This window comes from Streptomyces sp. NPDC005811, assembly GCF_040630405.1.
Taxonomy (GTDB): Bacteria; Actinomycetota; Actinomycetes; order Streptomycetales; family Streptomycetaceae; genus Streptomyces.
Genome location: NZ_JBEXXK010000027.1, coordinates 56,937 through 113,445 on the forward strand (window position 1 = coordinate 56,937; position 56,509 = coordinate 113,445).

Below are 56,509 nucleotides of genomic sequence, written 5' to 3' on the forward strand. Positions count from 1 at the left end.
AGGGCCCGGTCGGCGCCGTAGACGTCGTACCCGCTCAGTTCGGGGGGCTGATTGGTCACGGTGTGCGTGCTGCCTGCCATACCGCGAACCTACCCCCGGGTACGCCCCCGACGCCGACCCGGACCCGCGCGCCGCGCCCCGACCAGGCGATGTGGCCTTGCCGGAGGTGAGTGCAGACCCGAACGGCGGATACCTTTAGGGCGTGCAGCCAGCAAGTCAGACACCCGAGCAACCCGGAGGCCCCACGGGACGCCTCCACCGGGCGCGTGCCCTCTACCGGAACGTCTCCAAGCGCCGGACCGCCTGGCTGCTGTTGAAGGACACCGTCAACTCCTGCATCGAGTACCGCATCCTCGGCCTCGCCGCCGAGGCCGCGTTCTTCACCCTGCTGTCCGTGCCGCCCCTGCTGCTCAGCCTCATCGGCCTGCTCGGCTACGTCGACGACTGGACCGGCACCGACTCCATCAGCAGCCTGGAGAGCAACCTCCTCGAAGCGTCCCGCACGGTCCTCTCCGACAAGGGCGTCGCCCAGATCGCCCAGCCGATCCTCGACGACGTCATGAAGGGCGGCCGCCCCGACGTCATCTCCATAGGCTTCCTGTTCGCCCTGTGGTCCGGCTCCCGCGCCGTCAACGTCTTCATCGACACCATCACCGTCATGTACGGCCTCGACGGCGTCCGCGGGATCGTCAAGACCCGGCTGGTGGCGTTCCTGCTGTTCCTCGCCGCCCTGCTGATCGGCTCCGTCGCCCTGCCCCTCATGGTGGCCGGACCCGACGCCGTCGTCCGGATCGTGCCCTGGTCGACCACCCTCGTCCAGATCCTGTACTGGCCCGTGGTGATCGTCCTGTCCGTGGCCTTCCTGACCACGCTCTACCACGTGTCCGTGCCCGTGCGCTCCCCGTGGATCGAGGACGTCCCCGGCGCACTCGTCGCCCTCGCCATGTGGGTCCTCGGCAGCTTCCTGCTGCGCATCTACCTCACCCACACCATCGAGGGCGCCTCCATCTACGGCTCCCTCGCCGCCGCGGTCGCCGTCATGCTCTGGATCGGCGTGTCCGCCTTCGCCGTGCTGGTCGGCGCCGCCGTCAACGCCGCCATCGACCGGGTCTGGCCCGCCGCCGCGACCGCCGCCGCCCGCGCCACCAACGAACGCATCCGCGAGGAGGAGGCCGCCGAGTACGTCGCCCGCATGGCCGCCGCCCGCACCCACGACGACGACCCCGACGACCCCGACATGCCCTCCGAGTTCCCCGAACGCTGGTCCCGCTTCCTGCCCCCCGACGACGTCACCGCCCGGCTGCGCACCCACGCCAAGACCTCCCCGAAGCCGAACGGCACGACGGGCACCCACGGGGAGGAGCCGGGGGAGAACGGGAAGTGAGCGCGGGGGTCCGGTGACGCCCCGCGGTCGTGCGTGACCCCGGGTGACCCACGGCAGGGGCGGCGTAGCCTGGCCCACGTGTACCAGGAACGGCCCTCCCGGCTGGCCGGCGCGGTGGTCTGGACGAACGCTCCCGTGCCCGGAGCCGACGCGCTCCCCGTCCTGCCCGACGGCTGCATGGACCTGCTGTGGAACGACGGCCGCCTGCTGGTCGCCGGCCCCGACACCCGCGCCCACGTCCCCGGCGGACCGCCCACGGCCTGGGCCGGCGTCCGCTTCTACCCCGGCACCGCGCCCGCCCTGCTCGGCGTACCGGCCCACACGCTGCGCGACCGCCGCGTGGACCTGGCCGACCTGTGGCCCGCGGCCCGCGTACGGCGTCTGACCGCCCGCGTCGCCGCCGCCCCCGACCCCGCCACGGCCCTGGAGGACCTGGCCCTGGAGCGGGCCGCGCCGCCCGACCCCGCACTGCGCCGGCTCGTCACCGCGCTCGCCGAGGGCCGCTCCGTCGCCGCCACCGCCGACGCGCTCGGCCTCGGCGCCCGGCGGCTGCACCGCCGCTCCCTCGACGCCTTCGGCTACGGCCCCAAGACCCTCGCCCGGATCCTGCGGCTGCGGCGCGCCCTGGACCTCGCCCGCGCCGGAATGCCGTACGCGGACACCGCGGCCCGCGCCGGATACGCCGACCAGGCCCATCTCGCCCGTGACGTAAGGGAGTTCACCGGCACCACGCTGAGCGGTCTCCTGCTGCGGCAGCGCTGAGCGCCCCGGCCGCCTACCGCTCGGGCAGCGGCGCGAACAGATCGACGCCGTTGCCGTCGGGATCGTGCACGACGGCGTACCGCTGGCCCCAGAACGCGTCCCAGGGCTTCAGCTCACCGTGACAGCCGGCGCCCACCAGCTCCTCGTACACCGCGTCGACCGCGGCCGGTCCGTCGCAGCGCAGCGCGAGCGAGGCCCGGCCGCCCCCGGACGGCGCACGCCAGCCCGGATGGAAGGACCGCACGGTCTCCTCGGTGTCCAGCAGCAGCCGCAGCCCGCCCGGCAGCTCCGCCTCGGTGTGCGGCTCCCGCTCGGCACCGTCGGGGAAGGCGAACCCCAGCCGGCGGTAGAAGGCGACGGAGGCGGCCATGTCGGAGACCACCAGCCCGATGGCATCGAATCGTGTACTCATACGGCCACCGTAGGCGCGGCCGGACGGCCGGTCTTGAAGGAAACGGACAGCCCGAACGGGCCGGCGCCCCGCGTCAGCCGAAACGCACCGGCCCGTTCGGGCTGTCCACCGTGAAGGAGAACGCCGCCGGGCCCTCGCCGACGCACAGGTCCGTGCCGAGGACCGCCAGCAGCGGGCGCAGCTCCTCGGGGTCGGGCGCCGTGGCGGTCAGCTCCCGCAGCGGGGTCACCGGCAGCCCGGACGCCGACGGGTGCGGCGCCGTACCCCAGTCGATGAGGAACGGCACCAGACCCGACGGGTGCGGGCGGCCGCCGTCGGTCAGCCGCCACCGCAGCAGCGTGCCGTCGGGCCGCCGCCGGCTCATCTCCCGTACGTCACCCGGGTCGTAGCCCCGGGCCCGGGCCGCCGCGACCGTCGCGTCCAGGTCCGCCGGGCCGATCGCCCAGGTGAGGACCCGCGCCCGGTCGAGACCGTCCACGCCGAACGGGCGCGGACCCGCCGGTGCCGGCCGCTCCGGGTCGGGGCCGAGGATCTCCAGATACGCGCCACCGCCCAGCCCCACCAGATGGTTGCGGGTGCCGTGCTCCGGATGCACCCCGCCCGGCGCGGGCGCCACTCCCGTGCGCCGGGTGAACTCCGCGACCGTCGCCGCCAGTTCGGGGGTCGCGAGGACGATGTGGTCGAGACGTGCAGGAATGGTGTTCATCCCGGCCGAGCCTACGCGCCCGGCCGCCGAGAACGCCCGCGCCCGTGGAACGCCCCCGCGGGCGGCGCACCCGTGGAACGCGGCGACCCGCCCCCCGGAGCACGACGGCACCCCCGGCCACCACGACGGAAAGTTTCGCTCGACGATCTCTCTGGGACACCGCCGCCCACGGTCATAGGCTCGGTGTCATGAACGCCCGCCTGCTCGTGTACACCCGCACCACCGCCTACCGCCACGACTCCATCCCGGACGCCGTCACCGCCGTACGGGCCCTGGACGGCTTCACCGCCGACCACAGCGAGGACCCGGCGGCCCTGGAGGCCCCGCTGGACGGGTACGCGGCCGTGGTCTTCCTCTCCACCAGCGGCGAGGTCCTCACCCCCGCCGGACGCGAACGCCTCACCGCGTACGTCGGCGCGGGGGGCGGCTTCGTCGGTGTGCACGCGGCGGCCTGCACCGAGTACGACTGGCCGTACTACGGCGAACTCCTCGGCGCCCGCTTCGCCCGCCACCCCGCCCACCAGCCCGGCAAGGCCGTCGTCGAGGACCACGACCACCCCGCCACCCGGCACCTGCCCACCGTCTGGGACTTCACCGACGAGTGGTACGACTTCCGCACCAACCCCCGCGGCCGGGTCCGCGTCCTCGCCGGCGCCGACGAGTCCTCGTACGAGGGCGGCGGGATGGGCGCCGACCACCCCCTGGTCTGGTGCCGCGAGGAAGGCGCGGGCCGGGTCTTCTACACCGCCCTCGGCCATGCCTCCGAGGCCTACCGCGACCCCGACTTCCTGGCCCATCTGCGGGGCGGGATCGCCTGGGCGGCCCGGGTGGGCCGCGACGCCCAGTGACGTTTCTGCGGTGAACCGCCTCCGCCATCGGGGTGAGTGACCCCCGCGCCGGGAACGGTCCGCCCCGGCCCGCCGGAGATCCTCCTGTCCGGTGGGCAGGAACGGTCAGGAGGAGCCGGACGTTGACTTACGGGACCAAGCTGCGGGAGCGGATCGCCGCACCGGGGACCACCCCGCTGATCGGCGTGTACGACATGTACTCGGCGTCGATCGCCGCGCAGCACTACGACGGGATGTTCGTCTCCGGGTTCGGCTTCGCCGCCTCCTACTACGGACTGCCCGACATCGGCTTCATCGCCTGGCCCGACATGATGGCGTTCGTCCAGCGGCTGCGCGGCGCGTTCCCCGGCCATCATCTGCTGGTCGACATCGACGACGGCTATGTCGACCCCGAGGTCGCCTGCCATGTGGTGGAGGGACTCGAAAGGATCGGCGCCTCCGGGGTCGTCCTGGAGGACCAGAAACGGCCCCGCCGCTGCGGCCACGCCGACGGCAAACAGGTGCTGCCCCTGGAGGAGTACCTCGCCAAGCTGGAGATGGTCCTCGCCACCCGCCGTGACCTGCTCGTCGTGGCCCGCACGGACGCCACCGACGAGCACGACATCCTGCACCGCGCGGAGACCCTCGCCGCCACCGACGCGGACGTGGTCCTCGTCGACGGCGTCCGCAGCGTCGACCGGATCCGCCGCATCCGGGCCGTCACCGGCGGCAAGCCGCTGCTGTTCAACCAGATCGCGGGCGGCAAGTCCCCCCGTCTCTCCCTCGGCGAACTCGCCGCCCTCGGCGTGGACGTCGCCATCTACAGCACCCCCTGCCTGTTCGCCGCCCACGAGGCGATGCACGCCGCGCTCGCCGACCTCCGCCGCGCGGACGGCCGGCTGCCCGAGACGAGGAGCGACCCCGACGGCGTCGGCGTCGGCACGGCGACCCGCCTGCTGGAACGCAACATCGCCCGCAGCCGCACCCCACAGACGCCCACGCCCACGGCCGTCGAGCACGCCCACGCCCACGGCCACTCCGGGCCGGAGTGACGGGACACGGCGGCCGGCCGAGTCGGAGGTCTGAGCGGGGCGCTCCATGGTGGGAACGGCTGCTCCGGCCGGTGGTGCCATGACCCGAGGACCTCGCCGCCGACCTCGATCCCCCTCGGGGAGCGGGCCGGTGTCCGCCTGGTCCCCGAACCGGCGGCGGAGGGCGCGCTGTTGCGGGCCGGCGAGGCGGCCGAGGTGGAGTGGGCCCTGCGGGTGATCGTCACCGGCCGGCCCGACCCCTCCCGCGCCCGACACCGCGCCGGACACCTCTCTCAGTGCGGCGGCGGAGCCGTGCTCGCCCGTTCCACCAGCCGCGTCGACAACTCCGTCCGGGTGCCCTCCGGGCGCTCGCCGTCCATCATCCGTACCAGCAGCCGCAGCGCCGTCGCCGCCATCTCCGCCAGCGGCTGACGGACGGTGGTCAGGGCGGGGGTCGTCCAGCGGGACTCCGGCAGATCGTCGAACCCGACCACACTGATGTCGTACGGGATCCTCAACCCCCGTTCCAGCACGGCCTGGTAGACCCCGAGGGCCATCGCGTCGGAGCACACGAAGACCGCCGTCGGCGGCTCGGGCAGATCGAGGAGCTCCCGCATCCGGCGGTGCGCGGTGGACTCGTCGAAACCGCCGTTGCGCACATACTCGGCGCGCTGCGTCAGCCCCGCCGCCGCCAGCGCCGAACGGTACCCCGCGACCCGCGCGCTGCTGCACATCTTCCGGCGCGGCCCGGCGATCACGGCGATCCGCTCATGACCGAGTGCCAGCAGATGCTCGGTCGCCGTCACCCCGCCCTGCCAGTTCGCCGCGCCCACCGACACCACGTCCGACGGCGGCTCCACCGCCGGATCGATCAGCACGAACGGCGTACGGTGCTGTGCCAGCCACGCGTACTGGGAGTCCGTCAACTCGGCCAGATTGAACAGCACTCCGGCCGAACCGCGCACGGTCAGCTTGTCCAGCCAGCCCCGCTGCGGGCGGCCGGCCCGGGTCCGGGACAGCGCCGCCGAGACCACCACGTCCAGCCCCGCGTCGTGCGCGGCCTCCTCCACCCCGTGCAGCACCGCCCCCGACCAGGAACTCTCCAGCGAGTGCACGACCAGATCGACCAGCCGGGGCGGCTTCGAGGCGTCGAAGCGCGGTCTGCGCACATAGCCGAGCCGGTCCAGCGCCTCCGTGACCCGGCGTCTGGTCTCGGGTGCGACGTCCTCCCGCCCGTTGACCACCTTGGACGCGGTGGGTACGGACACCCCCGCCTCGCGGGCCACGACCGCCAGCGTCGGTCCGGCCGTCGCGCTCGCACTCGCCGTGCGCACCATGGGGAACCACCTCTCCGGCCCGCCCGAGGGCCAGCGAAAGCTCGACCAGCGCCCTTTCGGAGCCGATCCGAACAGGCGGCTCGCAGAAAGCGCTTGCTATCCTAGGCGCGGGGCGGCGAGAGGTGAAGACGCCGGAGGGCGCGGGGTCCTGGGGCCGCAACTTTCGAAAGCTGGAGACGCGCGCGGAGTCAGTCGGCCTCCGTGCACGTCAGCCGGAAGTCACGGAAGTCCGCCGTGAACGCCGCGTCGACGAGATCCCTTACGTGCACACCGGCCGGCGTGCCCGTGAAGCGCAGCCGGCCGCCGTGGTCGTCGGACAGCCGGGCGCAGTCCAGCGGCGGTCCGACCGGCGTGCGCACCGCGTCCCGCCCCTCCCACCCGTCCTGCTCCTCCCGCCCCTCCCGCCCGTCCTGTGCTTCCCGTGCGTACCAGAAACGCGCCTCCGCGCCTTCCACGGTCACCCCCAGCATGACCGGCGTGCTCACGTCGACATCTACGACCGCGACCTGCCGTGTCCCCGTCTCGTCCCGTTCCACGAGGCTCAGCACGGTCCGGCCCCCGCCCTGCCACTGCTGGCCGCGCTGCGGCTCGCCGGGCGTGCACTGCGAGGTGACCAGGTTGATGTTGGCACTCTGGTTGGTGCCCGCGGGTGTCTTGGCTGCCTCGCCCGGGTACGTCGGCCACGGCTACAGCGCCCACTGGCCGAAGGACTTGGTGAAGCTGTTCACCTGGTGCCCGGAGGTTGCCCCGGCCCTCAGGCCGGGGAGGAATCCGGCTTCCTGCGTAGCGGGGCAGGGGTAGAAGAGTCGCCGTCAGGGCGATTCGTCGTCCGCCTCAATGGCGTTGAGGGCGACCTCGATGAGGTGCAGGATCTCGGAGTTGATGGACCGCCGGTCCGCAGCGGCCTGCGCGGTCAGTCGGGCATGGAGGTCTTCGGGGATGCGCAACGCGAAACGAATCATGATGCTACGGTAGCCGCATGATGACATCATGCGCAGCAGAGGAGACCGGGCACGCCCGGTGGACCTACCGACTGCGTGTGTCGTCCACCGCCCGCACCGCCCTGGAAGCCGAGTGGGGCCGGTGCCGGTGGGTGTGGAACGAGTGCGTTGCCAAGTCCAAGTCCACGTACGCCTGGAACCGGCACCGGCCCGAGGGCGAGGACAAGAGGACGTGCGGTCCCGCGCAGCTCGACAAAATGCTGACGGAGGCCCGCACCCGTACTCCGTGGCTGCGGGCGGGCTCGTCGGTTCCGCAGCAGCAGATCATCCGCGACTTCGGCAAGTCCCGTGCGAAGGCGCACAAGGACATGGGGACCGTCTGCCCCAGCCGCAGCGGGCCGGGATGCCCAGGTGGAAGAAGAAGCGTGAGGCCGACCCGAGCCTGAACTACACGAAGAGCGGCTTCCGGCTGAAGGACGGCCTCCTGCACCTGGCGGGCAACATCGTGCTGACGGTCGTGTGGTCGCGGGACCTACCCGCCGAACCCTCCTCGGTGCGGGTGTACCGGGACAGCGTCGGCCACTGGTACGCCTCGTTCGTCGTCCCTGCCGAGATCCAGCCGTTGCCCGGGACGGGCGCGGTGATCGGTGTCGACTGGGGCGTGAAGGAGACCGCCACCACCACCTCGGACGCCCACGACCTCCCGCACGCCGAGCACGGCAAGAAAGCCCAGGCGAAGCTGTCGCGGTACGACCGGATGATGGCCCGCCGCAGACCCGCCAAGGGGCAGCCCGGCTCGAAGGGCTACCGCGAGGCCAAGAAGCTGCGCGCGAAGGCGTACAAGAAGGCTGCCCGGCAACGTGAGGACACCGGCCTCAAGTGGGCCAAGAAGGTCGTCCGCGAGCATGACGCGATCGCGGTGGAGGACTTCCGCCCGAAGTTCCTCGCCAAGTCCTCGATGGCCCGCAAGGCAGCCGACGCTGCGATCGGCGCCACCAAGAAGGCTCTGACCGAGATGGGCCGTAAGCACGGGCGGGATGTCCGACTCGTGCACCCCGCACACACCACCATGGACTGCGCGCACTGCGGAGCGAGAGCCAAGCATGCACTGCCGCTGTCGGAACGTACCTACACCTGCACCGCGTGCGCAGCCGTCTCGCCGAGAGACAAGAACTCCGCCCGTGTGATGCTCGTCCGGGCTGGTCTCAACCCGGCTGGTGTTGAGGGCGTAAGACCTCCCGGAGCGCTGCTCCAGGAGGCGGCCTGAGCCAGGAATCCCCGTCGTTCACGAGGGGGAGGATTCAACATGCCGCCCATCTGCCAGGTGGAGATCTGCCGGGTGACGGTGTCGGCGTCGTCGTAGTTGCGCTGGAGAGCCGCGTAATCGGCGAAGGATAGCTTCGAGTTGAGGTCGTTCTCGATGATCTGCTGGATCACGTCGGCGGCCTTCAGGCTGCCCGCGTCCTGGAAGTCCACCTTCCACGCGTTGCCGTCGATGGTGTACCAGTGGGCGCCCGCATGCATGGCGAGCACCTCCAGGGTGCTGAGGTCCTCACCAGCGTAGTTCGTGATGTGGATGCCGTGCTTCTTCAGCACCTTGCCCGCGGCGACAAAGTCGCCCCAGGTCGCCGGCGGCTCCAGGCCGTACTTCTTGAAGACGTCGGTGCGGTAGATGGTGAAGGCCGGTGCCGCGCTGGTGGGCACGCCGTAGACCTTGCCCTGCACCTGGGTGCTTTAGGCCGTGGCCTCAGGTCGCCTGACGATCGTCCCTCCGTGAGGGTGCGGCCCCGGACCGGGCCGGGGCCCGCGTCGGCGCCACGCGCGGGCAGGAGGGCCGGCGGCGGGCGGACAGGCCTTGCCTCCCCTGAGCCTGGACGGTGGGCCGAGACAAGCCTGCTTTCCCCGTGCCCACGCTTGCGGGTGGACGAGGCCGCGCCCTTCCTGCGTCTGCGTGGCAGGGCCGTCAGGTCTGGCCTTCCTGGCCTTCCTGGGCCGGCGCGGCGGGCCGACGAGCCTGCCTCCCCCGCCCACGCCTGCGGGTCGACGGGACAGTCCTCCCTGCGTCCACGCAGTGGGCCGACAGGTCTGGCCCCGCGCCCACGCGCGCGTGGCGCCCCGGCCTGTTGCCTTCACGCCATTGCCGCGCCCCGGTCAGGCCACCCGGGCCAGGTCCGCGCGGTGTACCTCGTGAGCCAGGGGCAGGTCGTCGGCCAGGCGCTCCAGCTCCTCCACCACGATGAGCCCCAGCCGCTCCAGCTCGTTGCCCAGGGAGCCGGCGATGTGGGGCGTCAGAAAGGCGTTGGGGAGCCGGTACAGGGGGGAGTCGGCGGGCAGTGGTTCGGGGTCGGTGACGTCCAGGACCGCATGCAGTCGGCCGGAGACGAGTTCGTCGGTGAGCGCCACATGGTCGACGAGGGCACCCCGGGAGGTGTTGATCAGCACGCCGCCGTCGTGGATCAGGGCGAGACGGGACCGGTCCAGCATGTGATGCGTCTCGGGGATGTCCGGGGCGTGCAGGCTGACGATGTCGCTGTGCCGCAGCAGGTCCTCCAGGGAGACGAGCCGGGCGCCGAGCGCGGCGGCCTCGGACACGTCCACGTACGGGTCGTGGAGGATGACCTCGAGGTCGTACGGGCGCAGTAGTTCGAGCAGCTTGCGGCCCACCCGGGAGGCACCGATGACCCCGATCCGGCGGCCGAGGTTGCCGATGACGGACATCTCGGCGGGGGTGGGCTGGGCGTGGGTGCGGCGGTAGCGCTCACGCTGGACGAAGGCGCCCTTCCCCGCGAGCAGGATCATCGCGAGCGTGTACTCGGCGACCGGTACGGCGTTGCCGGTCACCGCGCTGGAGACCGTCACCCCGCGTTCCCACAGGGCCTCGCCGATCAGCGAGCGCACGGAACCGGCGGCGTGCAGGACCGAGCGCAGCCGGGGGAGCGCGGTGAGCGCCTCCGTGTCGAGGTGGGGGCAGCCCCAGCCGGTGATCAGTACGTCCGCGCCGGCCAGCGCAGACGCGGCGGCCGGGTCGGCGAAGTCCCTTACGACGAGGGCGGGATCGATCTCGGCCGTCCGCCGCAACCGGGCCAGGAGCGGGGCGGGGAACAGCAGGGGGAGGTGCACCGGATCCATGGCGAACACGGCCCTGGGCAGCTGGGCGCTGGGCATGACTCTCCTGAGTCCGTGGGAAACGTTTTCTGGAAGCGCTTCTACGGTAGGTCCGCCCTGGAGGCATGGTCAATCGGTCGGACTGATCACTCCGCCGGAAATCCTTCGGGCTGTTTCTGCGGCAAATGGCTTTCCAGCAGGTCTTGTTGGCGGCTCGGGCGGGAGGTGTGTCGCTCGGGGGCGGGGGTGGCGAAACCTGTTTCTGGAGCGGAGGGAGGGCGGGGGGCGCGGGCGGCGCAACGCGGGCGGTCGCAGGGTGTGAGCCGGCCGGTCGCCCATTACCTTCTTCGTGGAGCGGTGTCGTCGCCGTCCTCACCCCCGGCAGCGCCACCTACGAGGACGGCACCTTCGTCGTCCAGGGCGCCGGTGTCGATCTCAACGTCAACTCACAAGGCATGACCGGGCAGTTCGTGCGCCGGACCGTCACCGGTGACAGCGAGATCACCGCCCGGCTGCTCTCCCGTGAAGGCGCGACCGCCGACCGGATCGGGCTGTTGATGACCAAGTCCCTGTCGCCCTTCGACCAGGCGGCCGGAGTGATCGTCACCGGCGGCACCGGCGCCCAGCTCATGCTGCGGCCGACGGTGGCCGGAGCCTCGGTCTTCTCCGGGACGGCCACGGTGCAGCAACTCCCCCTCCTCCTGCGGCTGCAGCGCACCGGGACCGCCTTCGCCGCCTCCGTCTCCACCGACGACGGCGCCACCTGGACCCCCCTCGCCCAGGGAACGGTCCCCACCTTCGGTGACGCCCCCTACCACGTGGGCCTGGTGGTCTGCTCCCGAGACCAGACGGCCCTCGGCACCGCACGGTTCGGCGAGGTGGTCGTCACCACGCCGTAGAAACGGGGATCCCCCACGGGTCCCCCCCACGATGGGAGCCCACACCCATGAGCCGCACATCCCCCCCACCCTCACCCCCACCACCGGCACCACGATCCGGGCGATGTGAGCCGCCGCGGTCTGCTCAGGACCGCCGGCGGTCTCACCGCGGCCCTCGCCCTCGGCGCGGGGGCCGCCTCGGCGGCCGGCCCCGCCGACGCCGCGCCCGCCGCCTTCACCCATCCGGGCATGCTGCACAACGCGGGCGACATCAACCGGGCCAGGGTCAGGGTCGCCGCCGGCACCGATCCCTGGCTGTCCGGCTGGACCAGGCTGACCGCCAACTCCCACGCCCAGTCCACCTGGACGCCCCGCGCCACCGCCACCGTCGTCCGCGGCGGCACCGGCGAGAACTACGGCCTCCTCTACAACGACATCGCCGCCGCCTACCAGAACGCCCTGCGCTGGCGCGTCGGCGGAACCGAGGCCCACGCACAGTGCGCAGTGAACATCCTCAACGCGTGGGCGACCACCCTGACCTCGGTCACCGGCAACGCCGACCGGTTCCTCGCAGCCGGCATCTACGGCTGGCAGTTCGCCAACGCCGCCGAACTCGTGCGGGACCACGACGACTTCGACCTCGCCGCGTTCCAGAGCATGATGGAATCCGTCTTCTACCCGCTCAACGACAGCTTCCTGACGCACCACAACGACGCCTGCATCACCAACTACTGGGCCAACTGGGACCTGTGCAGCATGGCCTCCGTCCTGGCCATCGGCATCCTCAACGAGGACTCCGCCAAGTACGACCAAGCCGTCACGCACTTCAGGTCGGGCGCCGGAAACGGCTCGCTCGCGCACGCCGTGCCGTACCTGTACACCGACGACGACGGCTACGCGCTCGGCCAGTGGCAGGAGTCCGGCCGCGACCAGGGACACACCGTCATGGGCATGGGGCAGATGGGCGCGATCTGCGAGATGGCCTGGAACCAGGGCGACGACCTGTACTCCTACGACAGCCGCCGCTTCCTGAAGGCCGCCCAGTACGTCGCCAAGTACAACCTCGGCGACGACGTCCCCTTCACCACCTACACCTGGGGGACCGGGCAGAACTGCGCCCAGCAGGCCCAGACCGCGATCTCCGCCTCCTCCCGGGGCCAGGTCCGCCCCGTCTGGGCGATGCTCCACTACCACTACAACCGGCGCCTGTACCTCGACGACCCCTACCTCTCCCGGATGTGCCTCTCCGTGGCCCCCGAGGGCGGCGGCGGGGACTACGGGTCCACCAGCGGCGGCTACGACCAGCTCGGTTTCGGCACCCTCATGTACGCCAAATAGCCCTGTCACAGGCTCGTGCACCGGAATACCCCGCACGGGTGTGGTGCTCTGGTGATACCGGTGCACGAGCGCTGCGAAGGGCTGGTGGGCAGATGACGGCAGACCGGACGACCCCCCCGGCGGAGGACCGGCACCACCCCGACCCGGTCGTCACCACCCCCTACGGGGCCGTCCGCGGACGTTCCGAGCAGGGCATCGCCGTGTTCCGGGGCATCCCCTACGCGGCACCCCCCTTCGGCCCCCGCCGCTTCCGGCCGCCCGAGCCGCCCGAGCCCTGGGACGGGGTCCGCGACGCCGGTGCGTTCGGACCGACGCCGCCGAAACCGCCGTACTCCGAAGCCTTCGCCCAGTACCTGTCCGACCCGGCCGTGCCCGGCGACGACTGCCTCAACCTCAACGTCTGGACGCCCCATCCCGGCCCCGGCGCCCGCCTCCCCGTCCTGGTGTGGCTGCACGGCGGCGCGCTGACCAGGGGTTCCTCCGCCGTTCCCGTGTACGACGGACGGCACTTCGCCCGTGATGGCATCGTCTTCGTCTCGGTCAACTACCGGCTCGGCGTCGAGGGCTACGGGCTGTTCCCGGACGCCCCCGCCAACCCCGGACTGCGCGACCAGCTCGCCGCCCTCCAGTGGGTCCACCGTTCCATCAGGGCCTTCGGCGGCGACCCCGACAGGGTCACCCTGGCCGGACAGTCCGCCGGCGCCATCAGCATCGGGGCGCTGATCGCCGCCCCCCAGGCACAGGGACTGTTCCGGCGGGCCGTCCTGCAGAGCGGACCACCGGAGGCCTCCGAACACGACAAGGTACGCCGCATGGTGCGCCGTATGGCCACCCGGCTGAAGGTCCCCGCCACCGCCGAGGCCTTCGCCGCCGTCGACCGAGACCTGCTGCTGCGCACCCAGGCCGACGTCGGCCGGCTCAGCAGCCCCGTCCTCGGCGGCCCCGCCTTCGGCATCGTCGTCGACGGCGACCTCGTCCCGCGCGACCCCCTCCAGGCCCTCGTCGACGGCGACGCGGCCCCCGGATGCGACCTCCTCCTCGGCTGGACCCGTGACGAGTACCGGCTCTGGCTGGTCCCCGGCGGCCTCCTGGAACGCGTCGACCGACTCGGTGCCGTCGCCCTCGCCGGTGCCATGGCCCGCTGCCACTGCGGCCACGAGGTCCCGCGCGGCTACCGCACCCTGCACCCCGAGGCCGGCACCGCCGAGATCGTCGGCCAGATGGTGACCGACCATCTGCTGCGCCGGCCGCTGCACCGCCTGGCCGACGCCCGCCCCGGAACCTCGTACGTCTACGAGTTCGCCTGGCCCTCCCTGCGCCCCGGCCTCGGCGCCTGCCACGCGCTCGAACTCGGCTTCGTCTTCGACACCGGCCACACCCCCGAGACCGCGAAACTCGCCGGTGAGGACGCCCCGCAGGACCTTGCCGACGCGATGCACTCGGCGTGGGTGCGGTTCGTGGCGACGGGCGATCCGGGGTGGGAGGCGTGGGACGAGCGGCATCCCGTACGGGTGTTCGGGGTGGGGGAGGGGGTGGATGTGGAGAAGCCTGTGACGCCGGATGCGGGAGATCGTGTACGGGCTACGGGTGACCGTGTGCAGGTGACGGGCGACCGCGTACAGCAGACGGAAGACGGGATTTCGTATGCAGGCGACGGCGGATCGCATACCGCCTACGGCCTCCGCGACCGCGAGCTGGCCCTGTGGACCACCCCCACCACCGCCACCCCCACCGCCTCCACCCCGCCCCAGCCCCCCACCTCGCCCCCTCCGGCCACCCAGCCGACCACGCCCCCGACCCCGCCCCCGCTCAACGGCGGCCGGATCATCCGCAGCACGGAACTCAGATCGGTCGTACGCCGCCTGCGCCGCCCCGGCGGAGTCCAGCGCGACTGACGCCGTCGGTCGCCCGGCGGAACCCCCCCCTCACCGAGCCGCGAGCGACCCCCCGCCCACCCCGGCCACCGAGTCCCGTACCACCACATGGGTTCCCAACAGCAGGTGCTCGCCGGGCGCGTCGGGGGCGCGGCCGAGGACCGTACGGACGGCGAGGCGGCCGAGTTCCTCGTGGGGGACGTGGACCGTGGTCAGCGCGGGGTGCAGGTCGCGGGCGAACGGGATGTCGTCGTAGCCGGCCAGGGAGACGTCGCCGGGGACGTCGAGACCGGCCTCGTGGAGGGCGGTCAGGGCACCGGCCGCGACCATGTCGGTCGCCGCGACGACCGCCGTGAAGTCCAGCCGCAGATCGAGGGCCCGGCGCAGCAGCCGGTGGCCCGCGTCCCGGGTGAAGTCGCCGTGCAGGATCAGCGCCGGGTCCGCCTCGACGCCACGGGCCCGGTGCGCCTGGAGATAGCCGCGCTCACGGCCGAGCGCGGTCGTGTGGTCGGGTTTGCCGCCGAGGAACAGCACCCGGCGGTGCCCCTGGGCCAGGATGTGCGCGACCAGGGCGAAGGCGCCGCCCTCGTTGTCGTACTCGACGACCGTCACCGGCGCGCCCGGCCCCAGCGGCGGGCGGCCGCACAGCACGAGCCGGGAGCCGGCCGACGCCAGCGAGTCGGCCATGCGGCGGGTGCGTTCGCGGTACTCCGGGGTGTCGGCGGAGCCGCCGACCAGGATCACGGCGGTGGCCCGCTGGGCCCGCATCGTCTCGACGAAGTCCAGCTCATGGCGTACGTCGCCCTCCGTGCTGCACACCAGGCACAGGTGACCGAGCCGGTGTGCCTCGCGTTCCACGCCGTGCGCCATGTGGGCGAACGACGGTCCCGTGATGTCCTCCAGCACGAACGCCAGGGTCGGCGTCCCGGCCCCCGCGACCGCCTTGGCGCGCGCGTCGGCGACGTAGTCGAGTTCGGCGACGGCCCGGAGCACCCGGGTGCGGGTCTCGGCGCTCACCGGATACACCCCACCGAGCACCCGCGACACGGTCGACGCCGACACCCCCGCCCGGGCCGCCACGTCACGGATGGTGCTGCGTGCCGTGTCCGCGCTCTTCCTCGTCATCGCGCCCCTCCCCTACGGAAACACCGGCAGCAACCGGTTTCCACCAGCGGAGGCTAGCAGTGCCGGCGGACGCGGGCGGAGAAACTAAGCCGTCGCCAGGGTCCGCGCGATCGACGCCACCGCCTCGGGGCCGACCCGGCAGCAGCCGCCGATCAGCCGCGCGCCCGCGTCCCGCCAGCCGAGGACCTGCTCGGGGGCGAAGGAGGAGCGGCCGTTCCAGGCGCGGGCCTGCGCGTCCCAGGACTCTCCGCTGTTGGGGTAGACGACGACCGGCTTGCCCGTGACCCGGGCGGCCGTCGCCACGGCGGCGTCGACGTCCTCGGGGGCGCAGCAGTTGACGCCGACCGCGATCACCTCGTCGGCCTCGGCGGCCAGGGCGAACGCCTCGTCCAGCGGCTGGCCGGCCCGCGTCCGTACACCGTCGACGGTATACGAGAGCCAGGCCGGCACTCCCAGCCCCCGCACCGCCCGCAGCAGAGCCTCGGCCTCCTCGGCGTCGGGAACGGTCTCCAGTGCCAGCACATCGGGCGCGGCGGCGGCCAGGACCTCCAGCCGGGGCCGGTGGAAGCGTTCCAGCTCGGCCACGCTCAGCCCGTAGCGGCCCCGGTACTCGGAGCCGTCGGCGAGCATCGCGCCGTACGGTCCCACCGACGCGGCCACCCACAGCGGCCGGGTGATCCCCTTGTCCCCGGCCTGACGGGCGGCCTCGCGGGCCAGCTCCACGCTCAGCGCCAGCAGCCGGGCGGACTCCTCGTGGGAGATCCCGCGCTTGGCGAAGCCCTCGAAGGTGGCCTGGTAGCTGGAGGTGATCGCCACGTTCGCGCCCGCCTCGAAGTAGGCGAGGTGCGCCTCGGTGATCGCCTCGGGCCGTTCGGCGAGCAGCCGCGCGGACCACAGCTCGTCGCTCAGGTCGTGTCCGGCGGACTCCAGCTGGTTGGACATGCCGCCGTCGAGGACGACGGTTCCTGCGGCGAGTGCCTCGGCGAGCGGGGCGCCGGCGGGGGAGGAGGTGTCGCTGGTCATGACCTGACGCTAGTCGAAGGCACCGCGGAAAGCGCCTCCCGTCCACCTCGTGAACAGAACGCCCACCAGGCGGGAAGGGCCCCGCTAGCCTGGGCGGATGCCGTCCGACACCGACCTCGTCCAGGCCGAAGCCGGTGAGCTGCTCGGCGCCGCCGCCGGGTCCGCCCGGCTCAGCCCGCTCACCCACAACCCGGTCAACGGTGTCACCCGTGGCGTCTGGACCGTCTCGACCGGGGACCGTTCGGCCGTGGTCAAGGTGCTCACCCGCGCCCGGCGGACGGCCGGAGCCTGGGCCGCCTCGGACGATCCCCGGCACTGGAACTACTGGCGCCGCGAGGCCGAGGTCTACACCTCCGGGCTCGCCGCGCACTGGCAGCCGTACGGCATCCGGGCGCCGGGACTGCTGGCCTGCGTCGAGCGGCCGGACGGCGACCTGGCGCTGTGGCTGGAGCATGTGCGGGGCGAACCCGCCACGACCTGGTCCGTCGCCCGGCACCTCGCGCACCTGCGCCGCCTCGGCCGGGCCCAGGGAGCGGCGCCACCCGTCGACGCGCCCTGGCTGACCCGGCGCTTCCTGCGCCAGTACGTGGGGCACAACACCCTCGGCCAGGAACTCCTCGACGACGACGCGGCCTGGCGGCAGCCCCTGGTCCGCGACCACTTCCCGCCCGGGTTGCGCGCGGACATGGTGCGGCTGCACCACGACCGGGAGTGGTTCTTCGACGTCATGGAGAACCTCCCGCGCGCCTTCGGGCATCTCGACATGTGGCCGGCGAACGTCCGCTCGTCGGACGGAACACCGAGCCCGGTTGCTTCGGGCGGGCCGGATTCCGTGGTGTTCGACTGGGCGTTCGCGGGCGACGGGGCGCTCGGCGAGGACCTCGGCAACTACCTCCCGGACACGGTGTTCGACCTCTTCCTGCCCGCCGACCGCCTCCCCGCGTACGCGGCGGCGGCCTACGACGCGTATCTGCACGGCCTGCGGGAGGGCGGCTGGCGCGGCGACGAGCGTCTCGTACGGCTCGCGGTGTGCGCGTCGGCCGTGAAGTACGACTGGCTCACGGCCCGGATGCTCGCCCGCGCCGGAGAGCGGCAGCTCGACTACGGTGGCGCACGCCCGGTGTCCGCGGAACTCCGCTACCGCGAGCGGGGGTTGACACTCGCGTTCCTCGGCCGGTGGGCCGCGGAGGCCCGGACCCTCGCCCCTGGGCTCGGCTTCCCCGAGGCACCCAGCGGGCGTTAGCGACGGCGGGACGCCCCGGCGCCGCTCCCTACGCCGCGTGCCGTCCGCCCCCGCCCCCGCGCCGGGGCCGCGTTCGTCTGCGGAGGGTCATCGGCATGCCGAGGCCCGCGAGCAGTCCCGCGGCGAGTACGTACGGCCACCACCCCATCCCGCTGCTCATGCCGCTGTTCGCGCTGCGGGTCTCCACCGATACCGCGTGGGAGGAGGCGGATGTGCCGGTGGCGGAGGAGGAGGAGCCCGTGGGATCGGCGGTGAGGACCACGTCGTCGCCGTCGCCGCCCCGGTAGCTGATCCGGTAGACGGCCTCGCCGAGTCGCATCTCGGCGCCCTCCCGCAGCCCGTCGAAGGTCCCGGAGACCGCACCGCGCCCCGTGTGGTCGAGGACGGTGATCTCCTTCTCCTCCTTCTCCTCCTTCTCCTCCTTCCCTTGCCCCGCCTGCGACAGATCGAGTCCCCCGCCCAGCCGAACCCGGCCGCCTACCTTCAACGGGGCGCGTCCCAGCACGAGTTGACCCTCGGCGCTCTGGACGTAGTCACCGTTCACCGTCAACCCGCCCGTGACCACGCCCCGGTTGGTGACAGCGCCCTGAACCGTGCCCTTGCCGTCGAGTGCGCTCAGCACCCGCAGTGCCGTGCCGCCCGTGTCCAGCCGGGAGGATGCCGAAGGCAGGTGTATCGCACGGCTGTTGGCGAGGCTCGCGCCGCTCCGCAGGGCGAGGGTCCCCTTGCGGACCGTCGTCGTGCCGGTGTAGGTCACGGAGGATCCGGTGAGCGTCGTGGTCGCCGCGCCGGACTGGACGAGCGCGCCGCTGCCGCCGATGCCCGCCAGGGAGACGGGGGTGGTGGTGTTCCGCACGACGAGGGTCCCGTCGTTCACGATCCGCCGCCGGGCCGTGCCGGTGAGCAGCGAACCGTCGCCGCCCGCCGCGCCCGAACCCAGCCGCAGCACCGCGCCGCGCTGCACGGTCGTGGAGCCGTCGTAGTGCTGGGCGGCCGCGAAGGTGACGTCGTTGCCCCTGGTGCCGGCGATCACGACGTCCCCGGCGCCGGGTGCGGCGAGGGTGTCGTGGTACCGGCCGCCGCCGATCGGGGCGCCGAGGGTCACGGGCCCGTTGTAGTCGAAGGTCAGCAGGGACCGGCGTCCGCCGGCTTCGTGCAGGTTGATGTAGACGGTGTCCTTGGTGCCGGGCAGGAAGATCCGGTGTGTGGTGCCGTCGCCCCACCGGACGTCCGCGCCCTCGATGTTGGTGCCTCGCTTGTTCAACTGGTGAGGTATCGCACGCCAGTTGAGGCCCGGATCGCTCAACGACGGGTGGGTGTCCCCGCCGCGGTCGCTGTAGCTGTACTGGCCGGTGAGGACCACCTTGCTGCCGGGCCGGCTGTGGACGTTGACGTCGCTGCCGTACTCCCGCTGGTAGAAGTCCTGGCGCAGGGTGATCGTCTGGTTCAGCGGGGTGTCGATGATCCAGGAGCCCTGGTTGAGGATGGCGCGGGCGGCGGGCAGCGCCACGGGGTACTCGGGGCGGCCGACGGCCATCCCGGTGCCGTTGTCGATGACCCCGGAGAAGGGGTGCGTGCCCGCCAGGTCGAGGGTGCCCCACATGCCGCGGGGCTGGGTGACCAGGCCGGAGCCGCTGATCGTGCCGATGTTGAAGGTGCGGGTGAGGGACAGCCGGAGGGTGCCGTCGACGCGGATGTTGAGCTGATTGAGCTGGTATCCGGGGGTGTCGTACGGGAAATGACCGATCAGCCCGGTGCCGCCGCCGGTGCCGTACTGGAGGGTGGTGCCGCGGTCGACCGTGATCGCGGGCGGGTCGGGGCGGGTGACCGTCGTGTACGGGTGGTTGCCGCCCTGGGTGCGTACGGTCTGCCGCTGGCGGGCCTTCGGCAGGGTGAAGTCGCTGTCCTTGGTGAGGACCAGCGTCCCGCCGCCGCGGACGGTGAGCGTTCCCTCGCCCCGCAGGAGGCCGTCGTACGTGGTCGTCCCGGAGGGCACGGTGATCACCGTGTCGCCGGCGAGGGTCACGTCCCGGTTCGCGAGCACATCGGCGGTGACGTCCCGCGCGCCGGCGGCCACGGCCGGGGGAGCGGTGGCCAGGAGGGCGGCGACGGCCGCGAGGGCGCCGGCGGCCGCTGCTGAGGTGTGGAGGGGGCTGCGCACAGGTCGGAGACGGTACGGGGTCGTCGCCGATAACAGAAATTCGCCGCGCCGCTGGAAACCTCCGGGTCTCGCCGCACTCCTCCGGAAAAGGCTTTCTATCAAGTCCCGTCAGACCCGTTGACCTGCTGGTAACACACCCTTACCTTTTCGGCGTTCGTCATTCCACATGGCGTTCGCATCCTCGAACGCATCTGCAGTCCCGAACGCATCCGCAGTCCCGAACGCACCCGCAGCTTCGAACACACCTGTAGTCCCGTGAAGGTGGTCGTTCCCCGAGAGGTATCCCCATGAGACGTGTGTACGCCACCCTGCTCGCCCTCTGTCTGGCGCTGATCGGCGCCCTCGCCACCGCCGGTCCCGCCCAGGCGGCGGCCCTGACCGTCCCCAACGGCGTCCAGTTCACCGACACTTCCGGCGCCGTCGTGCACGCCCACGGCGGCGGGGTCATCAAGGTCGGCAGCTACTACTACTGGTTCGGTGAGGACCGCAACGCGGACAACACCTTCCGGTACGTGGACGCCTACCGCTCCACCGACCTGAAGAACTGGGAGTTCAGGAACCACGTCCTGACCCAGTCCAGCGCCACCGAACTCGGCACCGCCTACATCGAGCGGCCGAAGGTCGTCTACAACGCCTCGACCGGCAAGTTCGTGATGTGGATGCACAAGGAGAACGGCACCGACTACAGCGAGGCCCGCGCGGCCGTCGCCGTCTCCGACACCGTCGACGGCACCTACACCTACCAGGGCAGCTTCCGCCCCCTCGGCTCCTACATGTCCCGGGACATCACCACCTTCGTGGACACCGACGGAACCGGTTACATGGTCTCCGCCGCGAACGAGAACTACGACCTGCACATCTACAAGCTCACGGCCGACTACACGGCGATCGACAGCCTGGTCGCCAACCCCTGGGCGGGCGGACACCGCGAGGCGCCGGCGCTGTTCAAGCGCAACGGCGTCTACTTCATGCTGACGTCGGGCGCGACCGGCTGGAGCGCCAACCAGCAGCAGTACGCCACCGCGACCAGCCTGGCCGGCCCCTGGACGTCGATGGCGAACGTCGGCGACTCCACCACCTACAACTCGCAGACCGCGTACGTCCTTCCCGTCCAGGGCACTTCGGGGACGTCGTACCTGTACATGGGCGACCGCTGGGGCAACTCCTTCGGCGGCACGGTCAACGACTCCCGTTATGTGTGGCTGCCGCTGACCTTCCCGACCTCGACGACCATGTCGATGTCCTGGTACCCGGAGGTCACCGTGGACACCGCGGCCGGGACGGTGACCGGCACCAGCGCCACCTACAACACGCTGGTCGCCCGGCACTCGTCCAAGTGCGCCGACGTGACCAGCCAGTCGCTCTGGCAGGGCGCCCAGATCAAGCAGTACACCTGCAACGGCGGCACCAACCAGAAGTACTGGTTCAAGTCCGTCGGCAGCGGCTACTACCAGCTGGTCACCCGCCAGAGCTCGCTGTGCGTCCAGGAGAACGCGAGCACCGTCACCCAGGAGAACTGCGACTCCTCGGCCACCACCCAGCAGTGGTCGGTCACCACCAGCGGCAGCTATGTGAACATCAAGTCCCGGGCGAGCGGCGAGTGCCTCGACGTCAACGGCGCGTCCACCGCCGACTCGGCCGCGATCATCACGTACACCTGCAACGGCGGTACGAACCAGCAGTGGACACAGGGCACATGACGTGACGTCAGGCGAGCAGGTCGATCGCGTCGATCGATGTGCCCGCGCTGAGGAAGGACGTCGTCCCCGAGCCGCTCGCCACGTAGATCTTCAGCTGGTTGTAGGCGCTGGTGTCCGTCAGCCAGGCGGACGCCGGCACGCTGTAGGTGAACGTGTAGTTGTTGCCCCGGTAGGAGCCCACGGTCAGCGACCGGGTGCTCGGCTGGGTGGGCGGGGAGGGGACGGCCGAGGTCCAGGCGTCGTTGACGACGATCTGCGGCCGGCCGTTGGCGTAGGCCGTCGTCACGCCGATGCGCAGGGTGTGCGCGGCGGCGGCCTGGGCCGCGGTCAGCCGGAAGTGGACGATGATGCCGCTGTTGACGTCCTTCCACAGGTAGCAGGGGAAGGCGGAGGTCTCGGTGCCGCTGCCGATGACCACATTGCCCGTCCAGGAGGCGGCCCGTACGTCGGAGGGGTGCGCGTACGTCATCAGGTCGGCGTTCTTGAACCCGGCGGGCGTGCCGTTCCAGTCCCCGATCCGCCAGATCGCGCTCGCGTTGCCCGGATCGTTGGAGGACGGGATCGCGAGCGTGTTGAGGGTGGTCGTCCCGCCGGCGGATACGGTCACCTGTGTACTGTATACAGCCAACTCGCCTTTGTAGACGGTCAGCGTGTACGTCCCCGGCAGTGCCCCGCCGATGGAGAAGTAGCCGTCCGAGGAGCGCGCCGACCCCCAGTACTGGGCGGCCGAGTTGGCGAGCCCGACCGTGTACGGGTATGCCGTGTTCCGGCCGCTGATGCCCACGCCGGCCACCCGGCCCCGGCCGCTCGCGGAGACGTACCCGGAGATACCGAGGGAGTCCGCCCAGGACGTGGTCAGGTTGGCCGGGTAGAGGGACGAGGAGGGGGCGCCGCCGTCCGTGAAGGCGATGACGTACGGGCCCTGGAGGCCGAAGCGCTGGGCCTCGGTCTGGTTCTCGCCGTAGTAGAGGATCTCGTACAGGCCGCCGCCGTCGGCGCTCTGGTGGCGCAGCAGGGACCGGTAGAAGGGTCCGCCGGACGCCTTCTCGTGGTTGCTGCGGACGATCCACAGTCCGACGGATCCGGTGGACCATCCGAGGTAGTCGTAGTCGATCACCCGCACCTTCGCGTAGTGCTTCGAGCGGGTCTGGCCGTCGGACTTCGCGAACACGTCCGAGGCCTCGATGGTGGAGGTCGTGTACGTGTACGAGTCGGGCTCGTCGTTGAGGAACAGGCCCTTCTTCACACGGACGATGTAGCGGGTGGCCGAGACCGAGGTGTCGGCCTTGTTGGTCCAGAGGTAGACGTTGTTCTCGCCGCTGCGGGCCGCGTAGTAGTGCTTGAGCGTGCCGTAGGTCACCGAGATCAGGATCGTCGAGCCGGACTGGGCGATCGTCACCGTCGAGGTGCCGAGGCCGGATTCGATGTGCGAGTTCTTGCCGTCGTAGCCCTGGTACTCGGTGCCCCTGTAGACCAGCGAGGTCAGGTCGCCGTTGGTCTTGCTGACCTTGAAGACGAGGCTCGCGCCGGTGTCGACGACGTAGTTCGAGCCGTCGTCGCTCCAGCCGAAGGCCGCCGCGGAGGCGGGGGAGGCGAGCGGGCCGGTCAGGGCGGCCGTACCGGCCGCGGCCGCGGCGGAGAGGACGAAGGTGCGGCGTCGGACCGGGTGGCTGTCGGATCCGGACATGGGGGGAGCCTCCTTCGGGAGGTGTGGGGTGTGCGGGTGTGGGAGAGAGTGACAGTTGAATCGATTTCGCGAAAGGGCTTTCACTGGCGGGAGGTTGGCAATCTTGTGAAATCGGTTCAAGGTCTAGAAAGCGCTTGCCAATGGCGGTACGGTCCAGCCGCCAGGACTGCCGCCGTGACGGAGGAGCCCCAGTGAGACGTTTCAACATCGCCGTGCCGACGGCGCTGGCACTGACCGCCGTCCTCACGGTCCTCCCCGCCACCGCGCAGGCGCACGAGCACCGCCCCGCACCCCTCGGCATCGACCACTGCACCGTCGGCGCGTGCCACTTCGACGTCCCGCCCGGCACCTACGACGTCCGGGTCGTCCTCGGCGGCGACACCGACTCCAGCACCTCCGTCAGCGGGGAGACCCGGCGGGCGCTGCTCGCCGAGACCCCGGTCCCGGCCGGCGGACGCGTCGTCCGCAGCTTCACGGTGAACGTCCGTACGCCGGAGGGCGAGCCGACCGGCGCCGAGGGAACTCCCGGACTGGACCTGGCACTCGGCGGCACCGCACCCGCCCTCGCGGACATCCGGGTCACCCCCGCCCGGCATGCCCGGCAGATCTTCCTGGTCGGCGACTCCACCGTCTGCGACCAGCCCGGCGACCCCTACACCGGCTGGGGCCAGGAGCTGCCGCAGTATCTGCGCCGTGGCGTCTCCGTCGCCAACTACGCCGATTCCGGGGAGAGTACGGTCACCTACCTGGAGAACCCCCAGCTCTGGGCCACCGTCCAGCCGCTCGTCCGCCCCGGCGACCTGGTCCTGATCCAGCTCGCGCACAACGACAAGACGACCGACGAGGTGACGTACCGCGCGAACCTGGAGACACTGGTGGCGGGGGTGCGGGAGAAGGGCGGCCGGCCCGTCCTCGTCACCCCCGTCGTGCGCCGCTGGTTCAACGCCGACGGCACGCTGAACAACGGAACGGCCCTGCTGGTCAACGGACTCGGCGTCGACCACCCGGCGGTGATCCGTTCGGTCGCCGCCGCACAGGACGTACCGCTGATCGACCTCACCGCCCTGACCAAGGCGCTGGTGGAGTCCCTGGGCGTGGAGGGCTCCAAGGCGCTGTACCTGTACAACGAGAAACGCGACAACACGCACACCTCCGTGCACGGAGCCACGGTCTACGCGGGCCTGGTCCGCGACGAGCTCGTCGCCCGGCACCTGGTGCCCCGGGGCACCGTGCGGGTGGGATGAACTCCTGGGGGCGTCCCGACCGGAACCGGGGCGCCCCCAGGGCCTGACCCGCCCCGACCCACCGCGCGCCGAGAGAGACACCGCCATGCACCTGCCGCCGCCCGACCCCGCCCTCAGCCCCCGCACCGGCTTCACCCGCGCCCACTGGGAGGCCGCCGCCGACGCGCTGCTGGCCGCGGTGGAGCCGTACGCCACCGAGGACCGCGCCCTCTACCACTTCCCCGGCGACCGGCAGAGCTGGTCGGGCCGCCTCTCCGACGGACTGGAGGGATACGCCCGCACCCTGCTCCTCGCCGCGTTCCGCCGCGACGAGACCGCCCTGCAGCGGTACGCCGACGGACTGGCGGCCGGCGTCAGCGGCGTCTGGCCCCGGATCGAGGACCGCAGCCAGCCGCTCGTCGAGGCCGCGTCCGTCGCCCTCGCGCTGCGGCTGACCCGCCCCCTCCTGTGGGACCGTCTCGACGACACCGTGCGGCAGCGCGCCGCACACTGGCTCGGTGACGCGCTGACCGCCGAACCCTGGCCCTGCAACTGGGAGTTGTTCCCCGTCACGGTCGGCGGCTTCCTCCAGGAGATCGGCCACGAGAGCGAGGCGGCCGGCAAGGCGGTGGACCGCGGGCTGGAACGGATCGAGCAGTGGTACGTCGGCGGCGGCTGGTACACGGACGGCGACGGCAGGAAGTACGACTACTACAACGGCTGGGCCATGCACCTGTATCCGGTGCTGCACGCCTGGCTCGCCGACGACAGTCGACTGCTGACGGTATACGGAAGCCGGCTCGAGACCCACCTCGCCGACTACGCCCGGCTGTTCGGCGGCGACGGCGCCCCGATGCACCAGGGCCGCTCCCTCACCTACCGCTTCGCGACCACCGCCCCGCTGTGGCTGGGCGCCCTCACCGGCCGCACCCCGCTGCCGCCCGGCGAGACCCGCCGGCTGGCCTCGGGCGCACTGAAGTACTTCCTGGAGCGGGACGCCGTGGACGAGCGCGGGCTGCTCACCCTCGGCTGGCACGGCCCCGACGCCGCCGTCCTCCAGGGCTACTCGGGCCCCGCCTCCCCCTACTGGGCGAGCAAGGGGTTCCTCGGCCTGCTGCTCCCGGCGGACCACGAGGTCTGGACGGCCACCGAGGAGCCGGGCCCGGCGGAGCGCGAGGACGCGGTGACCCCGGTCGCCGCCCCCAACTGGCTGCTCCAGTCCACGCGGGCGGACGGCGTGGTCCGGCTGCACAACCACGGCAGCGAGGACGTCCGTTACGACCCGTACTACACCCGGCTGGCGTACTCGACGGTGACGGTGCCCTCCCCCTCGTACGACAACAGTGTGATCGTCGGGGGAGACCCGGGGCGTACGGGTATCGAGCCGCTGGGCGCCGGGGACGGCTGGGTGGCCTCGCGCCACACCGCGGGCGGCGGGGCACGGGTGACGAGTGTCCTGCTGGCGCGCGGCGCGACGGAGGTGCGGGCCCATCTGGTGACGGGGGCGGCACCGGGGACGCCGGTCCGGGTCACCGGTTGGCACGCCGGGGACGGGCTGCGGGCGGACCTCGTCCCGGTCCACGGCCTCGCGGTCTCCGCCGAGGACGCCCCCACCGGCACCGCGACCCCGGCCGGCCCCGGGTCCCTCGCAGGTACCACGGGGGACGGCGGCACCCTCTTCGTCGCGCTCGCCCGGCTCACCGCCGAGCCGGAGACCGTCCCCCTGGAGGAGACGGTCTCCGTGCGGGCGGACGGGCCGGACGGGATCCGGGTGTGCTGGAGCGACGGCCCCGAGGTCCGGGTGACCCTGACGGGGGACGCCGTACGGGTCAGGGCTTGAGACGGGCGATCCGCAGGGTCGTCGTGGTCGGCGACGCCCCGGTCAGCGGCTTGGCGTAGGTCGGGGTCACCGGGGCGTACGCCCAGGTCAGCGTGGAGTCCTTGAGTACCGCGATGTCACCGCTGATCCGGGTGTTCACCACCTTGTCCGCGCTCTGGAACGCGCCGGTCCAGTCGATGAGACGCAGATGGGTGCCGGTGAAGGTGCCCGTGCAGGTGCCGGAGGCGCACTTGGCGTTCTTCAGGGACTCCCAGGACACCAGGAGCCGATCCTTGCCGTACGGGGCGACGTGGACGTTGACGTTCTCCGTGCCGGCCGCGCTGGTGAGGTAGACCGCCTTGCCGGGACCGGAGTTGCGGTTCTTCATGAAGGCCACGGCGACCTGGTGGGTGCCGGTCCTCGGCTTGACGGTCCAGCCGCGCCCGCTGGAGTCGTCCGGGTTCTTCTTCGCGGAGGCGGCCCCGCGCGAGGCGAACGCGGTGGCGTACCGGCCGGTGGAGGACTTGACCAGGTCACCCGTACGGCCCGGGAACGTGCCGCCGCAGTAGCCCGCCCAGCACTGCTCGCGCTGGACGACCGGGGCGACGTCCGGAGCGCCGATCTTCGTGGAGACGAACAGGCCCGAACGCCAGTCGTCGAAGCACAGGGAGGTGAACGCGCCGGTGGTCTCGGCGTGCAGCGCGATGCCCTCGTTGTGGCTGCACCCCCAGCCCCAGCCGCCGCTCAGCTTGGTGCCCTTGGCGCTGATGTACTGGAGCTTGTCGCCGTAGTGCCCGTCGGCGAAGCCGCCCGCGCCGTGCACGACGAAGTAGGCGCCGTACTTGGTGCCGTTCCAGGTCAGCTGGCCGTCGAGGACCGGAGAGGTGTCGTTCGACGCGGTGCCGGTGAGCTTCGTGCGGAAGGTCTGCCTGCCGCCCGTGTACCGGATGATCGCGGCCGCCGTGTCCTTCCACTTGTTGGTGTCGGCGACCCGGGTGAGCAGCGCGAAGCCGTCGTTGTGCGCGACCAGGCCACCGACCTCCTTGGCCCCCTTGACGACCGTGTCCGCGCCCGAGCGCTTCCCGGCGGCGGTCAGCGGGGTGACGTGGATGCCGTCCGCGGCGGGCCAGGCCACCCGCAGGGTGCCGTTCGGGGCCACCGCGGTTGTCGTCCGCGTCCACTCGCGCGTGTTGTTGTAACCGGCCGACAGGTAGGGGAACTTGGCGGTGAGGGCCACGGCGGTGGTGGTGGGGGCGAGGTTCGGGGCGGTGGCGGGCGCGGCCCCGGCGGTGGCGTACCACGCGCCGGCGAGCACCCCGGCGGCCGCCAGGGCGCCGATCGCGGGCTTGCGGGCCGCGCGGATGCGGCGGTGGCGCGTCGTGCGTCGAGCAGTTGTCATGGCCTGTTGTTGCCACCGGGGCGGAAAAGGGTTGCCGGGGCGGAGGAGAATTCCCGCGCCTGCCGCAGCGGGGTTCCCGCCGCCTGCCGCACCGGGTCCGCCGGGCGCGCCTCAGGAGACCCCCGCACAGCCGGTAAACGCGTTGCTGAGGAACAGGCCCTGCACAACAATCCCCGCATGACTTCTGCCATCCGCCATGTGACGATCGACTGCTCCGACGCCTACGCCGTGGCCTCCTTCTGGTCCGAGGTGCTCGGCCGGCCCCTCCACGAGGACGACAAGCCCGGTGACGACGAGGTGCTGATCCAGGGCCCGGGCCTGCTCTTCGTCACCGTGCCGGAGACCAAGACGATCAAGAACCGTGTGCACCTCGACCTGGAGCCGCAGGACCGCACCCGGGACGAGGAGGTCGAGCGGCTGCTCGCCCTCGGCGCCACGCTGGTCGCCGACCGGCGCAGGCCCGACGGCACCGGGTGGGCCCTGCTCGCGGACCCGGAGGGCAACGAGTTCTGCGTGGAGCGCAGCCGGTCGGAGCGGGCGGCCCCCGCGGCGGACTGACCGTCGGCCACGGTTCGGCCGGCGCCGAACCGTCAGGACCCTAACCTGCCCGTATGACCCCCTTCGCCGCGCTCCACCACGCCGACCCCCCGCTCCTGCTGCCCAATGCCTGGGACCACGCCTCCGCGCTGGCCCTGGCCGGACTCGGCTTCCCGGCGATCGGCACGACGAGTCTGGCCGTCGCCGCGGCCGCCGGTCTGCCCGACGGGGAGTCGGCGACCCGTGAGGAGACCCTCCGCCTCGCCCTCGTCCTCGGCTCGCAGCCGTTCCTCCTCTCCGTGGACGCGGAGGGCGGCTTCAGCGAAGACCCGGACGAGGTGGGGGAGTTCGCGCGCCGGCTCGCCGCCGTGGGAGCGGTCGGCATCAACCTGGAGGACGGCCTCGGACCCGCCGGCCGGCACGCGGCGAAGATCGCCGCCGTCAAGCGGGCCGCGCCCGGTCTCTTCGTCAACGCCCGTACGGACACCTACTGGTTGGGCCAGGGCGAGAAGGAGGCGGGTGACAGCGAGAAGTGGCGCGAGACCCTCTCCCGGCTCGACACCTACCAACAGGCCGGCGCCGACGGGGTGTTCGTCCCCGGGCTGACCGATCCGGCGCGGATCGCCGCTCTCGTCGCCCGCCTCGGCACCCCCCTCAACCTCCTCTTCTCCCCGGCCGGTCCGACCGTCCCGCAGCTCGCCGGACTCGGGGTGCGCCGGGTCAGCCTGGGCTCGCTGCTGTACCGGCGGGCACTCGGCGCCGCGCTGGAGGCGATGACCGGGATCCGCGACGGCCGTGCGCCCGAGGGGAGGACACCGTCGTACGCCGATGTCCAGGCCCTGGGCACCCCGGACCCGTCGGCCTGAGCCCGCGGGGTCAGGCCGCCCCGTCGGCCTCCCTGGGCCAGTGCGTCAGCGCCGTGTGCAGCGCGTCGATCACCTTCTCCCACGACCGCTGGACGTCCCGGGGCGCGCCGAACGATCCGCCGGCCTCCAGGGCGCAGTAGCCGTGGAAGGTGCTGCGCAGCAGCCGGACGGCGTCGGTGAGGTCGGGTTCGGCGAGGCCGTAGGCGCGGAGCATGCCGTGCGTGATCTCGGCGGTGCGGCGCATCGCGGCGGAGTCGACGGCGAGGTCCTGGTCGATACGGATCTGCGCGGCCGCGTACCGCCCGGGATGGCGGAGGGCGTACTCCCGGTAGGCCCCGGCGAACGCGGCGAGCGCGTCCTTCCCGGCGAGCCCGGCGACGGCCGGCGCGATCCGGTCGATCATCTCGCCGCCGACGAACAGCGCGAGCCGGATCCGCAGGTCCTTGAGATTCCTGACGTGGGAGTACAGGCTCGCGTCCTTGACGCCGAAGCGCCGGGCCAGCGCCGAGAGGGTGACGCCGTCGGGTCCGGCCTCGTCGGCCAGTTCGGCGGCGGCCGCGACCAGTCGGTCGGCGGTGAGGCCGGCTCGGGGCATGGGGACCGCCTTGGGTGCTCGGGCCTGGACAGTTCGGGAGAGATCCTAGAGGGGGCCGGCCCGCCGCCCCCGCAGGCAGTCGGCCTCCTGCTCAACCACCCTTTTCCATCGCCGAGTTGACTCTCGGGCAGTATGAGACGACACTCTCACGCCATGGATGCGGGTAACCGATCGGGTGATGTCGAACTCACCGATCCCAAGGCCATGCGGGCGCTCGCCCACCCGGTGCGGCTGGCCGTGCTGGAACGGCTCCAGCGGCACGGGCCGGCCACGGCCACCCAGCTCTCCCCGCACGTCGGCGCGACGCCGTCCGTGACGAGCTGGCATCTGCGCCATCTCGCCGGCTTCGGGCTGGTCCGCGACGCCGAGGCCGGCACGGACCGGCGCGAGCGGCGCTGGGAGTCGGTGGGCCGGGGCTTCCGGTTCCGGGCGCCGGAGGACGAGGAGGGGCGCTCGGCCGCCCGGGTCCTGGTCGCGGAGATGTTCGCGCGGACCGCCGGACTGCCGGTGCGCTGGCTCACCGAGACCGAACCGGACCTGGAGCCGGAGTGGGCGGCCCGGGCCGGCGGGCTGAACAGCCGGATCGTCGTCACCGCCGAGGAACTGGCCGGGCTCCAGGAGGCCGTCGAGGACCTCCTCGCGCCGTACCTCGCCCGCAAGGGGGAGCGCCGGCCGCCCGGCAGCCGGGGCGTGCGCGTCCTGACCTACACACTTCCCGAGGGCGCCGCGGAGTGAAGGCGGGCCCGGGCTCGTTGTGGCGCGACGGCCGGTTCCTGCGGTTCTGGGCCGGGCAGACCGTCTCCCAGTGCGGCGACCGGGTCTCCGACCTCGCGCTGCCGCTGGTCGCCGTGGGCACGCTGCACGCCTCCGCCGCCGAGGTGGCCTGGCTGACGGCGCTCGTCTGGGTGCCGAACCTGTGCGGGCTGTTCCTGGGCGCCTGGGTCGACCGGCACCCCGGCAAGCGCCGGCTCATGATCGGCACCGATCTGGTGCGGGCCGCCCTGCTGCTCACCCTGCCGGTCGCGGCGCTCACGGACGCGCTCACCCTGGGCCAGCTCTACGCGGTGGCGGCGCTGAGCGGGACGGCGGCGGTGGTGTTCGGGTCGGCGTACCAGAGCTTCTTCGCCCTCCTCGTGCCGCAGTCGTCGTACCTCGACGCCAACAGCAAGCTCGCCGCGAGCCGTTCGGTGTCCTTCGTGGCCGGTCCGGCACTGGGCGGCGGCCTGGTCCAGCTGGTGACCGCGCCGCTCGCCGTCGCGGCCGACAGCCTGTCCTTCCTGGCGTCGGCGCTGCTGCTGCGGCCGGTCCGCGTCGACGAACCGGAGCCCGCCGACCCCGACGGGCCGTCCCTGCCACGGCTCGCCCGGGAGGGGCTCGCCTTCGTCCTGCGTCAGCCGGTGCTGCGGGCGAGCCTCGGCTGCTCGGCGACCGTCAACTTCTTCACCTTCCTGACCGGCACCGGACTGCTGGTCCTGTTCGCCGACCGCGAGCTGGGGCTGTCCCCGGCGGCGACCGGGCTGGCGTTCGGGGCGGGGGCGCTCGGGGCGCTCCTCGGGGCGGTGACCGCGCCCGCGCTGTCCCGGCGGATCGGCCTCGGCCGCAGCATCGCGGTGGGCGCCGTCGTGTTCCCGGCGCCCCTCGCGCTGCTCTGGGCCGCCCAGGGGCCGCTCCTCGCCCGGGCCGCGGTGCTGGCGGCCGCCTGGTTCCTCTCCTGCTTCGGCGTCATGATCTTCGACGTCAACCTCAACTCGCTGGACACGGCGGTGACCCCGGACGGCCTCAGGGGCCGGGTGATCGGCGCGTACAGCACGGTCAACTACGGGGTGCGGCCCCTGGGCGCCCTGGCCGGCGGCGGACTCGCCACCGCCGTGGGCCTGCGGGCGGCCTTCACCGTGGCCGCCGTGGGCGGCGCGCTGTCGGTGCTGTGGCTGCTGCGCTCACCGATCCCGGCCATCCGCGACCTGGACGACCTCGCCCGGCCGGAGCGGCCCGCCGGGGCCCCGGAGCCCGCGCCGGTCACGCGTTCGGATTGAACCCGTTCGCCAGACCGGTGTACGCCGGCTTTGCCATACAGCTCTCGTTGTACGGCAGTGGCCGCCCCGTAGCCGCCGAACGTGCCCGGCCCCTTCCGGTCGCCGCCGACGGCCGTAAGGTTGCCGGGGAGTACGGCAGGGGGAGGGGGGACGGTTGGCGTACCGGGCGCGCGGCGGCCGCAGGCGTCGGACCGCACCCGAGAGCCGTGAGCGACCCCTGTGGCGGCAGCGGGACTTCGGGGTCTTCTGGGCCGCGCAGACCCTGTCCTTCCTCGGGGACTCCTTCGCGCTCGTCGCCCTGCCCCTGCTCGTCCTCGGAGCCACCGGCTCGCTCGCCCTGATGGGCCTGCTCACGGCGGTCGGCGGTGCCGCCTCGGTCGTCGCGGCCGTGTTCGCCGGGGCCGTGGTGGACCGGGTCGACCGGCGGCGCCTCCTCATCGGCTGCGACCTGGTGCGGATGGTGCTCTACGCGCTGATCCCGCTGGTGTGGCTCGCCGGACCGCAGCTCTGGCTGCTGTACACCGTGCTGCCGCTGTGCGAGGCCGTGGGCATGCTGTTCGCGGTCGGCTACGTCACCGCGGTCCGCGGCCTGGTCGGCACCGCGCAGCTCACGGAGGCCAACGGCCGCCTGGGCGCGACCGCCGCCACGGCCGGTGTCCTCGGCCCGCTGTGCGCCGGCGTCCTCGCGGGCCGGGCCGGACCGGCCGCCGCGATCGGCGTCGACGCGGCCAGCTTCGGCGTCTCGGCCGTCTGTCTGGCCGTCGTACGGATCCGGCCGCGGCCGGCGGACGAGGAGCCGGCCGAACGGGCCGGGCTGTGGCGGGACCTGCGGACCGGGGTGGCGTTCCTGTACGGCCATCCGGTGCTGCGGGCGCTGACCGCCCTCCTCTTCGTCTTCAGCTTCCTCACCCTCGGCCTCAACGACCTGCTGGTCTACCACCTCAAGCACGACCTCGGCCACGACGACGGCACCGTCGGCACCGTCCTGGCGGTCGGCGCGCTCGGCACGGTCACCGGGTCGCTGCTGGTGGCGCGGGTGCGCCGCAGGCTGGGCTTCGGCCGGACCTGGACGGCGGCGGTCGCCGTGAGCGGCGCCGCCGTCGCGGGCCTCGGCCGGGCTGAGGACGTGCCCGTCGTCGGCGCCCTCGCCGCCGTCTTCCTGGCCTGCGTCGCCGTCGCCGGCACCTGCTCGATGTCCCTGCGCCAGGAGGTCACCCCCGAACCCCTGCTGGGCCGGGTCACCTCCGCCTTCTGGACCCTCCAGTACGCGGCGGCCCCCGTCGGCGCGGCCGTCCTGACGTGGACGGCGGAACACCACGGCACGGCCCCCGTGGCCCTGGCGGCGGGCGCGGCCTGCGTCCTGCTCGCCGGGGTCGCCCTGCTGACGCCGGTGCGGGGGGCCGGGCGGCGGTGAGCGGTCGCCGCCCACGCGGCCGTTCACCCCGACCGTTTCCGGGCGGGCAGTCCCGTCGCGGGGAGCAGCGCCAGCGCGAGCAGCGCGGCGGCCACCAGACAGGCCGTGCGGAAGCCCGCCGGATCCAGGCCCGCCGAGCCCAGCACCACCGACACCAGCGCGGTGCCGGCCGACGAGCTCACCTGCGCGTTGATGCTCAGCGCCGTGGTCGCCGCGGCCAGCCGCTCCTTCGGCAGGTCGCGGCTCGCCGTCGTCATCGTCGGCATCAGCACCATCCCGGCGCCCACCCCCAGCAGCACCGAGGCGGCGACCGACCGCCAGGCGGGCACCTCCGGCGTCCCGAGGGCCAGGCCCGTGAGCGCCATGCCGAGGGCGCCCACCGCGATCCCGGCCCGGATCAGCCGCCGCGGGGACACCTTGTCGATGTTCCGCGCCGCGACCTGCATGGTCGTCCCGACCGCGAGTCCGACCGGCACCCCCAGCAGCCCCGTCGCCGTCGGGCTCCAGCCGCGCACCTGCTGCCAGTACATCGGACCGAGCAGCATCGACCCGAAGTAGCCGCAGCCGAACAGCGCCAGGGTGGCGATGCCCGCGCCGAACGCGCGGTCCGTCAGCAGCCGCAGCTCCAGCAGCGGGTGCCGTACCGACAGCGCGCGCCCCACGAAGCCGGCGGTCAGGGCCGCGCCGGTCAGGGTGGGCACCAGCGCGGCCGGTGCGGCGAAGTCGCCGCGCTCGGCGCCGTGCGCCAGCCCGAACAGCAGCAGCGCGAGCCCCGGGGAGAGCATCAGCAGACCGGGCACGTCGAGCCGGGGCGCCGGTGCCGTGCCACGGGGCGGGTCCGGGCGCAGCAGCTTCGCCGCGAGCACCGACGCCACCGCTCCGACGGGCAGGTTGACCAGGAAGAGCCAGCGCCAGGTCAGTGTGTCGAGCAGCCAGCCGCCGAGCACCGGCCCGGCCACCGGGCCGACCAGGACCGGCAGTCCGAGCAGGGCCATCGTGCGGCCGTACCGCTCCCGGTCGGCGGCCCCCATCGCCATCGCCATGCCGACGGGCATCAACAGGCCGCCGCCGAGCCCCTGCAGCGCCCGGAACACGATCAGGCTCACGATGTCCCAGGCGCACGCCGCGAGCAGCGACCCGAGGGTGAACAGGACGAGCGCGACGAGATACGTGCGCCGGGTGCCGAGCCGCGCCATCGCCCAGGCGGCGGTCGGCACGACGGCGGCCAGCGCCAGCGTGTACGCGGTGACCGTCCACTGGGCCGTCTCCAGCGGGGCGTGGAACGCCTCCGACAGGCTGCGCAGCGCGACATTGACGATGGTGACGTCCAGCACCGACATCAGCGAGCCGATGACGACGACGAGGAGGGTGCGGTTCAGGACGGCGGCGGCCTCGGCCCCCGGCGCCGTGTCCACGGACCGTGCCGTGGTCATGGCGGCCGCCCTCAGCCCTGGTAGGGGTGGGCCCGGCGGGCCGCCCGCAAGGCCCGTCCCCACCAGGCGAGCTGGCCGAGCATGCCCTTGGCCGCACCCTCGCAGACGGCGGCGTCCCGCGGGCGGCCGTCCTCCCCGAGCCCGGACCACGGGCCGTGCAGACTGACCGCGTCGCGTACGGTCGTGGCGTGCAACTCCGCGAAGACCAGCCGGAGTTGCTCCACCGCGCGCACGCCGCCCGCGAGTCCGCCGTACGACACGAACCCGACCGGCTTGGCCTGCCACTGCGTGTGGTGCCAGTCGATGACGTTCTTCAGCGCGGCCGGGAAGCTGTGGTTGTACTCGGGCGTGACCACCACGAAGGCGTCGGCGGCGGCCAGCCGCGGCGACACGTCCGCGAGGGCGGCCACGGCCGCGGGGCTCGGGGCCGTCCCCCAGCCCGGCATGACCAGGGGCAGGTCGATGTCCGCGAGGTCGACGACGTCCAGGTCCAGGCCGTCGTGGGCGGCCGCGGCGCCGAGGAACCACTCGGCCACCCTTCGGCCCTGACGGCCCTCGCGGACACTGCCGACGACGACGGCGACCCGTAAGGGGGTCTCCTCCTGGGCGGCGGCTGCGGTGGTGGCGGCGGGAGTGACGGCGGTGTCGACGGGCATGGGTGTCCCCCTTGTTCTCCTCGGCCCCCTCGGGGGCGGGACGGCCGTTCCCTACGGCCTGACACCCAGAAAGTACAACGAGCGTTGTAGAAATTACAACGCTCGTTGTTATTCGTCGGCGCGTGCGTGAGGATGGGGGCAGGTGAGGACGGGAGGAGACGCGGTGGGCGGTACCAACGACGCGTGGATGGAGGCGGCGCGACGGGACTACTCGCCCCGGAAACTGGAGAAATGGGTCGCCATGGCGGGCGCCGCCTGCACGGTCTTCGGGCGGGAGGGGTACGCGCGCGCCTCGGTCGACGCGCTCGCCGCCGAGGCCGGGGTGTCGACGCGCACCCTCTACAACCACTTCCCCGGCGGCAAGGCACAGCTGTTCCGCACGGTCGTCACCTGGACGTCCGGCGAGGTCAAGGACGCCCAGATCGCCCGGCTGCACGCCGTACTGGCCCCCGGACGGCCGCCCCGCCCCGAGGACCTCGAGCGCGATCTCGTCGCGCTCGCCCGGAGTTTCGTCGGGCTCATGGACGACTACCCGAACCACTTCGCGCTGGTCCGGCACATCCACGCCGAGGCCGACCATGTGCCGCCCGAGGTGCTCCAGGCCTGGCGGGACGCCGGCCCGGGCCCGGCCGGCGAGGCCCTCGCCGAGGCGTTCGCGGGCCTCGCCGAGGCCGGTCTGCTCGACCTGCGCGGCGACGCCCCCCTCGCCGCCGCGCACTTCATGGCCCTGATCTCGCACACCCTCACCCAGCGGTCCCACTACGGGGTGCTCCCCGTGCCCCAGGAGGAGACGGAACGCCTGGTCGTCGGGGGAGTCGCCGTGTTCGTCCGGGCGTACCGGACGCCGTGACGCCGGGTGTCAGCCGTTCACCCCGGTGTACTTCCCGAGGCTCCACCGCCACAGCAGCCGTGAGCCCAGATACGCCAGGACGCCCAGGACGGGGGAGGCCGCGGCCAGCCAGTAGGGGACGCCGGTGTCATGCCCGTGGCCGGTGAGGACCGCGGCCGGGAAGTAGGCGACGAACGCGAGCGGAAGGCCGTACGTCAGCAGACCGCCGACCGCCCGCGGCAGCACGTTCAGCGGGTAGCTGCCGAAGGTGCCGAGGAGTTCCTCCAGCCAGCCGCTCCAGTAGTCGGCGGCCGGGAAGCGCAGCGCCGCGCAGGCCACCGCCGTGAACAGCGCGGCCTCCAGCAGCATCCCGCCCACGACCGCGGCGACCAGGTACGAGATCCGGCCCGCCGTCCAGTCCAGCTGACTGCGGCCGAGCGCGCCCACCATCAGGCCCGTCGCCACCGTCAGATCGCCGATGGCGTTGGTCGGGAAGTAGGCGAGCTGGACCTGGCGGTGCACCGGCATGGGGCGCAGCAGATAGACGTCGATCTTCCCTTCCTGGATCTGCCGGCCGATGAAGTGCACCCGGCCCAGCAGCAGCACCATCAGACCGTGGGCGAGCATCCGGATCGCCGGGATCAGCAGCACCTCCGAACTGTCCCAGCCGCCCATCCCGGTGAACCGGGTCAGCAGCACGGTCGCGAACACGATCACCGACACCTGCCAGATCGCGCCGATCGCGATGTTCAGCAGGAACTCGGAGCGGTACTCCATCGAGGAACGGATGTTGAGCAGCGTGATGCGCCACACGATGCGCAGGGACTTCAGCGACATCTCAGCCTCCCTGCGAGATCACACGGCGCGCGGCCTGCCGCCACACCCAGCGGGTGAACAGCGCCAGCACGACCACCCAGCCGGCCTGCACGGCCAACTGGACCACGGCGTCGGACAGATCGATCCGCCCGATGTAGATCGACAGCGGCACGCTCAGCGTCGCCTGGAACGGCAGGAAGCCGCTCAGCGTGAGGAACCAGTCCGGGAAGAACCACAACGGCGCGTACACCCCGGACAGCAGGTTCTGCGCGAAGATCAGGATCAGCATCGCGGAGTTGTTGCGGATGGTGAAGAAGCAGAGCTGGTCCAGGATCAGCATCACGTAGTACAGCACCAGCTGGCCGAGCAGCAGACTGACCGCGAACACCCCCGCCACGGCGGCCGACCGGGGCGGGTCGACCACCCCGGCCGCCAGGCACACCGTGTACCCGGCCAGCGCCCACGCGAAGCCGTACAGCTGCTCGCCGAGGGCGCGCAGGGCGTAGTAGCGCTGCGGCGGCAGCGGACGCAGGTACCAGTAGACGATGGTGCCGTAGTGCATGTGCTGGATCACGCTGTCCCGGCCGGCGTACTGGTCCAGCTGCCGGATACGGGACGCGAGCACGGCGAGGACGGCGTACGTGACCGCCTGCCCCTCGTCGAGTCCCGCGGTGGTGCCGGTGCGGGAGTACAGGCCGTGCCACAGGGAGGCCACCAGCACCACCTGCACGGTCAGCCGGAGCAGGACCGCCGTCATCCGGGGCGGTGCGTGCAGCTCTCCCAGCGGGGTGACCCGGGCGGCACGCCAGGCGGGCACGGTCGTCGTCACGCCGCCTCCGCGTGGATGTAGGCGGCCCGCATCACGTCCTCGAGATCGGCCTCGTCCAGCGCGATGTCCGTCACCTCGTACCGCTCGATGACCGACTTCAGCGCCTGGTGCACGGTCGGCGCGGCGGACCCGTCCGGACCGAACACCACCCGTGCCCCCTCGCGCCGGACCACCGCGATGCCCGGCAGCGGCAGGACCTCGGCGTGCGGGTCGGTGAGCGTGGCCCGCACCTGCCAGGTGGAGCCGAACCTGCGGCGGATGTCGTCGAGGGTGCCGTCCAGCACGAGCCGGCCGTGGTTGACCAGCACCACCCGCTCGGCGAGCCGCTCGACCTCCGTCATGTCGTGCGTGGTCAACAGGACGGTACGGCCCCGCTCTTCGACCTGGTACCGCAGGAACTCGCGGACCTGCTCCTTGACCACCACGTCCATGCCGATGGTCGGTTCGTCGAGGAACACGACCGGCGGGTCGTGCAGCAGCGCCGCCGCCAGATCGCAGCGCACCCGCTGACCGAGGGAGAGGTGCCGGACCCGGGTGTCCCAGAAGGAGGACAGCGCGAGGAGGTCGTCGAACTCCGCGAGCCGGGCGCTGTGCTCGGCCCTCGGCACCTCGTAGATGTCCCGGAGGATGGTGAAGGACTCGCGTACCGGCAGGTCCCACCACAGCTGGGTGCGCTGTCCGAACACCGCCCCGATGTTGCGGGCGTTGCGCTCGCGGTCCTGGTACGGCACCACCCCCGCGACCCGGGCCTCGCCGGAGCTGGGGGTGAGGATGCCGGTGAGCATCTTGATGGTGGTGGACTTGCCGGCGCCGTTCGGGCCGAGCAGGGCGAGGAGTTCGCCCGAGTCCACGTCGAAGGTGATGTCACTGACCGCGTGTTTGGCCACCCGCTCCGGGTTGACCAGGGACCGCAGGGCTCCGGCGAACCCGGGGCGGCGGACAGTGGTGTGGAAGGTGCGGGACAGACCGCGCACCTGGATGGTGCCGCTCACTCGTTCAACCTCCAGTGAAGCGCGGCCGGCCGGCGGGAGGCCGGCACGGCCGCGGGAGAGGTCCATACATTCTCGGAATGTCGATCAAATGGTCAATCGATTAATCGACGGGAGTCCGACCGGGGCCTGACCCGGGGCTGACCGGAGTGCGGTCATCCGGTGGCCGTGAACACGAACGAGAACGTGGCCCGCTCCGCGTGCAGGACGTACCGCGGCAGCGGGCCGGGGCCGCAGGACTGGGAGCCGAGGCCGTGCTGGCCGTGGTCGAGGTTGACCCAGACCGTGTCGCCGGGGGTGAGATCGGTGCGGTGCCGGGCGGCGTCCAGCTGCTCGCTCGTCCAGCGGCGGGCGGTGAACCAGAACTCCGGGTCGCCCTCGATGCGCAGTCCGCCGAGCTCCGCCCAGCGGACGTCGGCGCGGGCGCCGTTCTCCTGCGGACGCACGTACGGCGTCTGCATACGATCCACCGTCGACTGCCAACGGCCCACCGCCGACGCCGTCCTGCTGTCCGGATACGCCTCACCGGGCCCGCCGCCGAACCAGGTCACCGCGTCGGCCTCGGCCAGTCCGAAGCGCACGCCGAGCCGGGGCAGGGGTACGGTCCAGTCGCCCTCGGGGGTGACGGAGACGGTCAGCTGGAGACGGTCGCCGTCCGACCGCCAGGTGTATACCGTCGACAGTCCCACCTCGCGGGCCGCCGGCGCCACCCGCGTCCGTACCGTCAGCGTGTCGTCGCCGAGTTCCACCGCGTCCGGGCGGTGCCGCATCCGGTGCAGGCCCAGCTCGCGCCAGAGCGTGCTGGAGCGGACCTTGGACTGCCAGTCCGTGCCGTCGTCGTTGTCGGTGGTCGCCCGCCACACGTCCAGGCGCAGACCGGTCACCGCCACGGGACCGATGGCGCGCAGGGCGCCCGTGCGAGCGTCGAATGCGGCCGGACCGAGAGTGATCCGTCCGCCCTCCGCCACCGGGCGGGCGGTCGCGGCGACCGAGGGGACGGGCCGGGCCGCGAGGGGCAGTCGGCCCCAGGCCACCACATGCCCGGCACCGGCCCAGGCGGTGTCCTCGGCGAGCACGGCGCGCACCGTCCAGCCGGTCTCCGCGCCCGCCGGGACGTCCGGCGGGGGCTGCGGCAGCTTCACCTCCGCCGACTCGCCCGCCGCGAGCGCGGGCACCGGCAGGCTCCCCGACGCGACGGTCTCGCCGTCGGCCTCGAAGGACCAGGTGAAGGCCAGCGCCGACAGACCGGCGAAGTCCTGCTTGTTGGTGACGCGGACCGTGCCGTCGCCGCAGCCCTCGACGGCGACCGGCTCGATCACCTTCTTGAACTCGGTGAGGCCGGGGGAGGGGGTGCGGTCGGGCAGGAGCAGGCCGTCGCAGACGAAGTTCCCGTCGTGCAGCTCCTCGCCGAAGTCACCGCCGTACGCGTAGCCGAACGTGGGGTGCTCGATGCCGTGGTCGATCCACTCCCAGACGAAGCCGCCCTGCACGCGGTCGTGCGCCTCGAAGATCCGCTGGTAGTCGGCGAGTCCGCCCGGCCCGTTGCCCATCGCGTGCGCGTACTCGCACAGCAGGAAGGGCAGTCCGCGCCGCTTGCCGGTGCCGCCGTCCAGGTCCCGGCCGATCCGGTCGACCTCCTCGTGGGAGGCGTACATCCGGGAGTACATGTCGGTGTCGCGGCAGTTCCGGTCGCCCTCGTAGTGGACGAGGCGGGAGGTGTCGCGGGCGTGGATCCACTCGGCCATCGCGGTCAGACCGCGACCGGTGCCGGCCTCGTTGCCGAGGGACCAGATCACCACCGACGGATGGTTCTTGTCGCGCTCGACCATACGGGCGGCGCGGTCCAGGAGGGCCGGGGTCCAGCGGTCGTCGTCGACGGGGTTGTCCCGCCAGTCCTGCTCGACGAAGCCGTGGGTCTCCAGGTCGCACTCGTCGATCACCCACAGCCCGTACGTGTCGCACAGGTCGAGGAAGGCGGGGTGGGGCGGGTAGTGGGAGGTGCGGACCGCGTTGACGTTGTGCCGCTTCATCAGCAGCACGTCCTCGCGCATGGTCTCCAGGTCCAGGGCGCGGCCCCGGCGCGGGTGCCACTCGTGCCGGTTGACGCCCTTGAAGAGGACCGGCCTGCCGTTGACCTTGATCAGTCCGTCGGCCAGTTCCACCGTCCGGAAGCCGATCCGCAGCTGCACCCGTTCGCCCTCGGTCGTCAGGACGCCGTCGTACAGCCGGGGCGTCTCCGCCGTCCACGGTTCGACCGCCACGGCGACCGGCTCCCCGGTCGCGACATCGATGTCGAGAGCGGGCACGGCCACCCGCCCGTCGACGTCGGAGTCGACGCGCAGGGTGCCCTCACCCGTGACGTGGTCGTAGGAGGCGTGCACGAAGAAGTCGCGCACGGCGCCCGCCGGCCGGTGCAGCAGGGTCACATCACGGAAGATGCCCGGGAGCCACCACTGGTCCTGGTCCTCGAGGTAGGAGCCCGCCGACCACTGGTGGACCCGTACCGCCAGCACATTGTCGGCGGTCTTCAGCAGATCGCCGACCGCGAACTCGTGGGCCAGCCGCGAGCCCTTGAACTCGCCGAGCTCGGTCCCGTTCAGCCACACCCGGGCGCAGGACTCCACCCCGTCGAACCTCAGGACCGCGCCGCCGTCCGACAGCGCGGGCCAGTCCGCCGGCAGGTCGAAGACCCGCAGATGGTCGCCGGTCGGGTTCTCGGTCGGCACCCGGGGCGGGTCCACCGGGAACGGATAGAGATGGTTGGTGTAGATCGGCGCCCCGAAGGCGCCCTCGCCCTGAAGGACCCAGTGGCCGGGGACCGCGACCTCGGCCCAGTCCCCGGCGTCGTATCCCTCCGCGGCGAACGAGTCGTCCTCGGCGTCCGCCGTCGGCGACAGCCGGAAGCGCCACCTCCCGTTCAGGGAGAGATACTTCGCGTCCGAGGACGTGTACCAGGCGCGGGGCGCGAGCGCCCCGCTGCCCGGCGACACGTCCTCGACGTAGCTGCTGGTGGTGCGGAAGGACATCGGTCTCCTAGGTCAGCCCTTGATACCGGTCTGGGCGATCCCCTGCACCAGCCAGCGCTGGAGGAAGAGGAACACGAGCAGCAGGGGCAGGATGGAAATGGCCGTGGCCATGAAGATCAGGTGGTAGTTGACCGTCTGGTTCGTCATGTACGACGACAGCGCGACCTGCACCGTCCAGGCACTCGGGTCCTGGCCGATGACCAGCGGCCACAGGAAGGAGTTCCATCCGTTGATGAAGGTGATCGTGGCGATCGCGGCGAAGAAGTTCAGCGAGTTCGGCACGACGACACGCCAGTAGGCGCCCCAGTAGCCGAGCCCGTCCACCCGCGCCGCCTCCTCCAGCTCCTTGGGGAACCCCAGGAAGTACTGCCGGAAGAGGAAGCAGGTGAAACCACTGAAGAGGCCCGGGATGATGAGACCTCGGTAACTGTCCACCCAGCCGAGCGACGACACCAGCACGAAATTCGGCACGAAGGTCACGGCCGTCGGCACCATCAGGGTGACCAGCACGGCGTAGAAGACCTTGTTGGCGTGCCGGTACGGGATGCGGGCGAGGCCGTAGCCGGCGAGCGAGCACAGCAGGAGGATGCCCGAGGTGTGCAGGACGGCGACGACCACGGAGTTCCACATGGCGTGGGCGAAGTCCACCGTGGTGTCGTCGAACGGCTCGGTGAGGTTGCCCCACTGGATGTCGGTGGGGAACCACTTCCACTCCTCGCCCGTGATCTCCTGGTCCGTCATCAGCGCGTTGCGGACGATCAGGTAGAAGGGGATGAGGAAGAGCAGCCCGGCGATGCCGGTCGCCACGTACAGACCGGTGTTGCCGAGGACCCCGCCACCGCGCCTGGCCTTGACCGGCGCGGTGTCCTTCTTGAAGTCGGGTGCTGTGGTGGTCACTTGGACTCCTCACCCCGTCCGAAGCCCATGAACTTCCCTTGCAGCAGCGTGACGAGGCAGATCAGCAGGGTCAGCACGACGGCGCCCGCGCTGCCCGCGCCGTAGTTCTGGTTCTCGCCCAGCGCCATCTTGTACAGCTCGACCAGCGGCGGCTGGCCCCAGGTGGTCTTGGAGAGCAGGTTGTAGAACTCGTCGAAGGCCTGGTAGGCGGCGACGAGCAGGAGCAGGATCACCGCGGTGGAGGTGGCCCGCAGCTGGGGCAGCGTGATGTACCGGAAGGTCTGCCAGCCCGGCTTGGCGCCGTCGATGGCGGCGGCCTCGTACAGCTCCTGCGGGATGTTCTGGAGCGCCGCGAGGAACAGGATCATGTAGAAGCCGGACTGGAGCCACAGCCGGACGGTCACGATGACCAGCCAGTACCAGGGCGGATCGGGGTTGGCGAGCCAGGCGACGTTCTCGACGCCGAACCAGTCGAGGACGGTGTTGGCCAGGCCGAAGCGGACGCCGTTGAAGATGGACATCTTCCAGATCAGCGCGGCGGCGACATAGCTGCACGCGGTCGGCAGGAAGAACACCGACCGGAAGAACGCCCGCATGAACCGCAGCCGGTTGACCAGCAGCGCCAGGCCCAGCGAGAGGGCCCAGGTGGCGGGCACGATGAACGCGGCGAACACGGTGAAGGTGACGAGGGAGTTGCGGAAGTCCGTGTCGGTCAGGATCTGCTTGTAGTTGGCGAAACCGACGAACTCGCTCGGGGTGACCGTGAAGCGTGCCTCGAAGAAGCTGAGGTACATGCTCCAGACGATCGGCACGAAGACGAAGATCACCAGGCCGATGAGGAACGGCCCGGTGAAGAGCCAGAAGTTGAAGGTGCTGCTCGCCCGCAGGCCCCGCCGCGGCCGGGTCCTGGGGACCTCGGCCGGGGCGGGCTGGGCGACCTGCTGTGGGGTGGCGGTCGACATGGCGTGATCCGTCCTGCGGGCCTAGCCGAACAGCTTCGTCAGCTCGGCGTCGACCTTCTTCTGGGCGGCGTCGAGCTGGGCCTTCGGATCGCCGTTCTTACGGACGGAGTTGGCCATGACGTCGTTGACCGCGGAGATCATCGCCTGGGTCCAGCCGATGTTGTCGAAGTGGCCGAACTCGTTGAAGAGCTTCACGCCCTCGGCCGGGAGACCGGACTTCAGCTTGGTGGCGGACTGGGCGATCGAGGTGCGCGGCGGGATGTGGAAGCCGTACGAGGTGGCGAAGTCCTCCTGGTACTTCTTCTGCTCGATCCACAGCCACTTGACGTACTCCTTGGCCGCCTCGACGTTGTCGCCCTTGGCGTTGACGAACATCGACCAGCCGCCGTTGGTGACCGACTGCCTGCCCGCCGAACCGACCTTCGGGAAGGGGAAGATGCCGATGTCGTCGCCGAGCGCCTGCTGCATGGTCGGCATGGCCCACATGCCGCACCACTGGATCGCGGTCAGGCCCTGGGTGAAGGCCGACGGGTCCCACCAGTCGGCGGGGGCGTCGAGGAGCAGGTTGCCGCTGGTGAACAGGCCACGCAGCTGCTTGAGACCCTCCGCGACCGCGTCGGTGTTGAAGGCGACCTTGTTGTCGTCGGTGAGGGTGTCCGCGCCGGCCGACCAGATCAGCGGGCTCTGCACCGGGGTGATGTCGTTGCCGAGGAAGGCGCCCTTGACCTTGCTGGTCTTGAGCTTGGCAGCGGCCTCGATCAGCTCCTCCAGGGTCTGCGGCACCTCGATCTTCGCCTTCTCGAACAGCGAGGGCCGGTAGAAGAAGAACTGCGGGTCGTCGATCATCCGGACGCCGTAGATCTTCCCGTCGACCGTGTGCGACTTGATGTCGGCCGGGTTGAAGTCGTCCTTGACCGGCTCGATGATGTCGGTCAGGTCCGCCACCTGACCGCTCTTGACGAGCTGGATCTGCGGGTGGAACTCGAAGACGTCGGGCGCGTTCTTGGTGAGCAGCGCGGGGAACAGCTTCTGCTCGAACTGGGAGCCGGTGATCCACTGGGTGGTGACGTTCGCGCCCTTGTAGGCCTTGGCGTACCGCTTGACGGCCTGCTCGACGCCGGCCTCGCCGTACGCGTGGAAGTACTGCACGAGGTTCTTGCCCGAACCGCTGCTCCCGCCGCGACCGTTGTTGCCACCGCACGCGGCCAGGGTGCCGGCCGCGGCCATGCCCGCAGCGGCCCGGAAGAGGGAACGACGGGACCAGTTGTTGCTCATTGCCGACATGCTGACGTCCTTGTCTCGAAGTACGGCTACGGCTCGGTGGATCTGCGTCAGGTGGCTCAATTCCTGTCGCGGAGCGGGACGTTAACCTTCGGCTAAGGCTTCGGCAAGGGGTTGGACGAAGTCTGTTCGAAGCGTTGTGATCGGTTCGGGATGACGAACGGACACCCTCCCGGGCGCGCCGGAGGACAGGGTGTAGGGCACCTGCGCATGGGTAACGCGGGCGCGGGGAAGGGGGGTTGAGGGCCGCCGGTGTCAGGGGCCGGCGGCCCTCGGCTCACGAGGCGGGCGCGGTACGGCTCCTGGCCGGCAGGGGGCGCTTGGCGCTCCGCTGCCCGACGCGCTGCAGCGCCCCTTCGAGCGCGAACGTCGCCGCTCCCAGGCAGACGGGGTCGGTGGGGATCGCGGAGAGGACGATCCGGCTGGCGGCCAGCGGCCGTTTCAGCGCGTGCCGGGCGACGGCCTCGCGCACCTCCTCCAGCAGGGGTTCGCCGAGCCGGGCCGCGACCCAGCTGCTCAGCACCACCACCTCGGGATTGAGCACGTTGACCAGGACCGCGACGGCGGCGCCCAGGTAACGGGCCGTGTCCCGGACGACCTTGACGGCCACCTCGTCCCCCGCGGTGACCCCGGCCGCCAGCGCGTCGATGGTGGCGGTCTGGTCCCCCGGGTGCAACAGGGGGCTCCGCGGGCCGATCTCGCGCAGATTCTGCATGATCCCGAGCGCGCCGACGTACGTCTCCACACAGCCGTGATTGCCGCAACGGCACAGCCGGCCGTCGAGCACCAGGGTGGTGTGCCCCCACTCGCCCGCGCTGTTGCTCACCCCCCGGTGCAGCCCGCCGCCCAGGACGAGACCCGCGCCCACGCCCGTGCCGAGGTTCACCACGACCGCGTCGCCATGGCCGCGCGCCGCCCCGAACCACAGCTCGGCGACCGCGCTGGCCCGCAGCGGATTGTCCAGGTACAGGGGATACGCGATGTGTTCGGAGAGCAGGTCGAGCAACGGCACCTCGTGCCAGTCCCAGTTGGGCGCGTACTCGGCGATACCGGTGTCCCGGTCCACCTGACCCGGCACGCTCACCCCGACCCCGAGCACCCGCGCCGCGTCCACCCCGGCCTGCGCGACCACCGAGCCGACGGCCGCCGCGACATGCCCGACCACCTGCTCCGGGCGGCTCTCGCCGGGGCGCATGTTCTCCTCGGCGCGGGCCAGCACGTTCAGCGCCAGGTCGAACAGCTCGACATGGACGTACGTCTCCGCGATGTCGACACCGATCAACGCGCCCCCCGACGCGTTGACGGCCACGAGGCCCCGGGGGCGGCCACCCGCCGAGTCCTCGAACCCGACCTCCGTGATCATGCGGAGGTCGAGCAGCTCGCCGACCAGCGTGGCGACCGTGGCGAGGGAGAGCCCGGTCGCGGCCGCCAGCTCCTGCCGGGAGGTGGGCGAGGAGGCGATGATCTGGCGCAGCACCTCGTAGCGGTTCGCGGTGCGGATGTCCCGTGATGTGCCGCGCTTCATCGAGCTCCCTTCGCCGCCCCGGCACCGAGGCCGGTAGCGGCGACGGCACCGGCGCGGCGACAGGCTATGGCGTGCCACGACGTTCGACAAGGGGTTAGGAAAGGGGCTTTATAAAGTCCGGCGCGCCCCGGTGCGCGAGTGGCGGATTCAGATCCCCAGGACGTCCCGCACGAAGGCGTTGGTGAACTTCCCGGCGGGGTCCAGCTCCCGCACCAGCGCCGCGAACTCCTCGATCCGGGGATAGCGGGCGCGCAGCGCGGGGGCCGGGATCTCGAACACCTTTCCCCAGTGCGGCCGTGGGGAGAACGGCTCGAGTGCGGCCTCCACCTCCCTCACGACCGGCAGTACGGCCGGCGTGTCGGCGATCCAGGTGAAGTGCACCGCGACCGTGTCCCGGCCGTACGCCGGGCTGAGCCACTGGTCGTCGGCGGACACCGTCCGCACCTCGCAGGTCTGCAGGACACGGGCGACCGTCTCCCGGATCCCGTCGATCGCATACAGCATTCCGTCGGCCGCCGACCGCGGCAGCAGATACTCGCTCTGCAGCTCCTCCCCGCTGCTCGGCGTGAACTCCGCCCGGAAGTGCGGCAGCCGCTCGTGCCACGGCCCCGGCACCCCGAACTGCTCGGTGCAGTTGACCGCGGGCATCCCCGGCACCGGATGCAGGGCCTCGGTGGCGGGCGCGGCCCACGGGAACGCGGTGAGCGGTTCGTCGGTGCGCCGTTTCAGCCACACCTGCCGGAAGCCGGGAGCACGCCAGTCGGTGAACAGGCTCACGCTGTACGCGGCCCCCGCCACCGTCTCGAAGTCCAGCCCGTCCAGGGGCAGCTCGGTGAACAGGCGCTGCTCCACCTCGTAGCCCGGCTCCAGGTCCAGGGTGAGGGCGGTGACCACGCCGAGCGCGCCCAGGGAGGTCACGGCCCCGCCGAACCGCGCGTCCCCGCGTCCGATCACCACGGTCGAGCCGTCGGCCGTGACGATCTCCACCTCGCGCACCGCCGAGGCCAGGGAGCCGTTGCGGACCCCCGAGCCATGGGTGCCGGTGGCCACCGAGCCGGCCACGGAGATGTGCGGGAGGGAGGCCATGTTCGGCAGGGCGAGCCCGTGCTCGTGCACCCGCCGGGCCAGGGCCGCGTACCGCACCCCGCCGCCGACCCGCACCGTACGGGCCGCCGTGTCCACGTCGATCTCGGCCGGCAGCGCGTCCAGCGACAGCAGCACCCCGTCGGCGCCCGGCTCGGCGATCCGGTTGAAGGAGTGCCCGCTGCCGAGCACCCGCACCCGCCCGCCGCCCGCCACGAGGGCGCGCAGCGCGTCCGCGGACTCCGGCCGGTGCAGCTCGCCGGCGGCGAAGACGATGTTGCCCGCCCAGTTCCGCCACGACCGGCTCCCCGCCGCCGCGCCGCGCCCCGGCCCGTCCTGTCCCGCCCCGTCCTGTCCCGCCCCGTCCGTCACGGTCCCGCCCATGCGACTGCCCGCCCTTTCGAGGTGATCGAGAACCCGGAATACCCAGGTCGAACCTACCTTGCCCGCAACACGGGACCCCCGCCCCCGCCTCCGCGCCGCCGGGGGCATACCGTGAGGAGTCGTACGCCTGAGCCGGGAGGAGAGACGGATGGGCAGCCGTACCGCGCTGGTCGAGGATCTGATGGAGCGGTTTCCGCATGTGCCGCGGGAGGCCGTCTTCAAGGAGGACCTGCTGCGCGGGGGAGTGGCCTTCGACCCCTCCGCCCTCAGCGACAACGAATCGGGCGAGGTCAAGCCGAAGTCGTACTTCATCTTCTCCTTCGACCACGGCACCCTGCCCGAGCTGGGCGAGGCCGCGCTGCGCCGGCCGCCCGAGGAGATCATCCTGACGGGCGGCCCGTACGACCTGCGGCGCACGGTCGTGTCCGTACGGGTGAACCCGGCCTCGCCCTACCGGGTGGCGGCCGACGACGAGGGCCTGCTCGGGCTCTACCTGGACGGCAAGCGGATCGCGGACGTCGGCGTGCCGCCCATGCCCGAGTACTACCGGCACAAGCTGTCCAACGGGAAGTCGGTGATGGAGGTCGCCCCCACCATCCAGTGGGGTTATCTCATCTATCTGACGGTCTTCCGGGTCTGCCAGTACTTCGGCGCCAAGGAGGAGTGCCAGTACTGCGACATCAACCACAACTGGCGACAGCACAAGGCCGCCGGTCGACCGTATACAGGAGTCAAGGACGTCGAGGAGGTGCTGGAGGCCCTCGAGATCATCGACAAGTACGACACCGCGAAGGCGTCCACCGCCTACACCCTCACCGGCGGGGCCATCACCAAGACGGTCTCCGGGCGCGACGAGGCCGACTTCTACGGCCACTACGCCAAGGCGATCGAGGAGCGCTTCCCGGGCCGCTGGATCGGCAAGGTCGTCGCCCAGGCGCTGCCGCGCGACGACGTGCAGCGGTTCAAGGACTACGGCGTGCAGATCTACCACCCCAACTACGAGGTGTGGGACGAGTACCTCTTCAAGATGTACTGCCCCGGCAAGGAGCGTTACGTCGGCCGCGACGAGTGGCACCGGCGGATCCTCGACTCCGCCGAGGTGTTCGGGGCGCGCAACGTCATCCCCAACTTCGTGGCGGGCGTGGAGATGGCCGAGCCGTTCGGCTTCACCACCGTCGACGAGGCGATCGCGTCGACCACCGAGGGGCTGCGCTTCTTCATGTCACAGGGCATCACCCCGCGCTTCACCACCTGGTGCCCGGAGCCGACCACCCCGCTCGGCAAGGCCAACCCGCAGGGCGCGCCGCTGGAGTACCACATCCGTCTGCTGGAGGCCTACCGGGCCACGATGGACGAGTTCGGGCTCTCCTCGCCCCCCGGCTACGGCCTGCCCGGACCGGGTCGCGCGGTGTTCTCCGTGAGTTCCTTCATGGACAGTCTTCCGGCGCAGGAGGAGACGGCCGTATAGTCCCGGCACCGCCGTCGAGCACGGGCCGGGCCCGGAGTTGAACACATCGGGGTCCGCGTCCGTACTCCAGGGCGGAGAAGGGGGCGCGGCCGCCTGACAGGACGTCCTTACATGACATCTGAACAGGGCGCTTGTCAGTTGTGTGAGAAACGTGAAATCCTCGGTGCCTGCCGCGAGGTTCCCCCCAACTCCATTGCCGTCATGGTGAGTTGACCTCGCATTTGGATGCAGGAGTCACATGCCCGACCTGCCGACCCCGAAGGACGCCGCGGAGGCCGCGCTGTTCTCCGAGTGCTGGGACGCCGTCCTGTCGTACGCGGACCTGTGCACGTCCGGCTCGACCGCGGCCAACCAGCTGGCCCGCGAGGCGTTCGCGCTCGGCATACACGAGGCCCGCGCCGCCGACGACGGTACCGCACGAGGTGCCGGCCGCCGCTCGTCCCGGCTGCCCCGGATCCCCCTGCTGCTGACCGCCGTACGCAACACGGCGGCCGCCTGGGAGGCCGAGGGACAGGGCCACAAACTCGATCCCGACCTGCGGCTGTGGCTCAACTCGGACAAGGCCTGGCGCTACGCCGGCCCGCCGCTGAGCCGCCCGATCGCCCTGCGCGGACTGCGCGACATGGGCGAGTCGGACGCCACCCTGCTGTGGCTGGCGGAGGTGGAGGCGCTCCCGCTGCGCTCCGTCGTCCGCCGCCAGGGCCTCGACCCGGACGCCTCCGTCGAGGAACTCAACGCGGTCCGCGGCCTGTTCCGCGACCGCTGCCACCGCAACCACCTCGACACGCCGATGAGCGCGGAGTGCCGCTCCTACGTCCGGCTGCTCGACGCCGTCACCCGCTCGCCCGGCGCCGACACCCCCGACGACCTCTCCCGCCACCTCGCCACCTGTGTGGAGTGCGCCGAGGCCGCCGCCTGTCTGCGGCTGCACGGCGGCGGACTGCCCGCCGCGCTCGCCGGCGGCGTCATCGGCTGGGGCGGTCTCGCCTACCTGGAGCGCCGCCGCCGCGCCGCCGAGGTCCGCCTCGGCGCCGGCCGGGCCGACGGGCCGGACCCGGAGGGCCAGGCGGAGCGCACCGCGGCCCACAAGGCCCGTCTGCGGCGCCACGGGCTGCTCGCCGCCGCCGTCCTCGTCTCGGGGCTGGCCCTCGCCGCGTCACTGATGCCGTTCGGCGGCGACAGCGGCACCGACGCGCAGACCGTCCCCACGGACCCCACCCCCGTGGCCGGCCCCGGCTCCACCGTGCCGACCTCCGGCGCGCCCGTGACCTCCGCGCGCCCGTCGGTCGCGTCCCCGACGCCGTCCGCCGGCGACACGCCGGGCACCGCCGCGAACGGCGACGAGAACCCCGACCCCGAACCGCAGGGCACCTCCTCGGCCACCGCCGGGACCGGCGGCGGCGAGACCGGCGAGGCGGCCGTCTGCGAGGTCCACTACGAGCTCGTCAACCAGTGGCCCGACGGCTTCCAGGCCAGTGTCACGTTCACCTCGCCCACGGCCCTGGACTCCTGGCGGGTCGCCTGGTCCTTCACGGACGGGCAGCACGTCGACCAGATGTGGGACGCGAGCGTCGCCCAGCAGGGCACGCGGGTCACCGCGACCGCCGCCGACTACAACCGCTCCGTCACCGCGGGCGCCACCGTGACCTTCGGTTTCCTCGCCTCCTGGCAGGACACCAACACGGCACCGTCCGGCTTCACGCTCAACGGCCAGGAGTGCACGGGCTCCTGAGCGCCCGTCCGCGAGAAAACACGTGGCGTTCCCCGTCAGGCTCCCCTAGCCTGACGGGGTCGTACGAGAGACGTACGGGAACCAGAGGAACGGGGAGGTGCGACCGATGACTGTCACCGGCACCGGGGCCGCTCGACGCGGCCAGACGATCGTCCACCTCACCCCCGCGGTCTCCGGCTGACCGACCGAACCTCTCCGCGCGCCCGTGCGCGCCGCCGGGGCCGCCCTGTGAAGGGTTTCCCTTGCCTCTCCCTGTCTCTCCCCGCTCCGACTACGCCGATGCTTCGGCACACCCTCTCGTCGCCCTCGGCTGGGACGAGGGCTGGGCCGCCGCGTTCGCGCCCCACGCCGGGCTCGGGCTGCTGCCCGGCCGGGTCGTCCGGGTCGACCGCGGCCTGTGCGACGTCGTCACGGCGGCCGGCACGGTCCGGGCCGACACCGAGTTCGTCGTCCCCCACGACCCGATGAAGGTCGTCTGCACCGGCGACTGGGTCGCCCTCGACCCCGAGGGCGCCGATCCGCGGTACGTCCGCACCCTGCTGCCCCGCCGTACCGCCTTCGTCCGCTCCACCTCCTCCAAGCGGTCCGAGGGACAGATCCTCGCCGCCAACGTCGACCACGCCGTCGTCGCGATCTCCCTGGCCGTCGACCTCGACCTCGGCCGGATCGAACGCTTCCTGGCGCTCGCCTGGGAGTCCGGCGCCCAGCCCGTCGTCGTCCTCACCAAGGCCGACCTGGTGCCCGACCCGGTCGTCCTGGCGCATCTCGTCCAGGACGTGGAGACCAGCGCCCCCGGGGTGCCGGTGCTGCCCGTCCGCGCCCGCGACGGCGAAGGCGTCGAGGAGCTCGCCGCGCGCCTCGGACGGGGCACGTCCGTGCTGCTCGGCGCGTCCGGCGCCGGCAAGTCCACCCTCGCGAACGCGCTCGCCGGCGCCGAGGTGATGGCCGTCCAGGCCACCCGTGACGTCGACAGCAAGGGCCGCCACACCACGACCACCCGCAATCTGCTGCCGCTGCCCGGCGGCGGTGTGCTCATCGACACCCCCGGACTGCGCGGGGTCGGCCTGTGGGACGCGGGCGGCGGGGTCGGGCAGGTCTTCGCGGAGATCGAGGACCTGGCCCGCGACTGCCGGTTCCACGACTGCGCGCACGACGCCGAACCGGGGTGCGCGGTGCGCGCCGCCGTCGACGACGGGGCGCTCGCCCCGCGGCGGCTGGACAGCTACCGCAAGCTCGTCCGGGAGAACCAGCGGATCGTCGCCAAGTCCGACGCCCGGGTCCGCGCCGGCATCCGCCAGGACTGGAAGCGCAAGAAGGCGGAGGGCCGCGCGGCCGGCGACGCCAAGCGGGGCCGCGGACCCTGGCAGCCCGCACCGCCCCGGTGACACGTACCCGCCTCCGACCACCGCGTCCGATTTCCGCCAGCGCCTTCCCCGTCCCGGGCGAAGACTGGAGGGCATGAAGGGTCAGGACACCAGGTACGACACCAGGTACGACGCCGGGTACGACACCCGGTACGAGGCGGTGCGCAGCCGGGACGCGCGGTTCGACGGGGAGTTCTTCTTCGCCGTCGAGACCACCGGCATCTACTGCCGGCCCAGCTGCCCCGCCGTCACCCCGAAGCGGCACAACGTGCGCTTCTTCACCACGGCCGCCGCCGCGCAGGGCTCCGGTTTCCGGGCCTGCCGGCGGTGCCGCCCGGACGCCGTGCCGGGCTCCGCCGACTGGAACGTGCGCGCCGATGTCGTGGGCCGGGCGATGCGGCTGATCGGCGACGGCGTCGTCGACCGGGAGGGCGTCGCCGGGCTCGCCGTACGGCTCGGCTACAGCGCCCGGCAGGTGCAGCGGCAGCTCACCGCCGAGGTCGGCGCGGGCCCCGTCGCCCTCGCCCGCGCCCAGCGCGCCCACACCGCGCGCACGCTGCTCCAGACCACCGCTCTGCCGGTCACGGAGATCGCCTTCGCGTCCGGGTTCGCGAGCGTGCGCCAGTTCAACGACACGATCCGCGCCGTGTACGCGGCGACCCCGACCGAGCTGCGCGCCGCCGCGGCCCGCACCGCCCGCCGCACCGGCACCCCGTCCGCCGGGATCCCGCTGCGGCTCGCCCACCGGGGCCCCTACCGGGCGGGCCCGGTCTTCGACCTGCTGGAGCGGGAGGCCGTGGCCGGGGTGGAGGAGGTCCGCGGACCGGTCGGCGGCCGGACGTACCGCCGTACGCTCCGCCTCCCGCACGGCACCGGGATCGTCGCCGTCGACGAGCGGCCCGGCGACACGGGCCGCGCGAGCGCCCTCCACCCCGGTGGCTGGCTCGACGCCCGGCTGCACCTCACCGACCCGCGCGACCTCACCACCGCCGTCCAGCGGCTGCGCCGGCTGTTCGACCTCGACGCCGACCCGTACGCCGTCGACGAGCGCCTCGGCGCCGACCCCCGGCTCGCCCCGCTGGTCGCCGCCCGGCCGGGGCTGCGGGCCCCCGGGACCGCCGACCCCGAGGAGTACGCCGTACGGGCCCTGGTCGGCCGTACGGCGGCCGAACGGCTGGTCCGCGCCCACGGCAAGGCCCTCGACGCGCCCTGCGGCACCCTCACCCACCTCTTCCCGGAACCGGCCGCCCTCACGGAGGCCGTCGGACCGCTCGCCGTCGCCCTCGCCGACGGCCGGGTCCGCCTCGACCCCGGCGCCGACCGGGACGACGCCGAGGCCGCCCTGCTCGCCGTACCCGGGCTGGACGCCCGTACCGTGGCGGCCATCAGGGCCCGCGCCCTCGGCGACCCCGATGTCGCGCCGCCCGGCGCCGACGCACCCGACAGCTGGCGTCCCTGGCGGACGTACGCCCTTCACCATCTGCGCGCAGCGGAGGAGACCCCATGACGACCGGCATCGCGCCCGTGTACTGGACCAGCGTCGGCGGCCCGCTCGGCCCCCTGCTGCTGACCGCCGCCCCCGACGGGGCCCTGACCTCGCTCTCCGTCGAGGGTCAGAAGGGCGGACGTACCGTCCAGGACGGCTGGCGGCACGACCCGGGCCCCTTCCGCGCCGCCGGGGAGCAGCTCGCCGCCTACTTCGCCGGAGAGCTGAAGGAGTTCCGCCTGGAGCTGCGCGCCGAGGGCACGGAGTTCCGCGAGCGCGTCTGGGCGGCCCTCGACACCGTCCCCTACGGGGCGACCACGACGTACGGCGAGATCGCCGCCCGGATCGGGGCCTCCCGGATGGCCGTGCGGGCCGTCGGCGGGGCGATCGGCGCCAACCCGCTGCTGATCCTGCGGCCCTGCCACCGGGTGATCGGCGCGGACGGCTCCCTCACGGGGTACGCGGGCGGTCTCGAGCGCAAGATCCGGCTGCTGGGGCTGGAGGGCGTGCGCTGCTGAAGGAGCCGCGTGCGGTCCTGAAAAAAACCGGGGGCGGGTCCGCCCGGAAAGGGCCTTCGACGGCCTTCCGAGGGGTGTCCGGGCGCGGATCGGCGGACCTCGAAGGAGCGCGTCCGCCCCTGCCCCCGGGGCCCGGCACAGGTCGGCCCATGACCTCACCGCATACCGTCTGAGCTGGCCTTTTGCTCCTCCCGCGCCTAGGTTTCCCCTGTCGGGAACAAGCCCGGGGGGAAGGAAACCGATGGACCGTCACATCCGCACGGTGGACGATGTACTGGAGCTTCTGGACGGCCTGTTCGCACCCGGGGCCGACCGCTGGACGGCCGACGGGGCGTCCTGGTGGGACGGCTTCTACACCGACCGGTCCAGGCCCGTGCCGTTCTTCGCCGCGAAGCCGGACGAGAACCTCGTCTCCTACCTCGACCGCGGCCTGATCGCCCCCGGCCGCGCCCTCGACCTGGGCTGCGGGCCGGGCCGCAACGCCCTGCACCTCGCCGCCCGGGGCTTCCAGGTGGACGCGGTCGACCTCTCGCCGACGGCCGTCGCCTGGGCCGAGGAGCGGGCCCGTGCGGCGGGGGCCGACATCCGGTTCCACTGCCGAGACGCCTTCGACCCCGGCGCCACCGTCCTCGACGGGCCGTACGACCTCGTCCACGACTCCGGCTGCTTCCACCATCTGCCGCCGCACCGCCGCGTCAGCCATCTCGCCCTCCTCGACCGCGTCCTGGCCCCCGGCGGCCATCTCTCCCTCACCTGCTTCGCCGCCGGACGGATGGGCTCGGAACTCCCCGACGAGGCCTTCTACCGGCGCTCCCGGCTGGAGGGCGGCCTCGCCTACACCCCCGAGTCCCTGCGCGGGATCTTCCGGGATCTCACCGAGGTGGAACTGCGGGGCATGCGGGAGCAGGGGCCCGAGTCGCCCCTGTTCGGCGAGTCCTTCCTCTGGACGGCGCTGTTCCGGCGCGACGGGTAGGGGCCACCGGCGCTCCGACCGGGACGGCTCCGCCGCCGCGGATCACCCCCACAGCACCGCCCCCAGCCACGCCCCCGTGATCAGCAGGCAGGTGAACAGCTCCGCGAGCACACTGGACCCGCCCGAGCGCATCGCCGTGCGCAGAGCCGCGCGGGCCTCGCCGTGCCGGCCGAGCCGGAGCCGTTCACACAGGTAGATGCCGCCCATGAAGCCGGGGATGGCGCCCAGCACGGGCACCAGGAAGAAGCCGAGCAGCGCGCCGACCCCGGCGTACACCGCCATCCGGGGCGTCGCGCCGCTCTCCCGCAGCCGGCGCGGCGGCAGGGCCCAGCGCACCACCTGGCTCAGGAACAGCACGACGGTGGCGCCCACGAGCACCCACCAGGCGACCGGCTGCGGATCCTTCAGCGCCCACCACAGGACCGCGGACCACACGAACCACGAGCCCGGCACCCCCGGCACCAGCACTCCGCACAGGCCGAGCAGGATCACCAGGCCGACCAGCAGGAGTTCCCACGGTCCCATCTGCCCACTGTGCCGGAATCGCGGGGAAACCGCAGGTCAAGAGGGCGCTCCGGGGGCAGGGGTCACCGTTCGCGGGTCACCCAGCCGCGCTCGTGGGCGACCCAGCCGAGCTGGAGCCGGGTCGACACGCCCGTCAGCTCCATCAGCCCCTTCACCCGGCGCTGCACGGTCCGCAGGCCCAGGTCGAGCTGCTTGGCCACGCTCGCGTCGGTCAGCCCCGCCAGCAGCAGGGAGAGGATCTCCAGGTCGGTGGCGTCGGGGCCGGCCGGGGCCTGCTCGACGACGCCGTCCGCGGCGAGCCGCAGCGGCAGGG

47 protein-coding genes and 4 pseudogenes (2 of these 51 only partly in view) are annotated in these 56,509 nt (G+C 72.4%); 24 read left to right on the forward strand and 27 right to left on the reverse strand.

The features are described from left to right. Positions 1 to 80, reverse strand: partial view of an acyl-CoA dehydrogenase family protein gene (locus tag ABZ490_RS27675; protein ID WP_358995318.1) — the start only. The gene continues 1,555 nt to the left of window position 1, outside the view; only the first 80 of its 1,635 coding nucleotides appear in the window; the start codon lies at positions 78 to 80; the stop codon falls past the left edge of the window. A gap of 122 nt (positions 81 to 202) precedes the next feature. Here ABZ490_RS27675 and ABZ490_RS27680 point away from each other — a divergent pair, with 122 nt between their 5' ends. Both ABZ490_RS27680 and ABZ490_RS27685 read left to right on the forward strand, forming a co-directional pair. Next, complete coding sequence (locus ABZ490_RS27680) at positions 203 to 1,384, forward strand: YihY/virulence factor BrkB family protein (protein ID WP_358995321.1); 1,182 nt, start codon at positions 203 to 205, stop codon at positions 1,382 to 1,384. 78 nt (positions 1,385 to 1,462) lie between these two features. Further along, positions 1,463 to 2,146, forward strand: a complete 684-nt coding sequence (locus ABZ490_RS27685; protein WP_358995324.1) for a helix-turn-helix domain-containing protein — start codon at positions 1,463 to 1,465, stop codon at positions 2,144 to 2,146. A gap of 13 nt (positions 2,147 to 2,159) precedes the next feature. Here the strand turns inward: ABZ490_RS27685 and ABZ490_RS27690 are convergent, their stop codons facing one another. Both ABZ490_RS27690 and ABZ490_RS27695 read right to left on the reverse strand, forming a co-directional pair. Next, positions 2,160 to 2,558, reverse strand: coding sequence for a VOC family protein (locus ABZ490_RS27690; protein ID WP_358995327.1), 399 nt, complete (start codon positions 2,556 to 2,558; stop codon positions 2,160 to 2,162). Between the two features lie 73 nt (positions 2,559 to 2,631). Then, a complete protein-coding gene (locus tag ABZ490_RS27695; protein WP_358995330.1) occupies positions 2,632 to 3,264 on the reverse strand; it encodes a VOC family protein in 633 nt (210 codons plus the stop codon). Positions 3,265 to 3,452: 188 nt separating this feature from the next. Between ABZ490_RS27695 and ABZ490_RS27700 the strand changes: the two genes are divergently transcribed. Both ABZ490_RS27700 and ABZ490_RS27705 read left to right on the forward strand, forming a co-directional pair. Then, a complete protein-coding gene (locus ABZ490_RS27700) occupies positions 3,453 to 4,112 on the forward strand; it encodes a ThuA domain-containing protein (protein WP_358995333.1) in 660 nt (219 codons plus the stop codon). Between the two features lie 122 nt (positions 4,113 to 4,234). Continuing rightward, positions 4,235 to 5,143, forward strand: a complete 909-nt coding sequence (locus ABZ490_RS27705; protein WP_358995336.1) for an isocitrate lyase/PEP mutase family protein — start codon at positions 4,235 to 4,237, stop codon at positions 5,141 to 5,143. Between the two features lie 272 nt (positions 5,144 to 5,415). On the opposite strand, the gene ABZ490_RS27710 is transcribed toward ABZ490_RS27705, so the two are convergent. The 3 genes and pseudogenes from ABZ490_RS27710 to ABZ490_RS27720 all read right to left on the reverse strand — a co-directional run bounded on the left by ABZ490_RS27710 (position 5,416) and on the right by ABZ490_RS27720 (position 7,421). Further along, on the reverse strand, positions 5,416 to 6,459 hold the full coding sequence (locus ABZ490_RS27710) for a LacI family DNA-binding transcriptional regulator (RefSeq protein ID WP_358995339.1): 1,044 nt from the start codon (positions 6,457 to 6,459) through the stop codon (positions 5,416 to 5,418). A 188-nt stretch (positions 6,460 to 6,647) separates the two neighbouring features. Then, a pseudogene (locus ABZ490_RS27715) lies at positions 6,648 to 7,088 on the reverse strand (hypothetical protein); the annotation flags it as partial. Positions 7,089 to 7,271: 183 nt separating this feature from the next. Next, on the reverse strand, positions 7,272 to 7,421 hold the full coding sequence (locus ABZ490_RS27720) for an Arc family DNA-binding protein (RefSeq protein WP_358995342.1): 150 nt from the start codon (positions 7,419 to 7,421) through the stop codon (positions 7,272 to 7,274). A 17-nt stretch (positions 7,422 to 7,438) separates the two neighbouring features. Between ABZ490_RS27720 and ABZ490_RS27725 the strand changes: the two are divergent. Beyond that, a pseudogene (locus tag ABZ490_RS27725) lies at positions 7,439 to 8,667 on the forward strand (transposase). Positions 8,668 to 8,702: 35 nt separating this feature from the next. Here ABZ490_RS27725 and ABZ490_RS27730 read toward each other — a convergent pair. Then, positions 8,703 to 9,128, reverse strand: a pseudogene (locus tag ABZ490_RS27730) (extracellular solute-binding protein); the annotation flags it as partial. A 423-nt stretch (positions 9,129 to 9,551) separates the two neighbouring features. After that, positions 9,552 to 10,565 carry a hydroxyacid dehydrogenase gene (locus ABZ490_RS27735; protein ID WP_358995344.1) on the reverse strand — a complete coding sequence of 338 codons (1,014 nt, stop codon included), beginning with the start codon at positions 10,563 to 10,565 and terminating at the stop codon, positions 9,552 to 9,554. A gap of 296 nt (positions 10,566 to 10,861) precedes the next feature. On the opposite strand from ABZ490_RS27735, the pseudogene ABZ490_RS27740 reads away from it, so the two are divergent. The 3 genes and pseudogenes from ABZ490_RS27740 to ABZ490_RS27750 all read left to right on the forward strand — a co-directional run. Beyond that, positions 10,862 to 11,404, forward strand: a pseudogene (locus ABZ490_RS27740) (Ig family protein); the annotation flags it as partial. Positions 11,405 to 11,509: 105 nt separating this feature from the next. Further along, on the forward strand, positions 11,510 to 12,721 hold the full coding sequence (locus ABZ490_RS27745) for an alginate lyase family protein (protein WP_358995347.1): 1,212 nt from the start codon (positions 11,510 to 11,512) through the stop codon (positions 12,719 to 12,721). Positions 12,722 to 12,813: 92 nt separating this feature from the next. Beyond that, on the forward strand, positions 12,814 to 14,616 hold the full coding sequence (locus ABZ490_RS27750) for a carboxylesterase family protein (protein ID WP_358995350.1): 1,803 nt from the start codon (positions 12,814 to 12,816) through the stop codon (positions 14,614 to 14,616). A gap of 30 nt (positions 14,617 to 14,646) precedes the next feature. Here the strand turns inward: ABZ490_RS27750 and ABZ490_RS27755 are convergent, their stop codons facing one another. Together ABZ490_RS27755 and mmuM are read right to left on the reverse strand one after the other, a co-directional pair. Continuing rightward, complete coding sequence (locus ABZ490_RS27755) at positions 14,647 to 15,720, reverse strand: LacI family DNA-binding transcriptional regulator (protein WP_358995353.1); 1,074 nt, start codon at positions 15,718 to 15,720, stop codon at positions 14,647 to 14,649. Between the two features lie 84 nt (positions 15,721 to 15,804). Further along, positions 15,805 to 16,743, reverse strand: coding sequence for a homocysteine S-methyltransferase (mmuM, locus tag ABZ490_RS27760; RefSeq protein ID WP_358995356.1), 939 nt, complete (start codon positions 16,741 to 16,743; stop codon positions 15,805 to 15,807). Between the two features lie 97 nt (positions 16,744 to 16,840). Here mmuM and ABZ490_RS27765 point away from each other — a divergent pair, with 97 nt between their 5' ends. Beyond that, positions 16,841 to 17,986, forward strand: coding sequence for an aminoglycoside phosphotransferase (locus tag ABZ490_RS27765; protein WP_358995359.1), 1,146 nt, complete (start codon positions 16,841 to 16,843; stop codon positions 17,984 to 17,986). 28 nt (positions 17,987 to 18,014) lie between these two features. On the opposite strand, the gene ABZ490_RS27770 is transcribed toward ABZ490_RS27765, so the two are convergent. After that, positions 18,015 to 20,147, reverse strand: a complete 2,133-nt coding sequence (locus ABZ490_RS27770; RefSeq protein ID WP_358995362.1) for an autotransporter-associated beta strand repeat-containing protein — start codon at positions 20,145 to 20,147, stop codon at positions 18,015 to 18,017. A 287-nt stretch (positions 20,148 to 20,434) separates the two neighbouring features. On the opposite strand from ABZ490_RS27770, the gene ABZ490_RS27775 reads away from it, so the two are divergent. Further along, entirely contained in the window at positions 20,435 to 21,847 is a 1,413-nt protein-coding gene (locus ABZ490_RS27775) for an RICIN domain-containing protein (RefSeq protein ID WP_358995365.1), read from the forward strand. A 7-nt stretch (positions 21,848 to 21,854) separates the two neighbouring features. Here the strand turns inward: ABZ490_RS27775 and ABZ490_RS27780 are convergent, their stop codons facing one another. Then, complete coding sequence (locus ABZ490_RS27780) at positions 21,855 to 23,534, reverse strand: rhamnogalacturonan lyase B N-terminal domain-containing protein (RefSeq protein WP_358995368.1); 1,680 nt, start codon at positions 23,532 to 23,534, stop codon at positions 21,855 to 21,857. A gap of 191 nt (positions 23,535 to 23,725) precedes the next feature. On the opposite strand from ABZ490_RS27780, the gene ABZ490_RS27785 reads away from it, so the two are divergent. Beyond that, entirely contained in the window at positions 23,726 to 24,778 is a 1,053-nt protein-coding gene (locus ABZ490_RS27785) for a rhamnogalacturonan acetylesterase (RefSeq protein ID WP_358995371.1), read from the forward strand. Positions 24,779 to 24,863: 85 nt separating this feature from the next. Then, positions 24,864 to 26,597 (forward strand): DUF2264 domain-containing protein, encoded by a 1,734-nt coding sequence (locus tag ABZ490_RS27790; RefSeq protein WP_358995373.1) that lies wholly within the window; start codon positions 24,864 to 24,866, stop codon positions 26,595 to 26,597. Here the strand turns inward: ABZ490_RS27790 and ABZ490_RS27795 are convergent. Beyond that, entirely contained in the window at positions 26,587 to 27,975 is a 1,389-nt protein-coding gene (locus tag ABZ490_RS27795) for a hypothetical protein (RefSeq protein ID WP_358995376.1), read from the reverse strand. The genes ABZ490_RS27790 and ABZ490_RS27795 overlap by 11 nt on opposite strands. Before the next feature lie 177 nt (positions 27,976 to 28,152). Here ABZ490_RS27795 and ABZ490_RS27800 point away from each other — a divergent pair, with 177 nt between their 5' ends. Together ABZ490_RS27800 and ABZ490_RS27805 are read left to right on the forward strand one after the other, a co-directional pair. Then, positions 28,153 to 28,533 (forward strand): VOC family protein, encoded by a 381-nt coding sequence (locus tag ABZ490_RS27800; protein WP_358995379.1) that lies wholly within the window; start codon positions 28,153 to 28,155, stop codon positions 28,531 to 28,533. Between the two features lie 53 nt (positions 28,534 to 28,586). Beyond that, positions 28,587 to 29,378, forward strand: coding sequence for an isocitrate lyase/phosphoenolpyruvate mutase family protein (locus ABZ490_RS27805; RefSeq protein ID WP_358995382.1), 792 nt, complete (start codon positions 28,587 to 28,589; stop codon positions 29,376 to 29,378). A 10-nt stretch (positions 29,379 to 29,388) separates the two neighbouring features. Here ABZ490_RS27805 and ABZ490_RS27810 read toward each other — a convergent pair whose 3' ends face one another. Further along, a complete protein-coding gene (locus tag ABZ490_RS27810) occupies positions 29,389 to 29,973 on the reverse strand; it encodes a WHG domain-containing protein (RefSeq protein WP_358995386.1) in 585 nt (194 codons plus the stop codon). A gap of 153 nt (positions 29,974 to 30,126) precedes the next feature. Between ABZ490_RS27810 and ABZ490_RS27815 the strand changes: the two genes are divergently transcribed. The 3 genes from ABZ490_RS27815 to ABZ490_RS27825 all read left to right on the forward strand — a co-directional run bounded on the left by ABZ490_RS27815 (position 30,127) and on the right by ABZ490_RS27825 (position 33,420). Beyond that, a complete protein-coding gene (locus tag ABZ490_RS27815; RefSeq protein ID WP_358995389.1) occupies positions 30,127 to 30,708 on the forward strand; it encodes a helix-turn-helix domain-containing protein in 582 nt (193 codons plus the stop codon). Further along, entirely contained in the window at positions 30,705 to 32,006 is a 1,302-nt protein-coding gene (locus tag ABZ490_RS27820) for an MFS transporter (protein WP_358995392.1), read from the forward strand. Before ABZ490_RS27815 ends, ABZ490_RS27820 begins: the two co-directional genes overlap by 4 nt. 154 nt (positions 32,007 to 32,160) lie before the next feature. Then, positions 32,161 to 33,420 (forward strand): MFS transporter, encoded by a 1,260-nt coding sequence (locus ABZ490_RS27825; RefSeq protein WP_358995395.1) that lies wholly within the window; start codon positions 32,161 to 32,163, stop codon positions 33,418 to 33,420. 23 nt (positions 33,421 to 33,443) lie between these two features. Here ABZ490_RS27825 and ABZ490_RS27830 read toward each other — a convergent pair whose 3' ends face one another. Both ABZ490_RS27830 and ABZ490_RS27835 read right to left on the reverse strand, forming a co-directional pair. Next, positions 33,444 to 34,853 (reverse strand): DHA2 family efflux MFS transporter permease subunit, encoded by a 1,410-nt coding sequence (locus tag ABZ490_RS27830; protein WP_358995398.1) that lies wholly within the window; start codon positions 34,851 to 34,853, stop codon positions 33,444 to 33,446. An 11-nt stretch (positions 34,854 to 34,864) separates the two neighbouring features. Beyond that, the gene (locus ABZ490_RS27835; protein ID WP_358995401.1) at positions 34,865 to 35,509 is read right to left on the reverse strand and encodes an NAD(P)H-dependent oxidoreductase; all 645 of its coding nucleotides are present in this window, start codon (positions 35,507 to 35,509) and stop codon (positions 34,865 to 34,867) included. Between the two features lie 163 nt (positions 35,510 to 35,672). Between ABZ490_RS27835 and ABZ490_RS27840 the strand changes: the two genes are divergently transcribed. Continuing rightward, entirely contained in the window at positions 35,673 to 36,359 is a 687-nt protein-coding gene (locus ABZ490_RS27840; RefSeq protein WP_358995403.1) for a TetR/AcrR family transcriptional regulator, read from the forward strand. Positions 36,360 to 36,368: 9 nt separating this feature from the next. Here the strand turns inward: ABZ490_RS27840 and ABZ490_RS27845 are convergent, their stop codons facing one another. The 9 genes from ABZ490_RS27845 to ABZ490_RS27885 form a co-directional block, all read right to left on the reverse strand. After that, positions 36,369 to 37,175 carry an ABC-2 family transporter protein gene (locus tag ABZ490_RS27845; protein ID WP_358995405.1) on the reverse strand — a complete coding sequence of 269 codons (807 nt, stop codon included), beginning with the start codon at positions 37,173 to 37,175 and terminating at the stop codon, positions 36,369 to 36,371. A gap of 1 nt (position 37,176) precedes the next feature. After that, positions 37,177 to 37,911: an ABC-2 family transporter protein gene (locus ABZ490_RS27850; protein WP_358995524.1), complete on the reverse strand. Its 735-nt coding sequence runs from the start codon at positions 37,909 to 37,911 to the stop codon at positions 37,177 to 37,179. A 68-nt stretch (positions 37,912 to 37,979) separates the two neighbouring features. Continuing rightward, positions 37,980 to 38,975 carry an ATP-binding cassette domain-containing protein gene (locus tag ABZ490_RS27855; RefSeq protein ID WP_358995408.1) on the reverse strand — a complete coding sequence of 332 codons (996 nt, stop codon included), beginning with the start codon at positions 38,973 to 38,975 and terminating at the stop codon, positions 37,980 to 37,982. Between the two features lie 152 nt (positions 38,976 to 39,127). Next, positions 39,128 to 41,998, reverse strand: a complete 2,871-nt coding sequence (locus ABZ490_RS27860) for a glycoside hydrolase family 2 TIM barrel-domain containing protein (RefSeq protein ID WP_358995410.1) — start codon at positions 41,996 to 41,998, stop codon at positions 39,128 to 39,130. A 12-nt stretch (positions 41,999 to 42,010) separates the two neighbouring features. Next, positions 42,011 to 42,895 carry a carbohydrate ABC transporter permease gene (locus ABZ490_RS27865; RefSeq protein WP_358995413.1) on the reverse strand — a complete coding sequence of 295 codons (885 nt, stop codon included), beginning with the start codon at positions 42,893 to 42,895 and terminating at the stop codon, positions 42,011 to 42,013. Next, positions 42,892 to 43,857 (reverse strand): sugar ABC transporter permease, encoded by a 966-nt coding sequence (locus ABZ490_RS27870; RefSeq protein WP_358995415.1) that lies wholly within the window; start codon positions 43,855 to 43,857, stop codon positions 42,892 to 42,894. The genes ABZ490_RS27865 and ABZ490_RS27870 overlap by 4 nt, the downstream gene beginning before the upstream one ends. A gap of 21 nt (positions 43,858 to 43,878) precedes the next feature. Beyond that, complete coding sequence (locus tag ABZ490_RS27875; RefSeq protein ID WP_358995417.1) at positions 43,879 to 45,141, reverse strand: sugar ABC transporter substrate-binding protein; 1,263 nt, start codon at positions 45,139 to 45,141, stop codon at positions 43,879 to 43,881. A gap of 274 nt (positions 45,142 to 45,415) precedes the next feature. Beyond that, positions 45,416 to 46,663, reverse strand: a complete 1,248-nt coding sequence (locus ABZ490_RS27880; RefSeq protein ID WP_358995420.1) for an ROK family protein — start codon at positions 46,661 to 46,663, stop codon at positions 45,416 to 45,418. 147 nt (positions 46,664 to 46,810) lie between these two features. After that, the gene (locus ABZ490_RS27885; protein WP_358995423.1) at positions 46,811 to 48,130 is read right to left on the reverse strand and encodes an FAD-binding protein; all 1,320 of its coding nucleotides are present in this window, start codon (positions 48,128 to 48,130) and stop codon (positions 46,811 to 46,813) included. A gap of 148 nt (positions 48,131 to 48,278) precedes the next feature. On the opposite strand from ABZ490_RS27885, the gene ABZ490_RS27890 reads away from it, so the two are divergent. From ABZ490_RS27890 to ABZ490_RS27915, 6 genes are all read left to right on the forward strand, one after another. Next, positions 48,279 to 49,598, forward strand: a complete 1,320-nt coding sequence (locus tag ABZ490_RS27890; RefSeq protein WP_358995426.1) for a radical SAM protein — start codon at positions 48,279 to 48,281, stop codon at positions 49,596 to 49,598. 238 nt (positions 49,599 to 49,836) lie between these two features. Then, positions 49,837 to 51,330: a cellulose binding domain-containing protein gene (locus tag ABZ490_RS27895; protein WP_358995429.1), complete on the forward strand. Its 1,494-nt coding sequence runs from the start codon at positions 49,837 to 49,839 to the stop codon at positions 51,328 to 51,330. 242 nt (positions 51,331 to 51,572) lie between these two features. Then, positions 51,573 to 52,715, forward strand: a complete 1,143-nt coding sequence (gene rsgA / locus ABZ490_RS27900) for a ribosome small subunit-dependent GTPase A (protein ID WP_358995431.1) — start codon at positions 51,573 to 51,575, stop codon at positions 52,713 to 52,715. Between the two features lie 73 nt (positions 52,716 to 52,788). Continuing rightward, positions 52,789 to 54,201: an AlkA N-terminal domain-containing protein gene (locus ABZ490_RS27905; RefSeq protein WP_358995434.1), complete on the forward strand. Its 1,413-nt coding sequence runs from the start codon at positions 52,789 to 52,791 to the stop codon at positions 54,199 to 54,201. Continuing rightward, complete coding sequence (locus ABZ490_RS27910; protein WP_358995437.1) at positions 54,198 to 54,698, forward strand: methylated-DNA--[protein]-cysteine S-methyltransferase; 501 nt, start codon at positions 54,198 to 54,200, stop codon at positions 54,696 to 54,698. Before ABZ490_RS27905 ends, ABZ490_RS27910 begins: the two co-directional genes overlap by 4 nt. A 241-nt stretch (positions 54,699 to 54,939) precedes the next feature. Continuing rightward, on the forward strand, positions 54,940 to 55,671 hold the full coding sequence (locus tag ABZ490_RS27915; RefSeq protein ID WP_358995440.1) for a class I SAM-dependent methyltransferase: 732 nt from the start codon (positions 54,940 to 54,942) through the stop codon (positions 55,669 to 55,671). A gap of 42 nt (positions 55,672 to 55,713) precedes the next feature. Here ABZ490_RS27915 and ABZ490_RS27920 read toward each other — a convergent pair whose 3' ends face one another. Both ABZ490_RS27920 and ABZ490_RS27925 read right to left on the reverse strand, forming a co-directional pair. Continuing rightward, a complete protein-coding gene (locus ABZ490_RS27920; protein ID WP_358995443.1) occupies positions 55,714 to 56,196 on the reverse strand; it encodes a DUF456 domain-containing protein in 483 nt (160 codons plus the stop codon). 62 nt (positions 56,197 to 56,258) lie between these two features. Continuing rightward, positions 56,259 to 56,509 carry the 3' portion of a helix-turn-helix domain-containing protein gene (locus ABZ490_RS27925; protein WP_358995447.1) on the reverse strand. 742 nt of this gene lie beyond the right edge of the window, so only the last 251 of its 993 coding nucleotides appear in the window; its start codon lies beyond the right edge, outside the window — the gene reads right to left on this strand; the stop codon is at positions 56,259 to 56,261.

Excerpts from the sequence above, each read along its gene's own strand:
- ABZ490_RS27690 (WP_358995327.1), bottom strand. The coding sequence starts at position 2,558 with ATGAGTACACGATTCGATGCCATCGGGCTGGTGGTCTCCGACATGGCC.
- ABZ490_RS27695 (WP_358995330.1), bottom strand. The coding sequence starts at position 3,264 with ATGAACACCATTCCTGCACGTCTCGACCACATCGTCCTCGCGACCCCC.
- ABZ490_RS27700 (WP_358995333.1), top strand. The coding sequence starts at position 3,453 with ATGAACGCCCGCCTGCTCGTGTACACCCGCACCACCGCCTACCGCCAC.
- ABZ490_RS27710 (WP_358995339.1), bottom strand. The coding sequence starts at position 6,459 with ATGGTGCGCACGGCGAGTGCGAGCGCGACGGCCGGACCGACGCTGGCG.
- ABZ490_RS27720 (WP_358995342.1), bottom strand. The coding sequence starts at position 7,421 with ATGATTCGTTTCGCGTTGCGCATCCCCGAAGACCTCCATGCCCGACTG.
- ABZ490_RS27735 (WP_358995344.1), bottom strand. The coding sequence starts at position 10,565 with ATGCCCAGCGCCCAGCTGCCCAGGGCCGTGTTCGCCATGGATCCGGTG.
- ABZ490_RS27750 (WP_358995350.1), top strand. The coding sequence starts at position 12,814 with ATGACGGCAGACCGGACGACCCCCCCGGCGGAGGACCGGCACCACCCC.
- ABZ490_RS27755 (WP_358995353.1), bottom strand. The coding sequence starts at position 15,720 with ATGACGAGGAAGAGCGCGGACACGGCACGCAGCACCATCCGTGACGTG.
- mmuM (WP_358995356.1), bottom strand. The coding sequence starts at position 16,743 with ATGACCAGCGACACCTCCTCCCCCGCCGGCGCCCCGCTCGCCGAGGCA.
- ABZ490_RS27765 (WP_358995359.1), top strand. The coding sequence starts at position 16,841 with ATGCCGTCCGACACCGACCTCGTCCAGGCCGAAGCCGGTGAGCTGCTC.
- ABZ490_RS27775 (WP_358995365.1), top strand. The coding sequence starts at position 20,435 with ATGAGACGTGTGTACGCCACCCTGCTCGCCCTCTGTCTGGCGCTGATC.
- ABZ490_RS27780 (WP_358995368.1), bottom strand. The coding sequence starts at position 23,534 with ATGTCCGGATCCGACAGCCACCCGGTCCGACGCCGCACCTTCGTCCTC.
- ABZ490_RS27790 (WP_358995373.1), top strand. The coding sequence starts at position 24,864 with ATGCACCTGCCGCCGCCCGACCCCGCCCTCAGCCCCCGCACCGGCTTC.
- ABZ490_RS27795 (WP_358995376.1), bottom strand. The coding sequence starts at position 27,975 with ATGACAACTGCTCGACGCACGACGCGCCACCGCCGCATCCGCGCGGCC.
- ABZ490_RS27800 (WP_358995379.1), top strand. The coding sequence starts at position 28,153 with ATGACTTCTGCCATCCGCCATGTGACGATCGACTGCTCCGACGCCTAC.
- ABZ490_RS27805 (WP_358995382.1), top strand. The coding sequence starts at position 28,587 with ATGACCCCCTTCGCCGCGCTCCACCACGCCGACCCCCCGCTCCTGCTG.
- ABZ490_RS27810 (WP_358995386.1), bottom strand. The coding sequence starts at position 29,973 with ATGCCCCGAGCCGGCCTCACCGCCGACCGACTGGTCGCGGCCGCCGCC.
- ABZ490_RS27815 (WP_358995389.1), top strand. The coding sequence starts at position 30,127 with ATGGATGCGGGTAACCGATCGGGTGATGTCGAACTCACCGATCCCAAG.
- ABZ490_RS27830 (WP_358995398.1), bottom strand. The coding sequence starts at position 34,853 with ATGACCACGGCACGGTCCGTGGACACGGCGCCGGGGGCCGAGGCCGCC.
- ABZ490_RS27835 (WP_358995401.1), bottom strand. The coding sequence starts at position 35,509 with ATGCCCGTCGACACCGCCGTCACTCCCGCCGCCACCACCGCAGCCGCC.
- ABZ490_RS27845 (WP_358995405.1), bottom strand. The coding sequence starts at position 37,175 with ATGTCGCTGAAGTCCCTGCGCATCGTGTGGCGCATCACGCTGCTCAAC.
- ABZ490_RS27850 (WP_358995524.1), bottom strand. The coding sequence starts at position 37,911 with ATGACGGCGGTCCTGCTCCGGCTGACCGTGCAGGTGGTGCTGGTGGCC.
- ABZ490_RS27860 (WP_358995410.1), bottom strand. The coding sequence starts at position 41,998 with ATGTCCTTCCGCACCACCAGCAGCTACGTCGAGGACGTGTCGCCGGGC.
- ABZ490_RS27870 (WP_358995415.1), bottom strand. The coding sequence starts at position 43,857 with ATGTCGACCGCCACCCCACAGCAGGTCGCCCAGCCCGCCCCGGCCGAG.
- ABZ490_RS27875 (WP_358995417.1), bottom strand. The coding sequence starts at position 45,141 with ATGTCGGCAATGAGCAACAACTGGTCCCGTCGTTCCCTCTTCCGGGCC.
- ABZ490_RS27880 (WP_358995420.1), bottom strand. The coding sequence starts at position 46,663 with ATGAAGCGCGGCACATCACGGGACATCCGCACCGCGAACCGCTACGAG.
- ABZ490_RS27885 (WP_358995423.1), bottom strand. The coding sequence starts at position 48,130 with ATGGGCGGGACCGTGACGGACGGGGCGGGACAGGACGGGGCGGGACAG.
- ABZ490_RS27890 (WP_358995426.1), top strand. The coding sequence starts at position 48,279 with ATGGGCAGCCGTACCGCGCTGGTCGAGGATCTGATGGAGCGGTTTCCG.
- ABZ490_RS27895 (WP_358995429.1), top strand. The coding sequence starts at position 49,837 with ATGCCCGACCTGCCGACCCCGAAGGACGCCGCGGAGGCCGCGCTGTTC.
- ABZ490_RS27905 (WP_358995434.1), top strand. The coding sequence starts at position 52,789 with ATGAAGGGTCAGGACACCAGGTACGACACCAGGTACGACGCCGGGTAC.
- ABZ490_RS27910 (WP_358995437.1), top strand. The coding sequence starts at position 54,198 with ATGACGACCGGCATCGCGCCCGTGTACTGGACCAGCGTCGGCGGCCCG.
- ABZ490_RS27915 (WP_358995440.1), top strand. The coding sequence starts at position 54,940 with ATGGACCGTCACATCCGCACGGTGGACGATGTACTGGAGCTTCTGGAC.
- ABZ490_RS27920 (WP_358995443.1), bottom strand. The coding sequence starts at position 56,196 with ATGGGACCGTGGGAACTCCTGCTGGTCGGCCTGGTGATCCTGCTCGGC.